Below are 44,549 nucleotides of genomic sequence, written 5' to 3'. Positions count from 1 at the left end.
CCGCCGTTGCCACCGCCGCCGTTGCCACCGCCGCCGTTGCCACCGCCGCCGTTGCCGCCACCGCCGTGTCCGCCGCCGCCATTGCCGCCGCCGTGACCGCCGCTGCTGCCGCCATGACCGCCAGTCGAACCGTTTCCGTGGCCGCCGTCGCCGTGGCCTACGCCATGACCGTCGCCATGACCGTCACCATGACCGTCGCCATGCCCATCACCGTGACCGTCGCCATGCCCATCGCCGTGACCGTCGCCATGGCCTACGCCATGGCCATCACCGTGGCCATCGCCGTGACCGTCACCATGGCCATCGCCGTGGCCATCACCGTGACCGTCACCATGGCCATCACCGTGGCCGTCGCCATGGCCATCACCGTGACCGTCGCCATGGCCATCACCGTGGCCGTCGCCATGGCCATCACCGTGACCGTCACCATGGCCATCACCGTGGCCGTCGCCATGGCCATCGCCGTGGCCTACGCCGTGGCCGTCGCCATGGCCATCACCGTGGCCGTCGCCATGGCCTACACCATGACCGTCACCATGACCATCACCATGCCCGTCGCCGTGTCCATGTCCGTCGCCGTCACCATGCCCGTGGCCATGTCCATGACCGTGGCCTCCCGAATCGCCGCCCGAGTCTCCACCGGAATCGCCGCCGTCACCGGGACCCGAACTGCCGTTTCCGCCGCCCGTCGATCCCGATCCCGTGCCTCCGCCGCCCGTACCGCCACTCGCACCGCCGCTCGTCCCGCCACCCGCGCCTGCGGTGGAGCCAGGTCCACTGCTCGCCGAGCCCTGACCCGAGCCCGTGCCGGTTCCGGACCCCGACCCGCTCGACGTACTGCCGCCCGAACGCGCGCCTGCCGACCCATCGCTGCCGCGCCCGCCGTCGAGCAAAGGCACGACCGCCGACACGGTATCGACCGTCGGCTCAGTCGTCGGCGACACGCGCGTCTCCGAGTCATTCGCCGCAACCGTCAACGCAACGCTCGAGCTGAGCGGCACGCAGCCCTCGGACGACTGGTTCGCGCAAGGAATCCCCGTCGTTTGCGCGCTTGCGAAATTCGATATGGCCGCCGCGATTACGATCACGCTCAGCTTGATCGCGGTATTCAATTTGAATTTTTTAGGATTACTCATTTGTGCCCCTTGTAGTGTTTCTTCACCACGCGTCACCTGGAGAGAGAAACGCGATGTGGGGCAAGAATGACAGGCTGTACGCCGCGTTCTGTGCGCTACTTAACCGGACGCGAGGCCAGTGCCGTGACAGGCCGTGCGCGAACGCGCAGAGAACGTTTGCGAGTGATCGGAAACGCTCACAACGTGAAGAGCCGTTGCGGTCTCGCTGGCCCTGTCGCAAGCGGGAATCGCGGGCGGTGACGACCGCGCGTATCGAACGTCGATGAAGCGGCGCGATCCAAAATCTCGCGCGCATTTTTGAAACATCGAAAGCTAAATGTAGGCTATCTGTATGGAAGGTGCGGCGTCAAGCGCGCTTGGTGCCGTGGACCACAAACCGTCTTACGCAGGCTCTTTCCGCTGATCCAAACACTCTGCATCGAGATTGGCGAAAATTTGAACTAGAGTTAGTCATTGTTCGCTTTCCTGATCTATTGCATGAACGCGCGCGATTCGTCGAAGTTAAGCGCGCGCTGTGGCATCGCCATGCATCCGATGAATCAGACCACGAACGCATCCATGTTCATAAGAATTAGGATTGCCAAACAACGGAAGATCGATGTTCATCTGACACATCGTATCTATCAACCGGAGGGTGTCATGAAAAGATCGAAACGAGTGGCCTGCGTGGAGGCGACGGCGGTGGTCGCATTGTCGATGACGAGCGCAGGCATCGCGCATGCGGACGATGAACTCGTCGTGAATACGAATCCCGCCGCGTCGCGAGAAGCGCCGGCGGATCTGTCGAGTCTGAAGCCGGTCGTCAATGTGCTCGCTGCGCCGGACACATCGTCGATCGTGCCCGACACCGGTCCCAGCCCCTACGTGCCCGGCGTGAACACGCAGAGCGGCATCGTGACCGACGCACAGACGCGCGCCTACGGCTCCTTCGCCATTCCTTATACGACGGGCCGCGTGCAGGACGGCAATCAGAGCGCGCTCGGCACCACGAGTGCGAACTTTCTCAGCACGACCTATCCGTATCGCGCGATCGGCAAGCTCACTTTCTCGGCCGGATACTGCACCGCGAGCCTGATCCGCCGGAGCGTGATCGTCACGGCGGCGCACTGCATCCAGAGCTTCGGCAGCGGCAGCGCGATCTATTCGGGCTGGCAGTTCCGACCCGGTCATTACGGCGCATCGGGCGCCACTTCCGCGCAGATCGCGCCTTATGGAACATGGACATGGGCGGCGCTCGTGCGGCCATCGACGTGGGCGAACGGCACCGATACCGGATCGGGCGCGGCGCGCAACAACGACATCGCCGTCATCGCGATCGCGAAGAACGCATCGAATCAGTTCATCGGCGACCTCACCGGCTATCTGAATTACGGCTGGAACAACTATTCGTTCGTGTCGTCGTCGAAGACCGGCAATCTTCAGACGGCGTCGGTCACGACCTTCGGCTATCCCGCGCTGCTCGACGGCGGCGCGATCATGCAGCGCACCGATGGCCCGACGTACACGACGACCGTCAGCGGCGCATCGCAACTCTGGCAGGGCAGCAATCTCACCGGCGGCGCGAGCGGCGGTCCGTGGATCGTCAACTTCAGGGCGCGCGATGCCGTGCTGTCCGGCGGCGCGGCTGTAGGCAGTTCGCCGAATCTCGCGATCGTCGGCGTGACGTCTTGGGGATCGGCCGATCCGAACGCGTCCAAGGACAACTACGCGTCGCAGTTTCGCCAGAACACGCAGTATCCGAACGCGACGTATGGAAACTACGGCTCGGGCAACATCGCGTCGCTGCTGAATACGCTGTGCACGACCGCGGCGCCGGGCGGCGGCACGTTCGCTTCGCAGGGATATTGCAACTAGCATCGACGATGACGGCGGCCGCATCGCTCGACCGGCCGCCGTCACGAATTCCTCCGAGCGCAGGCGCAACGCCCTTCGACTGCGAAGTGACCCGGTTCTCGGTTCATCGGCAGCATCGCTCACGCATGAAGGGCGCATCGAGCAAGCGCAAACGCCTCGGCCGCCCGACGGGCAACATCGATCAACGCGAAAGCATTCTCGACGCAGCCGGGGTCGACTTGTCTCAGCGCGGCCATGCGGGCACGTCGCTGAAGGAAGTGGCTGTGTCGTGCGGTGTTACTCAGGCGCTCATCACGTATCACTTCGGAACGAAGCAGCAGCTCTTCGAACAGGTATTCCTGCGCCGCGCGATGCTCATCTCCGAGGAGCGCGTGCCGGCCATGCACCTTACCGGTCGAGTTCCTGACTCATCTTTGCTTCCTGTCGATGCGGTGAATTGAAGCGCGCCGCGCGATAGGAACACGGCGCGCGGAAAATCGGACGCGCTCCGTTTCACCAGGCATCAGCGTGCCGACACACCGCGAGAAAGAATAGTTCGCCACGCACGGTGCAGAGCGATCCGGAAGCATCCGAACGCCCGTTCCGGAAAACCGCTACGCTGCTACGCTGCGCGGGCGCGTCCGGGCTTGCCGCAGTGCGGAGTCGAACCGGGTATGATGCGCACCGGCTGAAACAGGAATTAAAACTTTCGGGATTGTCGGCGTCATGTGGGCTGCTGCGAGACATCGGCCCAGCGCGACTTCACGCTATATCGGAGCTGTCTATGCCTTTGCGGACCGGTGTCGACGAGGCGAGCTTTCGTCGCATTCTTTTTCGCAACATCGCGCTGCCGCTCGGGACGGGCGTCGTCACGGCGGTCGCGTTTGTCGCGCTCGTGCTGTATCTGCTGTCGGGCATCAACTGGGTCGAGCATTCGGAGCGCGTGATCGGCAACGCGCAGGAACTCGGCCGGCTCGTCAGCGAAAAGGAAAGCGCGATTCGCGGTTACCTGATTACCGGCGACGAAAATTTTCTCGCGCCCTACGAAACCGCAAAACCGAAACTCGGCGCCGATATCGATACGCTCGCCGATTCCGTTTCCGATAACGCGCCGCAGGTCGATCGTCTGATCCGCATTCGCGCGTTGCAGGCGCAATGGGACAAGGTCGCCGACAGCCTGATCGACGCTCGCCGCCACGCCCAGGATTCCGCCGCGCTCGTGCGCATCGGGCGCGGCTCGGCCGAACGCGCGGAGACCGAGCGCGAACTCGCCGCGTTTCTCAACATCGAGCAGACCTTGCGTTTGCAGCGCGTGGAATCGGCAAAACAACTGACGACCATCACCGTGGTCGTTTTTCTGATTCTGAGTCTTGCTCTGTCCGTGAGCCTCGCGATCTTCGGCCGGCGCGAGCTGATGCAGCTTTCGAACGCGTTCGGCGCGGCGATCGCCGAGCAGGAACGGCAGACGCGCGCGCTCCAGGAGCAGGCGTGGCTGCGCGACGGCCAGACTCAACTCGCGCAACGGGTGATCGGCCAGCAGTCGCTGGAACAGCTTTGCCAGACGATCCTCGATTTCCTCGCGGACTATCTGAAGGTATCGATGGCCGCGTTCTATGTGCGTGAAGGTGACGGCGCGTTGAAGCGCACCGCGAGCTTTGGCTTCGATCCCGACGGCGCGCCCGTGCCCGATGCGCTCGCGGGCGTGAAAAGCCTCGTCGGACAGGCGGTGCGCGCGCGCAAGCTCACGACGATGAACGACGTGCCCGCCGGTTACTGGAAGGTGACGTCGGCGCTCGGCGCGAGCGCGCCGGCGAGCCTCGCGATCCTGCCGATCGAAAACGAAGGCCAGGCCAACGGCGCGATCGAACTTGGCGCGATGCACGCGCTGACCGATCGCGACCAGCAGTTCCTGAAGACGATTGCAGGGAATATCGGCGATTTCGTCGAGGCGGCGCAGTATCGCGAGCGGCTGCAGCGCGTGCTCGACGAGACGCAGCAGTTGAACGAAGAGTTGCAGATGCAGCAGGAAGAACTGCGCACGACCAACGAGGAACTCGAACAACAGACGACGGCGCTATCGCAGGCGCAGGTTTATCTCGCGAATCAGAAGTCGGAGCTCGAGCAGACCAACGATCAGCTCGCGGAACAGGCGCGCGTGCTCGACGAACGCAACGTCGCGCTCAACGCCGCGCAAGGCGAACTCGAAGCGCGCGCGGAAGCGCTGCAGCGCGCGAGCCGCTACAAGTCCGAGTTCCTTGCGAACATGTCGCACGAATTGCGCACGCCGCTCAACAGTTCGCTGATCCTCGCTAAGCTGTTGTCCGAGAACAAGACCGGCAATCTCACCGCGGATCAGATCAAGTACGCGCAGACCATCTACTCGGCGGGTAACGATCTGCTCAACCTCATCAACGATATTCTCGATCTCTCGAAGGTCGAGGCGGGCAAGCTCGATCTGCATATCGAGGACGTGCCGTTGCAACGCATCATGGATTCGCTCGCGCGCACGTTCGATCCGCTCGCGCGCCAGAAGAAGCTCAGGCTCGAACTGCGCAACGATATCGACGGCTATCCGACGCTCACGACCGATTTCCGCCGTCTCGAACAGGTCCTGAAGAACCTGCTGTCGAACGCGGTGAAGTTCACGGATTCGGGCGCGGTCTCGCTCACGCTGAAGCGCGCGGACAAAGGGACGGACATGAGCGCGGTGCAGTTCGTCGTGACGGACACGGGCATCGGCATCGCGCCGGATCAGCTCGACGCGATCTTCGAAGCGTTCCAGCAAGCCGACGGCACCACGAGCCGCCATTACGGCGGCACGGGCCTCGGTCTCTCGATTTCGCGCAGTCTCGCGCATCTGCTCGGCGGCGAGATTTCGGTGCGCAGCACGCAAGGCGCGGGCAGCACCTTCACGCTGACGATGCCGCTCGTCTACGGCAAAGCCGCCGCGTTGCCGAGCGCCGTCGTGCAGGAGCCGCCGCCGCCTGTGGCCGTCGAGGAACCGGAAGAGCCGATCGAATCGATTCCCGTCATCGACGACGATCGCGCCGATCTCACGCCCGGCCGGCGTCTTGTGCTCGTCATCGAAGACGAGCGGAACTTCGCGCAAGTGCTGCTCGATCTGGCGCACGAACTGGGTTATCGCTGTGTCGTGACGGGCACGGCGCGCGAGGCGCTCAAGCTCGCGCAGGACAGCGCGCCGAACGCGATCCTGCTCGACATCGGCTTGCCGGACCGCTCGGGACTCGTGCTGTTGCAGGAGTTGAAGGCGAACCCGAAGACGCGGCACATTCCGGTGCATGTCGTGTCGGCGTCGGACAAAAGCGAGGCCGCGCTGCATCTCGGCGCGATTGGCTACGCGGTAAAGCCGACGACGCGCGAGCAACTCACGGCGATCTTCCAGCGGCTCGAAGAGAAGGGCAGCCAGAAGATCAAGCGCGTGCTGCTCGTCGAGGACGATGCGCGTCAGCGTCAGAGCATCGTCGAACTCATCAGCGATACCGACGTGGAAATCACGCCGGTCGAATTTGGCCGCGACGCGCTCGAACTGCTGAAGACGACGATCTTCGATTGCATGATCATCGATCTGAAGCTGCCCGACATGCAGGGCGGCGACCTGTTGCGCCAGATGGCCGCGATCGACGCGTATTCGTTCCCGCCGGTGATCGTCTACACGGGCCGCAATCTCACGCACGACGAGGAAGCGGAGTTGATGCGCTATTCGCAGTCGATCATCATCAAGGGCGCGCGCTCGCCGGAGCGTCTGCTCGATGAAGTCACGCTGTTCCTGCACAAGGTCGAGACCGATCTTTCCGCCGACCGTCAGGCGATGCTGCACGTCTCGCGCTCGCGCGACCGCGTGCTGGACGGCCGCCGCGTGCTGCTCGTCGACGACGATATCCGCAACATCTTCTCGCTGTCGAGCGCGCTCGAGCATCAGGGTTTGAAGGTGAATATCGGCCGCAACGGTTTCGAGGCGATCGAGTCGCTCGACAAGAATCCGGACATTGACATCGTTCTGATGGATGTGATGATGCCCGGCATGGACGGACTCGAAGCGACGCGGCGCCTGCGCGAGGATGCGCGTTTCAGGAAGCTGCCGATCATCGCGATCACGGCGAAGGCGATGAAGGACGATCAGGAGCAATGTCTCGCGGCGGGCGCGAGCGACTATCTGGCAAAGCCGATCGATATCGACCGGCTCTACTCGCTGCTGCGCGTGTGGATGCCGCGGCGCGTTTAGATATTCAGCGCGCGCTTGTCCACCGCGAGCGCCGCTTCGCGCATCACTTCTGAAAGCGACGGATGCGGATGGCAGATACGTCCGATATCCTCGCTCGCCGCCCTGAATTCCATGGCGACCACCGCTTCGGCGATCAGATCCGACGCGTTCGCCGAGATGATGTGCACGCCGAGAATCTCGTCCGTTTTCGCATCGGCGATGATCTTGATGAAGCCGTCCGTCTCGCCGATGCCCATCGCGCGGCCGTTGGCGAGCATCGGAAACTGGCCCGCCTTGAACGCGCGGCCTTCGGCCTTCAGCGCCTGCTCCGTCTGCCCGACCCACGCGATCTCCGGATGCGTGTAGATCACCCACGGAATACAGTTGTAGTCGATATGCGGCTTTTGCCCATCGATGATTTCGGCGACCAGGACGCCTTCGTCCTCGGCCTTGTGCGCGAGCATCGGGCCGCGGACGACATCGCCGATCGCGTACACGTTCGGGACTTTCGTCGCGCAATGACCGTCGACGGGAATGAAGCCGCGTTCATCGACCGACAAACCGATCGAATCGAGCCCGAGATCGTCCGTGTTCGGCACGCGGCCGATCGACACGATCAGGCGGTCCGCATCCAGCGTCTGCGCGTTGCCGTCCTTGTCCTTGTATGAGATCGAGACGCTCGAATCGGTCGTCTTCACGCCGTCGATTTTCACGCCGAGATGGATCGTCAAACCTTGCTTCTTGAAGAGCTTGGCGGCTTCCTTTTGCAGCGCGGTATCGGTCGTGCCGAGGAATTCGGGCAGCGCTTCGAGGATCGTCACATCCGCGCCGAGCCTGCGCCACACGGAGCCGAGCTCCAGGCCGATCACGCCCGCGCCGATCACGGCCAGTTTCTTCGGCACGGACGTGAAGGCGAGCGCGCCTTCGTTGTCGGAGACGATCTTGTTGTCCACCGGCACGTTCGGCAGATGACGCGCTTTCGATCCCGTCGCGATGATGACGTGCTGCGCGGTGTGCGTTTGCCCGCCTACGTCAATCTTGAGGTTCGCGCCGTCCTTGCCCGCGAGCTTGCCGTGACCCTTGAGCCAGGTGATCTTGTTTTTGCGGAACAGGAATTCGACGCCGCCCGTGATCTTCTCGACGATCGCTTCCTTGCGGCCGACCATCTTGCCGACATCGACGGACAGGTTGTCCATGTTGATGCCGAGTTCGTCGAAATGGAGTTGCGCCTTTTCGAATTGCTCGGATGACGCGAGCAGCGCCTTCGACGGAATGCAGCCGACGTTCAGGCACGTGCCGCCGAGCTTCGGCTTGCCGGCCGGATTGATCCATTCCTCGACGCACGCGACCTTGCGCCCGAGTTGCGCGGCGCGAATCGCGGCGATATAGCCGCCGGGACCGGAACCGACGACGATGACATCGAAGTCGGCTTTCTGGCCCGAGGTCTGAGGCGCGGGCGTAGGCGTCGAAGCCGGCTTCTCAGGCGCGGGCGCAGGGGCAGGGGCAGGGGCAGGGGCAGGGGCGGACGCAGGCGCGGCGGCGGACGCCTTGGCGTCCGTATCGACGATCGCGAGCACGTCGCCCGCATGCACGATATCGCCCGCGTTCTTCACCACTTCGACGAGCGCGCCGGCGGACGGCGCGGGCACTTCGAGCACGACCTTGTCCGTTTCCAGTTCGACGAGGATTTCGTCTTGCGTCACAGCGTCGCCCGCTTGTCTCTTCCACGGCAACATCGTCGCTTCGGTGACGGATTCGGAAAGCTGCGGAACCTTGACTTCAACCCTGGCCATTCAGATTCTCCTGTTGAGCGATTTTTCGCGATTGGAAACGTCCGGCGCGACGAAGGACACAGGATACGCCGTGTAAGAAGTGCGCGTGCTTTTTGCAGTCGCTATATTCGGTGGTATATTGCGAAACACGAAAGCACGAGGGCCTTCATGCAGACTCCTCCTTTTCAACGCGCCCGCGCGAGCGTGCTCGGCGCGCGCGATGCCTGCTGGCAGCCGACCGAGTCCGATTTGCGCGCGTCGCGGCGCCGCGCGCGTCTGTCCGAACTGGACGCGCATCTGCATTGCTCGGTGATCGGCACGTGTCTTTCGACGGGCGAGCTTCGCAGGCTCGTGCCGAAGTTCACCGATCTGGACCGCTATCACGCGAGCGATCTCGAGATTCATCACGCGGCCGTCGAGCTTGCGATCGCGGGCGGCGCGGGCGCGAAGGCGCTGAACAAGGCGCTCGACGAGCGGTACGCGGGCGCGATTCGCCGCTTCGACGCCGCGCGGGATCCGCGTGCGCTCCTCGATCTTTGGAACGATGCGCTCAAGTCGGGCGATATTCCGCCTGCGTACTGGGCGTTGATGTCGCATCCGCACGCGAGCATCGAAATGCGCCAGTCGGCGTTCGGAGAGCTGCATATGCTGTCGCATCTGGTCGGCGCGGCGAATCGCGCGGACATCCGGCGGCTCGTCGCGCTCGAAGCGGAAAACGAGGCGCTCAAGGAGAAGATCGAGCGTCAGCAGGCGCGTCTTGTCGAAGTGAGCGCGGAGCGCGACGCGGCGGTCAGGCAATCGAACGAACACGCGCTGCAGCTCGCTGCGCGCGTGGAGCGCAAAGCGGATCTGTCGACGGCGCAGCCCGAAGCCGAAATCGAGCGATTACGCGATAAGGTCGAGGACGGCGAGCGCCGGCTTGCGCTGCACACGAGCCGTCGCGAGGCCGCCGAGCAGCGCGCGCAGCGGGGCGACGACGAAACGCGCGTATTGCGCAACAAGCTCGGCGAAGCGCAGGCGCTTCTGAAGGTCGTGCAGGCCGAATGCGCGGCGCTGGAACGCGCGACGCTCGATGCAGGCGCGCAGCCTGACGCACGCCGCCGCGCGGTCGAATGGGTGAGCGGCAAGCGTGTCGTTTATGTCGGCGGAAGGCCGAACTCGAATGCGGCGCTGAAGGCGCTCGTGGAAGGCGCGGGCGGCGAGATGATCGTTCACGATGGCGGCATCGAGGATCGCAAGGGGCTGCTCGCGGCTGCGCTGCCGAATGCGGATGTCGTGCTGTTCCCCGTCGATTGCATCGATCATGATTCGATGAGCATGCTCAAACGCGTGTGCGAGCGGCATGGCGTCGATTATTCGCCGCTGCGCACGGCGAGCATCGCGAGTTTCGTGGAGTTCGTCGCGCGGCTCGGGGCGAGCGGGCAGAACGTGCAGGACGCAAGGAAGGCGCAGACGAGCGCGCCGCCGCCGTCGGCATTCTGTTTGCGGCACGGCTAGGGTTTGAGCAGTTGCGTGAGCGCTTCGATCTGTTCGGCGCATGCCGCTTGCGCCTGCGATTCGACATCGCGATAAAGCCGCACGATGCTTTCGCCGACGGGCGTCAGCACGCAGCCGCCGCCGCTTTGGCCGCCTTGCTCGGAAATCGTCGCGGGCGACTTGAGCGAGCGATTGAGTTCGTCGATGAGCAGCCACGCGCGCCGGTACGACATGTCGAGACTGCGCGCCGCCGCCGATATCGAACCGTGCTTGCGCACCGCTTCGAGCAGCGAAATCTTGCCCGGTCCGATCGCGATGATGTCGCCTTTCGTCACGCGCATGCGAAAGCGCACTTCGGCGGGTTGATCGGCCGGGGTGGCTTCGCTTGCAGGTTCGGGGGTGTGTGGGGTCGTCGCCATGGTGGGGAGGATACACGAAGGCTATGAGGTCGTTGGTTTGGCGGGGGCTAGCGCTCAACCTCAATAACAAACCCCAAAATCCTCACACCCCGGACAACCCGGCGCAGGCATCGGCGGGACGCCTCTCGCACGCGCCACTTCCATCGCGAGAAACTTTTTCCACCGCATGTTCGTGACGTTGCGCGCGACGAGTTGGGGGTAATGACGTACGAGCATGTCGGTGACGTCGTCGCGACTGCTCAGGCCGAGATCGCGCCACAGATGATCGGGACGCAGCGACGCGGCGCAGATGATCGTTGCGAGACAAAGCGCGTCTTGCCGATGACGCGTCGCCGCGCGGTCGTGCCACATCAGCAGGCCGCGCAGATCGCGCACGAATGGCGTGTGCGCCGGCCAAAGCATCGTCACCGATGGACGACCGACCTGCGCGCCGGGAAAATGCCGCGCTTCCAGCGCCGACAACGCGTCGGCGTTGAGCCCGAGCAGCGGCAGATCACGCGATTCGACGCGCGCGCCGATCAGCCTCGCGAACAGCACGGTATCGGACGCGTCGGGATCGACGGCGTGCGCGAGCAATGCACGCGCAGCAGCATTCATCGATGCGGCGCGCCCAGCACGTGCGCATCGACGCGCACGAGGCGTTTCATGTGGCGCGGCGCGCGCACCGTATCCGCGCCGGACACGAGCACCGGCAAGCCATCGTCAATGCCGAGCGCGCGATCCTCGCACTCATACGCGACGATCACCTGCGCGCCGACCGGCGTATTGAAAAGCTCGTGCCAGGAGAACGTCACCGCGTAGCCGTCGTGCGCGTGGGCGAGGAACACGGTGCGCTTGAAATCCGTGTTGTCCGGGCGGCGCACGCCCGCGGCATCCAGCAGCACGCGCAACTGCACGCCGCGATAGCGCCCCATCGGACGGATATAGCGGCCCGTCGAAAAACACACGAGATCGAACGGTTCGATGCTCGCGCGCTCGAACTCGCGCATCGCGGCGACATCGAGCGCAAGCGGTCTTTGCACCGCGCCGCCGATTTGCACGCTTGGGCTGCTCAAAACACTCTGCCTCAGTGACGTCATAAGTCCTCGACAAGGGTCGCGGATCGCCGCGCTATATCGCAGAATATATTACGTTGTCTCGCCTGTGACATTTCTGTCCGCGCATAATCGCCATGCCCGGTGCGCAATCCGGGCAACAAAGCCGGCAAACGTGTACTGTTCTATCCGCAAGAACGCCTCAGCCGCAATCGGGCCGGGCAATCCGCCCGGTTCAGCAACCCGCTCCATCACCTTCAACGAGAGGATTGTCATGCCGTTCGTCACGACCAAAGATAACGTCGAGATTTTCTACAAGGATTGGGGCCCGAAGGACGCACAACCCATCGTCTTTCATCATGGCTGGCCGCTTTCCTCCGACGATTGGGACGCGCAGTTGCTGTTTTTCGTGCAGAAGGGCTTTCGCGTCGTTGCGCATGACCGGCGCGGGCACGGCCGCTCGTCGCAGGTGTCCGATGGTCACGACATGGACCACTACGCCGCCGACGCCTTCGCGGTCGTCGAAGCGCTCGATCTCAAGAACGCGGTCCATATCGGCCACTCGACGGGCGGCGGCGAAGTCGCCCGCTATGTCGCGAAGCACGGCGAACCTTCGGGACGCGTCGCGAAAGCAGTGCTCGTGAGCGCGGTGCCGCCGCTCATGCTCAAGACCGAAGCGAATCCGGAAGGTCTGCCCATCGACGTGTTCGACGGTTTCCGCAAGGCGCTCGCCGATAACCGCGCGCAATTCTTCGTCGATGTTCCCGCCGGTCCGTTCTACGGCTTCAACCGGTCGGGCGCGACGGTTCATCAGGGCGTCATCCAGAACTGGTGGCGTCAGGGCATGATGGGCAGCGCGAAGGCGCACTACGAAGGCATCAAGGCGTTCTCCGAAACGGATCAGACGGAAGACCTGAAGTCGATTTCCGTGCCGATGCTCGTGCTGCACGGCGAAGACGACCAGATCGTGCCGATCGCCGATGCCGCGCTCAAGTCCATCAAGCTGCTGAAGAACGGCACGCTTAAAACCTATCCGGGCTACTCGCACGGCATGCTGACTGTGAACGCGGACGTCCTCAACGCAGACCTGCTCGCTTTCATTCAGGGCTGATTCCCGATACGGCGCCGACGGGCCGGCAACGCGCCGGTTCGTCGCGACGACGCTTCTTAAGCGCAGATTGTTCGGCGATGCCGGCAACTCTGTTCAAGGCTCGATGCTTTTTCCGGAGCGAAGCCCGACATACAGTGTCCGACTTCAATCCTGCATCCTTGCCATCATGCAAATCGATACACCCACACTCGCGGCATCAACGGACGGAAGTTCGACATCGATGCGCCAATGGCTCGCCGTCATCGCCGTCGCCATGAGCGCGTTCGCGTTCGTGACGGCGGAATTCCTGCCCGTCGGCCTGCTGCCGCAGATCGCGCACGATCTCGGCGTATCGACCGGCGTCGCGGGTCTCATGGTGACGACGCCCGGCGTCATGGCCGCGATCTTCGCGCCAACGCTCATCGTCAGCGCGGGCCGCATGGACCGCCGGTACGTCTTCCTGCTGCTCACCGCAGTGCTCCTGATCGCGAATCTCGTGAGCGCGGTCGCGCAGAACCTGCCCGTCATGCTCATTGGACGCGCGCTGCTCGGCGCCGCGCTGGGCGGCTTCTGGACGCTCGCGACCGCCGCGGCGCCGCGGCTCGTGCAGGCGAAGGATGCCGCGAAGGCAACCGCGACGATCCTGACCGGCGTGACGTTCGCGACCGTCATCGGCGTGCCGCTCGGCACCTTCATCGCGTCGTTCGCGTCGTGGCGTCTGTCGTTCGCGGCAACGGCGGGGCTCGTCGCGGTCGCGCTCATCGCGCAGGCGCTGCTCGTGCCGTCGTTGCCGTCGGCATCGGCGTTGCGCATCGCCGATTTCAAGAAGCTGCTCGCGCGGCCTCATGCGCGTCTCAGCATGTTGATGGTCGCGCTCGTGTTCGGCGCGCATTTCTCGACGTACACGTACATCGCGCCGCTGCTCGAACAGGATTTCTCGCTGAGCACGATTACGCTGCTGCTGTTCGGCTTCGGGCTGATCGGCTTCTTCTCGAACGCGCTGATGTCGATGGTCGTCTCCGGCCATCTCAAGAAATCCGTCGCGGCGATGGTGTTGCTGCTGCTCGGCGCGATGTCGTCGATGTTGCTGCTCGAGCATTCGCCCATCGGCGAGACGACGGGCATGCTGCTCTGGGGCATCGCGTTCGGCGCGTTGCCGCTGTGCTTCAGCGTCTGGATTCAGCGCGGCACCGCTGATCTGCCCGAAGCGGGTTCGGCGATGTTCGTCAGCGTGATTCAGGTCGCCATCGCGGCGGGCTCGGCGGTAGGCGGCACGATCGTCGACCGCGCGGGCGTGCACGCGGACTTTACGCTCGGCCTCGGTCTCGCGCTTCTCGGCCTCGTCGTGCTGCAACGGCTCGCGGCATCGGAAAAGGCGCCCGCGCCGTCGTCGTTCGAGCGTGCGTGCGATGCGCCGTCCGACTGACATTTCGCTTTGAGCGGCGCCATGTCGGCGGCTATATTACGACGTCCGGCGCTGGCGTCGTTCAAGGCGCATCGGCGGTAAATCGACGTAATCGACGGGAGCAGCGCATGAAGCGTCGGCTGATGGCGGCGATCGCAATGACGGCTTTCGTCGCGGCGTGCGGCTCGGTCGCGCCGGGAACGAGCGTGCAGACGGTGCCGCTTGCAGGCACGCCGAACGGCGTTGCGGTGCGCGATGCCGACGGCGCCGTCTTCGTCACCGACGACAGAACCAACGGCATCGTGATGACGACGCATATCGGCGATGAAGACGCGCCCGCGTTCTCGCTCTACGCGCGCATTCCGGCGGCCACGGGCGAACGCACCGGCCTGAGCCAGATCGCGTTCGCGCCGAACGGTCATCTGCTCGTCGAGCAATTCGGTTTCGGTATGTCGAGCGCGATCTACGATATCGCGCCGAGCGGTCAGGTCGCGCTCGCCTCGGACACGAATTCGGCGCGTCGTCGTCTAGGATTGCTCGTGCTCGACGGCGGCACGTTTCTCTCGAGCTGGTTCACGAAGGAAGGCAGCGCGCCCGCCGTCGGCGGCGTGAGCGTGATTACGCGCGGCACGGCGCCGCGTCAGGTGATCGAGCGCGACATCGTCACCGGGCTCGCGAAGCCCGTCGGACTCGCGGCGGCGGGCGACACGCTCTACATCGGCGATCAGACCGCGAACCGCATCTACAAAGTGGATTTGCAGGCAGCGCGCGCGGCGAGCGCGCCCGTGGCCGCAAGCGATGTCTTCGCGGCCGTCGACGCGCCCGATCTGCTGGCAGCGGCCCCGGACGGCACGCTTTACACGAAATGCGGCGCGCACGCGGTATGCAGCGTCTCGAAGCGCGGCCGCGCGACGGTCATCGCCGACGGTTTCGAGTCGCCGCGCGGCGTCGCGGTGGACGTCGCGCGCAGGCGGCTCATCGCCGTGGATCGCTCGGGCGCGCCGAACAAGCCGAGCGCGCTGCGCGTCGTCCCGATCAAATGACGATGCCGCTCAACGCGGCGACGACCAGCCCTTGTAGCTGCCGACGTTCTCGCGCGTAACGAGCGTCGACGGCAACAGAATGGTCGCGTTCGCGGGCTTCTTCCCGTTCATCAGGTCGTAACCGACGCTCACCGCCTGCTGCGCCATCGCCCACGGATCCTGGCTCGCCGACGCCTGGATCATCGTGTCGGACTTGAGCGCGGTTTCGATATCCGGCGCGCCGTCCACCGACGTAATCACGATGTTGTTCCGATGCAGTTGCTTCGCCGCGAGGTCCGTGCCGATCGCTTGCGGATCGTTGATCGCGAACACGCCGTCGAGCTTCGGGAAACGCGTGAGATAACCCTGCATCGCATTCATGCCGCCTTCGCGCGAGCCTTTCGCGTCCTGATCGTCGGACAGAATCTTGATGCCCGGATTCTTCGCGAGCACGGTCTTGCAGCCGTTCACGCGATCGATCACCGCCGACACTTGCGGTCCGTTCTCGATCACCACGTTGCCCTTGCCGTTGAGCTTCTTCGCCAGAAAGTCGCAGGAAATTTCGCCGGCCTGCACGTTGTTCGTCTGCACGGTCGCGTCCGCGCCCGCCGCCGCGACATCGACCGCGACCACGACGATGCCCGCCTTCTGCGCCTTCTTCACCGCCGGCTCGATCGCCTTCGGATCGACGGCGTTGAGCAGGATCATGTCGACGTGCGCCGAGATGAAGTTGTCGATCTGCGTGAACTGCTTGTTCATGTCGTAATCGGACGAAACCGCCGTCACTTTCGCGTTCGGATTGAGCGTTTTGGCTTTGGCTTCCGCGCCTTTCGAAATCGTGACGAAGTACGGATTGCCGAGCGAGCCGACCGTGATGCCGATGGACTTCAACTGCTTGTCGGCGGCGTGCGCGGATAGCGACATCGAGAAACCGAGAGCGAGTGCGACGCTCGCGAAAAGCTTATTGTGTTTGCGCATGTTGTTGTCTCCGGGGTGGTCCATTTTTTCGAGGGCGGGCGCAAGCGGACCCGAATGCGCCCGGTTTAGACAGGTCAGGTGCGAGCCGAGCCGCGCTGGCGGTAACGATCGAGCGCCACCGCGCCGATGATGACGAGGCCCTTGATGATGTACTGCCAGATATCGGACACGCCGAGCAGCACGAGACCATTGCTCAAGACTGCGATGATGAGCGCGCCGACCAGCGTGCCGACGATCGATCCCACGCCGCCGACGAAGCTCGTGCCGCCGAGAATCACGGCCGCGATGGCATCGAGTTCATATGACTGGCCGAGCTGCAAACCGTTCGCGGCATAGAGGCGCGCGGCGGACATCACCGCGCCGAGACCGGCGAGCAGGCCCGAAATCGCGTAGACGAAAAGCTCGATGCCCCACACCTTGATGCCCGACAGACGCGCCGCTTCCGGATTGCCGCCGACCGAATAGATGCGCAGGCCGAGCACCGTGCGTCGCAGGATGAACCACGACACGATCACCACGAGCAGCGCGATGATGACGAGCCAGGGCACGCCGAAGAGCGTGTCGTTGCCGATGAACGCGAACGACAGTTGCGGATTGAAGATCGTCGTATCGTGACCGATGAGCCGCGCAATGCCGCGCACCGCGGTCAACGAGCCGAGCGTCACGATGAAAGGCGGCAGCTTGAGCAGCGCGATCAGCAAGCCGTTGATGACGCCGAAGCCGAGGCCCACGGCGAGCGCGGCGGGAATGCCGAGCCATCCCCAGCCCGGAATGTTCGATGCGAGCAGCGCCGCGACCGCGCCCGCCGAAAGAATCGAGCCGACCGACAAGTCGATCCCGCCCGTCAGAATCACGAACGTCATGCCCGCCGCGAGCACGATGTTGATCGATGCCTGCTGCGTGACGATCGACAGATTCTGGAAGCTGAAGAAGCCGTCGGTCACGATGCCGAAGCCGATGCACAAAAGGATCAGCACCGGCAGCATGCCGGCGGTTCGCATCAGCACCTGCATGCGTTCGCGATGCTCGATGCGGTTCTGCCGCTGCGATACGCTCTCCGCCTTTGCGGCCGGCGCGCTGTCGTGGTGTTTCGTCGTGTTAGCCATGTCTCTCTCCAGATATCCTTTCGTCCGTCACGCCGCCTGATCGAGCGCGACCTTCGAGCCCGTCGCCAGTTCGATGATCCCTTCCTGTGAAATCGGCTTGCCGGAATGCCCGCCGAGTTCGCCCGCAATTTCCCCCTCACGCATCACGAGCACGCGATCCGCGACGCCGATCACTTCCGGCAGTTCGCTCGAAATCACGATGATCCCCACGCCCGAGCGCGCCAGATCGTTGATGATTCGATAGATCTCCGACTTCGCGCCGATATCGACGCCGCGTGTCGGTTCATCGAGGATCAACACTTCCGGTTTGGTTTCGAGCAGGCGCGAGAGCAGCACCTTCTGCTGATTGCCGCCCGAGAGCGCGCCCACGTTCACGCGCATGTTCGGCACGCGGATCGTCAAGGCGGCGATCGCGTCCTTCGCGCGCGAGTTGCCGCGCGGCAGGTCCATCACGCCCATCTTCGCGTCGCGTCCGGCAATCGTGATGTTGATGTTGTCGCGCACGCTCATGTCGAGGAACAGACCCTGATGCTTGCGGTCTTCGGTGAGATAGACGAGACCGGCGTCGATCGCATCGCGCGGCGTGCGCAGGCGCAAAGGCTTGCCGTGCATCGACACTTCGCCGCGCGTCGCCGGTTCCGCGCCGAAGATGAGGCGCGCGAACTCGGTGCGTCCCGCGCCGACGAGTCCCGCGATGCCGAGCACTTCGCCCTTGTGCAGATCGAGGCTGCATCCTTTGACGCGATTGCCGTCGGCCATGTCGCGCACGGAGAGCACGACGTTGCCCGGGTCGTAGGGCGCGTGCTGCTTCTTGTAGAAGCCGGAGATGTCGCGCCCGACCATCATCTTGACGAGGCTGTCGGCGGAGAGTTCGTCGCGCATCAGCGTGCCGACGTACGCGCCGTCGCGAAGCACGGACACGCGATCGCTCAGTTCGTAAATCTCGGCCATCCGATGACTGATGTAGATGATCGCGATGCCTTCCTCGCGCAGTTGCCGCACGAGTTCGAAGAGACGGTCGGTTTCGCGCGAAGAGAGCGGTGTGGTCGGCTCGTCCATCACGAGGATGCGCGCATGAGCATGCACGGCGCGCGCGATTTCGACGAGCTGCCGCTCCGCAATCGACAGATCGCCGACGAGCGTATGCGGCTTGAAGTTCGCGCCGAGACGCTTGAGCACGTCGACGCAACCGCGCTCCATGCCCGCGCGATCGACGAGCCTGCCGCGCCGCAGTTCGCGCCCCGCGTAAATGTTCTCCGCGACGGACAGATTCGGCGCGAGGCTAAGTTCCTGATAGATCACGGCGACGCCGAGCGAGCGCGCGGCGAGCGGACCGTCGATGGTAACGGCTCGACCGTCGATGAGAATTTCGCCGCCTGCATCGGCCTGATACGCGCCCGAGAGAATCTTCATCAGCGTGGATTTGCCCGCGCCGTTTTCGCCCATCAGCGAATGCACTTCGCCGGGAAAGACGGACAGGCGCACGTCGTTCAGCGCGCGCACGCCCGGAAAGGTCTTGCTGATGCCGCGCATCTGGAGAAGCGGCGGCCGGCTGGAAGCATCATGCGGCATGGTTCATCTCCTGCGGTTTGATGCCCGCGTGGCGGATCGCCGCGCGCGGTGAGAAGTTGAAGAACATCGGCAACGTGGCCGCGCCGATCGCGCCCGCATCCGGGCCGAAGGAGCCGCGCACGAGCGAAGGCGTCCCGCGCGCTTCGGGCGCGGTGGCGGCGAGCGTCGTCGAAAGGCGTTTGACGAGCTTGTCGAGCAGGCCGCCGTCGATGTCGGAATCGATGACGACCATCGGCACGTCGAGCACGCAAAGCGTCGCGCGCAAGGCAGGCGCAAGCGCCTCGATGCAGTCGTCGATCCATTCGTCGACGGCGGGCAGACTGCGCTCGATGCACGACTGCAGGTCGACGCGGTTGTCCGCCGACGCGCCGCAGTAGTTGAGATGCCGCACGAGCGCGTTCAGCGACGCGCGCGACAGCAGGATGTCCCACTGGCCGTTCGGCTGCGGCGCGGACGGCAGGCGGCTCGGCGGCACCGGAATCACGCCGATGTCGCCCGCGTTGCCCGACGCGCCACGCAGACAGTCGCCGTTGATCGCGATGCCGCCGCCGATTGCCGAGCCGAGAAAGAGATAGACGAAGTCGTCGCAACTGCGGCCGTGGCCGTAGAAGAGTTCCGCGGTCGCGGCGGCGTTGCCGTCGTTCTCGCTGAAAACGGGCAGCGACAGCGCGCGGCCGAGTTCGTCGGCGAAATCGGTTTCGTCCCACGCGCGAAAGCGTTCGGCGGGCAGGCCGAGCTCGCGCAGCCAGCTTCCGAGATTGAACGGCTGCGCGATGCCGACGCCGGTCAGGCGCTCGCGTTCCACGTCGGAAAGCAGACGAAGCATGCTTTTGACATCACGTTCCACGATTCTCAGTACGTCCGACGGATGAGGGAGCACGGCGTCGAGCGCGCTGCGGGCGAGCACGTCGCCGGCGAAATTGACGAGCACCGTCTCGATGCCCGTGCGATCGAGCCGCACGCCGATGCCGAACGCGCCGCGCGGATCGAGCCGGATCAGCGACGCGGGCTGGCCGCGCTGGCCTTCGAGGCGCCGTCCTGTGTATTCGATCAGCCCGGCATTTTCAAGCGATTCGACGATACTGCCGACCGCCGTGCTCGTCAGGTTCGCGTGCCGCGCGAGATCGGCCTTCGATGCAGGCTCTGCGCGCCGCAGCGCCTGCAACAGCAGACGCTCGTTGTACCGGCGCACGCTCGCGGAATTGCTGCCTCTACCGCTTGGGAGTTTCACGCGCTGTCTCCGAAATGACCGGCCATCGAATCGCGGCCATTAATTAAATCAAGTTGATTTATTTAAGAACGACGGCGCGACGAAGTAAAGCAGGGAAATCCCGAAGCGGCGGTTAAACGCTTCCAGAAGAAACGACGTGCCCGCTCGTTGCAAATCGCGGACCCGATGCGCTTTCACACTAGGCGATGCAATCCGGAGTGCCAAGCCGCGCGCCGCTCGTTTGCGCCGCGCTTACGAACGCCGGTCGATCGCCTTTCGACGCTCGCTGCGAAAGCGCGCCCAAAGCACGTCCGGCCGCCGGATGCGTGCGCTTACAATGAGACCTTTCCGATCCGTCCTAAAACGCCATGCCGAGCCTTGTCCGCCGACGCCTGCTTGCCGCGTGCGCACTCAGCGCGTGCGGGCTCGCGCACGTGCGCCATGCGCACGCCGCATCGGATAAAGCGACTGTCGCGCTCGTGATGAAATCGCTCGGTGATCCGTTCGTCGCGTCGATGATCGACGGCGCGCGCAACTACCAGCGCCACTACGCGTCGCAACTCGATCTCACGACGAACGGCACGCTCACCGACAACGACGTGGCCGGGCAGATTCATATCGTCGAAACCTTCATCGATGCGAAGGTCAACGCGATCGTCATCGCGCCCGCCGACTCGAAGGCGCTGTTGCCGGTGACGGCGAAGGCGATCGCGGCGGGCATCATCGTGATCGCCATCGACAATTCGTTCGACGAAGCCGCGCAGGACGCGGCGCGCATCACGATTCCGTTCGTCGGGCCGGACAGCCGGCGCGGCGCGAAGCTCGCGGGCGCGTACCTCGCGTCGAAGCTGAAGGCGGGCGATGAAGTCGGCATCATCGAAGGGCCGCCGAACGATCGCAACGCGCAGCAGCGCACGCTCGGCTTCAGGGAGGCGATGAACGCGGCGGACATGCGTATTGCCGACACGGACAGCGGCGACTGGACCGCCGCGAGCGGCAAGGCGAGCGCGCTGCAGATGCTCTACGCGCATCCGGACTTGCGCGGCCTGCTCTGCGCGAACGACAACATCGCGATGGGCGCGATCGAGGCGATCCGCATCGCGGGGAAGAAAGGGCGCGTGCTGGTGACGGGCTACAACAACATCGACGCCGTGCAGCCGATGCTCGACGACGGCCGCCTGCTCGCGACGGTCGAGCAGTTCGGCGCGCGGCAGGCGGTGTTCGGTGTGGATGTCGCGGTGAAGGCGCTCGTCGAGAAGCGGCGGCAAAGGGATTTGTCGCCGTACATGGAGACGCCTGTTCAGCTCGTGACGAAGGGCGCGGCGAAGGGCTTTCGGCTCGGGGCCTCGTGAATCCGGTCAGACGAGCCCGCGCGCCGCGAGACTCCGATACAGCGCCCGCACGCCGAACGTCCACGGCTCGATTTCCGTCGACAGCCGCACCGTATTGACGAGCGCGCCGAGATTCGGCGTCGAAATCGTCACGACATCGCCGAGATGATGCGTGAAGCCGCCGCCTTCGGTATCGCGATCCTTGATCGGCGAGAACATCGTGCCGAGGAACAGCATGAAGCCGTCGGGATACTGATGATGCGCGCCGTGCGTCTGCGTGACGAGATCGGCGGGATCGCGGCTGATCTCGCTCATGTGACTCACGCCTTCGAGCACGAAGCCATCGTCCGCGCCTTCGATGCGCAGCGACACGCTCGTCGCGCGCACCGAATCCAGGGTGAAGCGCTCATCGAAGAGACGCACGAACGGGCCGATCGCGCACGACGCATTGTTGTCCTTTGCCTTGCCGAGCAACAGCGCGCTGCGGCCTTCGATATCGCGCAGATTCACGTCGTTGCCGAGCGTCGCGCCGACGATCTCGCCGCGCGCATTCACCGCCAGCACGATCTCCGGCTCCGGGTTGTTCCACTTCGATGTCGGATACAAACCGACATCCGCGCCGAACCCCACCGACGACATCGGCTGCGATTTGGAAAACACTTCCGCGTCCGGCCCGATGCCGACTTCCATGTATTGCGACCACGCGCCGCGCCGCTCGAGTTCGGCCTTCAGTTTCATCGCCGCGTCCGAACCCGGCTCGATCTTCGACAAATCCGCGCCAATCAGCTTGTTGATCGTGTCGCGCACTTCCTGCGCGCGGGTCGCGTCGCCGCCCGCCTGCTCTTCGATCACGCGCTCCAGCAAGCTCACCGCGAACGTCACGCCGCACGCCTTCACGGCCTGCACGTCGCAGGGCGCGAGCAGGCGCGGGGCATCGGTGGAAGCGTCGAGCGTCGCTTGCAGCAGGTCCTGAACGTTGCCGAGATGCTCGCCTTGCGCATTGCGGGCGATGTCGAGCGCGTCGGCGTTATCGAAGAGATCGGCGGTGGTGGGCGCGGCGCGCGTGATGTCGAACACTTCGCCACGGCGCACCGCGACGACGGCGGGACCGTTCACCGGCGCGGGGCGCCACACGCGGCCGATCAGCACGGCATCGGCGAAATCTTCGGGCAGGCAGGAGGAAACGTTGACGTTTTGCATGAAGGCGGATGACAGGCGGAAAAAGGAAAGCCGATCGTAGCCCGCGCGTCCGGACGTGTCCATTGGGTTGATTGATTATCCAACCTGTTGGAATAATATGCGGATGGAAAAAACCTACGACGTGCCCGCGCTGCGCCGCGCGAGCGACATACTCGACGTTCTCGCGGCCGCCGCCAAACCGGTGCGCGCCGCGGCGCTCGCGGAACGAACCGGTCTATCGCGCAGCACGCTTTATCTGATGCTGGAAACGCTCGCGCGCATGCAGTGGATCGAAAAGCGCGACGACGGCTACATGATCGGCGTCGGCCTCTTCGAACTCGGCAATGCCTACGTGCGCCACGACAAGCTGCAGGCCGCGTTTCGCGAAGGCGCGGGCGCGTTCATCAACAAGCACAACGAGGTCGTGCAACTGGCGGTGCTCGACGGCGTGCAGGTCGTGTATATCGCGCGCGAGGACGCGCATCGTCCGGTGCGGCTCGTGTCGGACCTCGGCTCACGGCTTCCCGCGCATTGCTGCGCGCTCGGCAAGGCGCTGCTCTCCGGCATGACCGACGAAGCCGTGATCGAGCGACTGCCCGAGCGTCTCGAAGCGGTGACGCCGCGCACCATCACGCGACGCGCGGCGCTGTTGCGCGAGCTGGCCGCGATACGCGCGAGCGGGCTTGCCGTCGAGCGCGAAGAAGTCGCCGAAGGTCTCGCGTGCTTCGCGGCATATGTCGGGATGACGCCGGCGGGCAAGCGTGTCGCGGTATCGACGAGCGTGCCGGTCGGCCGGCTCGATCCGAAGCGCGAGAAGCAGATATCGATCGGCATCGTGCAGCTTGCGGCTCACTTGCGCGGCGCGCTGTGACGATGTGATGCGCGCGCGCCCGTGCAGGCCGAAGCGACGCGCGCTGCTTGCGTATCCGTCGCGGGCGCTGCGCTCGTATGCGCCGCGATCAGCACGTCGCAGCGCGCGTGTGAACAGACCACATCGCGCAGGCGCGCCTCGCCGTGCAGCCAGCCGGTATCGGCTTCGCCGCCGAGCACGATGAGATCCGCGCCCACCGCATTCGCCTCGCGCGCGATCAGCTCGCCGACGCTCGTGCCGTCGAGCGGCTGCGTGACGCTGCGCGCAATGCCGTCGATACCGGCACTGTCGATCAGCCGCGCCGCATAGCGCGTGACGGCGCGCGCGTGGTCGTCGATGACATCGAGCGTTTCGCCCGGATTGCTGTCGGCGGTGACGATGGCCCACCACGGCGTCTGATCGACGATATGCAGCGCCGTCAGCCGCGCGTTGCAGTCGCGTGCGCGCGTGATGGCGGTGGTCAGTGCGTTTTCGCTGAGGCTCGTGCCAACCGCGACGAGAATGTGCTTGTACATGATGAGTCTCCATTCCGGTTCGTTCAGACGCGATGATCGGCGTGCAGAGTTAGCGGCGAATGAGCACGCGGCTACTGTTTTTACAAAGGGGACCCAGAATCGCGACTGAGGTGACGCTGGCGTTTTCATGCCAGCCCGCACACACGTTCGGTTTCAGGCAAATCGGGCAGCGCGGGGAACACGGCTTGCTTGCCGGCTGCGAATTGGGCCTTGCACTTCCCACCTGAATCCACCCGAAAGCCACCCGAAAGCGAGCGGTGATGTCAGACCGAGACGACTCAGATACTCAAGACGAAGCGCGCGATCGCGAAAGCGACGATGCGAACGGCAAAGACAAGCAAGACGAAAGCGGCAAAGAGAAAGACAAAGACAAAGACAAAGACAACGACAAACCGCGCAAGAAGCCCGGCAAGAAGCCGCTGATCATTCTGGGCATCGTCGTCGTGGTGCTTGCCATCGGCGCGTTCATCTGGTGGTTCATGACGCGCAACCAGGTCAGCACCGACGACGCCTACACCGACGGCGACGCCGTCACCATCGCGCCGAAGGTATCGGGCTATGTCGTGACGATGAACCTCGACGACAACCGCTTCGTGCACAAGGGCGATCTGCTCATCAGGATCGATCCGCGCGACTATCAGGCGCAACTCGATCAGGCGAACGCGCAGCTCGGGCTCGCGCAGGCGCAACTGCACGCGGCGCAGACGCAGCTCGAAGTCGCGCGCGTGCAGTATCCCGCGCAGCTCGCGCAAGCTCAGGCGCAGGAGCAGACCGCGCGCGCGAATCTCGCCCAGGCGAGCGCGGCGTACGAGCGCCAGCATTCCGTCGATATCCGCGCGACGTCGCAGCAGAACATCGACACCGCGAACGCGCAGCAAAAGAGCGCGCAGGCGAACGTCGCGCAGGCGCGCGCGCAGGTGCGTACCGCGAGCCTCGTGCCGCAACAGATCGCGCAGGTGGTCGCGACCGTCGACGAGCGGCGTCAGCAAGTGCGTCAGGCAGAGGCGCAGGTCGAATCCGCGCAACTTAATCTCTCGTACACGGAACTGCGCGCGCCCGCCGACGGCTGGATCACGAAGCGCAACGTGCAATACGGAACCTTCCTGCAGGCGGGCACGTCGATTCTCACGCTCGTCACGACGCGCGTCTGGGTCACCGCGAATTTCAAGGAGTCGCAACTGGATCGGATGCAGCCGGGCGACAAGGTCGATCTCGACGTCGATGCGTATCCGGACATGAAGCTGCACGGCCATGTCGACAGCGTGCAGCTCGGCAGCGGCTCGCGCTTCTCGGCGTTCCCCGCCGAAAATGCGACCGGCAACTTCGTGAAGATCGTGCAGCGCGTGCCGGTGAAGATCGTCATCGACGATGGACTGAAGCCGGGCACGTCGCTGCCGCTCGGACTCTCGGTCGTGCCGACCGTCATGCTGCGGCACTGACATCATGAGCGACAGCACCGCCGAACACGATCACAGTAACTGGAAGCCGCGCTCGAACCCGTGGCTGATCGCCGTGGTCGTGACGCTCGCCGCGTTCATGGAAGTGCTCGATACGACCATCGTGAACGTGGCGCTGCCGCACATCTCCGGCACCATGTCCGCGAGCTATGACGAAGCGACGTGGACGCTCACGTCGTATCTCGTCGCGAACGGCATCGTGTTGCCGCTGTCCGCTTACTTCTCGAAGATACTCGGCCGCAAGCGCTACTTTCTCATCTGCATCGGGGCGTTCACGGTCTGCTCGTTCATGTGCGGCATCGCGTCGAATCTCGGCGAGCTCATCATCTTCCGGATCCTGCAAGGCTTCTTCGGCGGCGGTCTGCAACCGAGCCAGCAATCGATCATCCTCGATACCTTTCCGCCCGAGCAGCGCGGCCGCGCGTTCTCGATCTCGGCCGTCGCGATCGTCGTCGCGCCGGTGCTCGGCCCGACGCTCGGCGGCTGGATCACCGATAACTTCACCTGGCGCTGGGTCTTTCTGATCAATGTGCCGGTGGGCGTGCTGACGACCATCGCGGTGATGCAGTTCGTCGAAGATCCGCCGTGGGAAAAGAAGCAGGACGCGAAGAAAGTGGGCATCGATGTGGTCGGCATCGGTCTCATCGCGCTCGGGCTCGGCTGCCTGCAAGTGTTCCTCGACCGCGGCGAGGACGACGACTGGTTCTCGTCGAGCTTCATCGTGACGTTCGCGGTGCTCGCGGCGGTCGGTATCGTCGGCGCGACGTTCTGGCTGTTGTACGCAAAGAAGCCCGTCGTCGATCTGCGCGTGATGAAGGACCGCAACTTCGCGCTCGGCTCCGCTGCGATCTTCGGCTTCGCGTCGGTGCTGTACGGCAGCGCGGTGCTGATACCGCAACTGGCGCAGCAGCAGCTCGGCTATACCGCGACGCTCGCGGGGCTCGTGCTGTCGCCGGGCGCGATCTGCATCGTGTTCCTGATTCCCATCGTCAGCAAGTTGATGAACGTGATCCAGACGCGCTTTCTCGTCGCCTTCGGCTTCTTTCTGATGGGCTGCGCGCTCCTGTATTCGCATCATCTCGTGCCGAACATCGACTACGTGACGCTCACGAAGATGCGCAGCGCGCAATCCATCGGCATCGGCTTTCTGTTTGTGCCGGTGACGACGCTCGCGTATCTGTCGCTGCCGAAGTCGCTCAACAACGACGCTTCCGCGCTCTTCACGATGTTTCGCAACGTCGCGGGATCGATCGGCATATCGCTCGCCACCGCGATGATCCGCGAGCGCACGCAGGCGAACATGGCGCATATGGTCGAACATCTGACGCCGCTCAATCAGCCGTATAACGAGTCCGTGCAACGCATCGCGCGCACGTTGATGGACACGGGGCAAACCATGTCGCAGGCGATGTCCGCGGCGACCGGCCAGATGTACAAGACGCTCGTCTCGCAGGCGACGATCCTCGCCTATCTCGACGTATTCGCCGCATGCGCGATCTTCGCGTTCATGTTCATACCGCTGTCCTTGTTCTTTTCGCCCGTGAAGGCATCGGGCAAGGCGGGAGGGCATTGAGATGAAACTCCGTCCTTTGATTCCGATGCTCGCGCTGGCTTTGAGCGCATGCGCGGTCGGTCCGGACTTCACGCCGCCGAAAGCCGACGTACCGGACAACTGGAGCGACACACGGCGCGCGCAGAACGCGCCGGACGATCCGCGCGTGCCGCACGCGGATTCGCCATCGACGGCGCAGACCTCGGCCGATCCCGATCCGCGCTGGTGGAAGCAGTTCGGCGATGCGACGCTCGACTCGCTGATCGATCGCGCGATCGCGGGCAACCTCGATTTGCAGAGCGCCGTGCTGCGGATCGCGGCGGCGCGTGAAGAGAGTGTGTCGGCGGCGGCGCAGGGCTTGCCGCAACTGAGCGCGAATGCGAGCGTGCAGCGTCAGCAACTCGGCCTGAAAGGTCTGCTCGAATCGCAAGGCGTATACGACCGGCTGAACGGTCTCGGCGCGAACGGTGCGCAGATTCGTCAGGGGCTCGATTCCGCGACCGGGCCGGTCACGCTGTATCAGGACGGCTTCGACGCATCGTGGGAACTCGACCTGTTCGGACGCGTGCGGCGTTCGGTGGAATCGGCGAATGCGCAGACGCAGGCCGAGATCGAAAGCCGCAACGATGCGCTCGTGTCGCTCGAATCCGAAGTCGCACGCACGTACGCACAGTTGCGCGGCGCGCAGGCGATCAAGCAGATCACGCTCGCCGAGATCGACGCCGAGGAGCAGATTCTCGACCTCACGCGCGAACAGGCGCGCGTCGGCCTCACGAGCCAGCAGGACGTGCAGAGCGCGAGCGCGCAAGTCGGGGCGTTGCAGGCGCAATTGCCGACGCTCGATGCGCAGATCGCGCAAGCGCTGAACGGTCTCGCCGTGCTCACGGGCAGCGCGCCGGGCACGCTCGACGCGGAACTGTCCGATGCGCGCGCGGTGCCGCCCGTGCCGCCTATCGTGCCGGTCGGCTTGCCATCGACGCTCGCGCGCCGCCGTCCCGATATCCGCCGCGCCGAAGCGCAACTGCATGCGGCTACGGCGGAAGTCGGGGTCGCGGTCGCGCAGATGTATCCGGATATCTCGCTAACCGGACAAGTCGGCACGCGCGCGACGAAGGCGCGCTATCTCGCGCACTGGTCGAGTCTTTTCTGGTCGGTGGGGCCGAGCATTTCGCTGCCGATCTTCGAAGGTGGCGCTTTGCGCGCGAACGTTCGCGTGGCCAAGGCGCAGGCGGGGCAGGCGGCGTTGCAGTATCGGCAGACAGTGCTGAATGCGTTGCAGGAAGTCGATAACGCGCTCGTTTCGTACCGCACCGAGCAGGACCGGCGCGCGGCGCTCATGCGCACCGTGGAGGCGAACCGCGTCAGCCTGCAACTCGCGACGGACAGCTATCGCAAGGGGCTCACGCCTTTCGTGACCGTGCTCGACGCCGAACGCCAACTCGCGCAGACGCGCGAGCAGCTTGCGCAATCGACGGTCAACGTGACGACCGATCTCATCGCCGTCTACAAGTCGCTCGGCGGCGGATGGCAGGACGAGGCAGCCGCCACCGCCGCCACCGCCGCGACCGCGCAGGACAACTAGCGCCGGCGCTTCTTCCAGTCATAGCCGGCGGGCGGATCGGCGGCGCCGGGCTTGCCGACCGAGTGCGGGTTTTCACTGCATAGCGTGATGAAGCCGATGTCCTCGCCATCGGCCTGGCGGCGGCGCAGGTCTTCGGTGAAGCGCAGCGCGTCGGCGAGCGCGTTTGCATCGAACAATCGGAAGCGTGCCGTCCCGTCGATATCAGGGTTGCCGCCGAGCCAATACACGACGAACATCGTTTAGCCTCTCGTTTTGGGGATGTGTGCACCATCGTCGACGCTCATGCGACGCCGATGCAAATCCTGCACGGCGCTCGTGCATCGGCGCGCCGCGACAGCCACCGGGTATTCCCGAAGTGTAACGTCGGCGGGCCGCGTGCCGCCTGGCGATAGGCTTCGGGGCATCCGCAAGGGAATGATCGTTGCTCTTATCTCCTTCCATTCCGAGGCTATAACGATGCAACGACACGACCGTGTTCCTTCGCAGGCGCTGTGGCAGATTCCGTCGCGCGCGATGTGCCATGACGAGCCGCGCGTGCTCATCGCCGATGACGATCTGGATGCCACGCGCGCAATCTGTCTCGCGCTGGAAGACGCCGAGTTCAGCGTGCGCGCCGTGCATACCGGGCTCGACGCGGTGTCGCTCGCGCGCAAATGGCGGCCCGGCGTGGTCCTGCTCGATCTGATGATGCCGCTCGGCGATGGCTGGGAAGCCGCCGAAGCGATCCGCGCCATCGATTTATCGATGTTGCTGCTCGCGCATACGAGCCGCACGGACCCGGACGACCTGACGCGCGCGCAGCGCACCGGCTTCAACGGCTATTTCACGAAACCGACGGAACTCGACGGCATGATCGCGTTGCTGCGCGATTATTTTTCGGTGCCGGAAAGCGCGCGCGATCACGCATCGGTGCGCGTGCGCTGAACGTGGCCGGGTGCGGGCGCGAGCGGCTCCGCATCGCGTTGAACGTGCTCTTTCAGCATGTCTTCCCAGTATTGACAATAGCCGGCCCAGAACGGTATTTGCGTGTGCGCGGACGCGGCCGTCGGCAGCGGATCGGGCAGCATTCTGGACAAACGCCGGATTTCCTTATGCTTCCATTGCAGCAACGTGCGCCGATGTCCGCGCCGCGGCGGACACATTTCGTTCATCCGCGCGACCGCGATCGAATAGCCTTCAGCGGGCCGCGACGCCATCTTCGTCAGCACCGCGGTCTGCGGGCGCGGCCCGTTCTCATGACAGATGATCGCGCCTATTTGCCCGAGGATGTACATCGCTTTGGCCATCGGCGGCTCGGAAGGAAGTTGCATGTCGCCTCTCTCTTTATCGTTATGCGTTTTCGTGCGCGGGCGCTGAAATCGTCCCGGCCTTGGTATCGATACGTTGCGTGTCTTATTAATAAGATACCGTATCGAAAATAAGCCGAACTCCATATCGACAAAAAGATACAGTTGCGCGATGCCTTCAACGCCCGGACAGCACGTGCCGCGAGAACAGGTCGCGCACGCCTTTGGGCGACGAGTCGTTGTCGCAGGTTGCGGCCGCGACGATTCCCTCGCGCGGCGCGACGAAGATGAACTGCTCGCCGTGCCCGGCCGCGAAGACATAATGCGGATCGATCCAGCAGAGATAGCCGTAGCGCGCGCCGTCCATCGGCGGGCCGCCGTCGCTTTGCACGGACATGGCTTCGTCGATGAACGTTTCGTCGATGATCCGCGCGCCCTGCCACGCGCCGCGCTCCATCATCAAAAAGCCGAGCTTGATCATGTCGCGCGTGCGCAGCATGAGTCCGCGGCCGCCGAACGTGTGGCCGTCCTCGTCGCCGATCCATTCGCTCACCGCGATGCCGAGCGGCGCGAACAGCGTATCGCGCGCGTAGCGTTCGAGCGTGCGGCCCGTCACGGTTTCGATGACCAGCGACAGCAGTTGAACCGCATGCGAGTCGTATTGGAAACGCGTGCCCGGCTGCGCGAGCGGACGTGACAGAATGAAATGCAGACGGCTTTCCTCGCGGAACCGGTCGCAAGGACCGAGCACGCATTCGTCGATGATGCCTTGATCCCATTCGAATCCCGATGTCATCGTGAGCAGATGACGCAGCGTGATGTCCCGCGCGCGCGGGTCGAAGCCGGACGCGCGCATGATCGGCAAAATCTGGCAGACGGGCGTGTCGAGCGAAGGCAGCAAGCCTTGCTGCCGCGCCGCGCCGACTGCCAGCCCGACGACCGTCTTCGTGACCGAATTGATGTCCTGCAAGCTGTCCGGCGCAATGTCGTGCCGATAATGCTCGAACACGATGCGCTCGCCGTGCGCGACGACGAAGCTCCGCACGCCGCACTGCTCGTCCAGTACCTGCTTCAATTTTTTTCTCGATGTCATAAGGATGTCGAAACAAGTGTCGAGGAACGTGCTGCGTGCAAGTCTAGCCGAATCGTGTTAAACAATGAGCAATCCGGATACCACGATCGACGGCATTTCGGTCTTCCAGCGGTTTCACTTTACTTTCAGCGAGCCTGAATTTGTTCGTCCGACGACTCGCGACGCTCTGGCGTCTCGGCCGCGCATTCGTGCACGAGAGCCATCAGACGCATCTCGCCGATGACGGCACGGCGATGACGCGCGTCGCGCGCTTTTTCGCATCGCATGGCGCGCGCGCCGCGCCGCTCGGTGCGGGCGTGCCGGCGCCGGCGCTGTCGCAGTTGTCGCGCGTGCTGGAGAACGCATCGGGCGCGCTCGCGCGTCATCCCGCGCTCGCGGAAACGGCCGTGCGCGTCGCGCTCGCCGAACTCGACGGACTCTTCACGCCTTACGATGCCGCGCGTTTTCGCGCCGCATGCGCTGCGGCGTTTCCGGCCACGCTGGCGTTCGAACTCACGGCGTTGAGCGACGTGCCGTTGCGCTCGGGCGTCGCGGAGCAGACGCACGTCGCGCGGATCGGCAAAGTGCCTGTGCGTGTCACGCTGCTGCGCGCGGATGCACATGCCGAACTCGAAGACGATCTCGATCTCGCGCTTGCGGCGGCGCGTTTCGCGGAGCGGCGCTCGTCGAAGGCGCGCGAGATGCATCCGGTGGAATGGGTGCGGCGCGCGCGGGAGAGCGTCGACGCGATGATCGATCTGCGCCAGCGCGCCGCCGATCAAAGCTATCTGCGCTTTCGTCTGCGCGAGGACAATCGGCTCGCCGTGCCCGAAGTGCTCTGGGATTATTGCAACGACGCCGTGCTGACTACGCGCGCGATCGATACCGTCGCGTTGTCGGATGCGGCCGCGCTCGCATCGTGCGGACTCGATCAGGCGAACGTCCTCGCGACGCTCATCGAAGCGTTCTTCGAAATGGCGCTTGGTATCGGCCTGTATCACGCGGGTCTCGACGCGGCGGGCGCGCGCGTGAGCATCGAGCCGGACACGCGCGGCCAGATCGTCCTCGAAGCCGATAACCCGATGATGATCTTCGCGGCGCACGAGCGCGACTTCATCGTCGGTGTGTCGCATGCGCTCATGGAAGGCGATCACAAGGCGGCGGCGCGCGCGCATCTCGAGCACGGCCGTCCGCAAGCCAACGTGACGCATCACGAGGTGCGCGTCGAGGCAACCTACCGGCGCGAGGCCGAGCGTTTCGCGTCGCCGCAATCGAGATGCGGCGCGGGCGTCGCGCATCTGTTCGCGGCCATCGGCAAGGCGCCCGCCGAGCACATGTTCAGCGCGTCGCACGGGCGGATCGCATCGCGCGCGGTGTTGCTGGCCAGAGCGGCCGAAAGGATCGAGCGTGTCGCGCAGGACATTGCGCCGAATGTCGACGTATGGAAGATCGCGCGCAAGGTCATCGTGCGGCTCGTCGCGGATCAGTTCAGCATGCGAGGCATGGCCGCCCGTTTCGCACACGAAGCGACGCATTGGGCGCATACGTTGCCGCGCTTGCCGTCGCTCATGGCGAGACGCGCGGCGGCTTCGCAACGAACGGGCGGCACGAGCCGCTAGCGCGTGCCGGGGCTCATGCGCTCCGCGATCGCACGGCATGCTTCCCTGAGCGGCGCGATGTAGGTATCGAGCGGCGTCGCGCTCTTGCGGAACAGCGGAATGCTGATGCTCACGCAGCCGAGCGTCGCGCCGTTCGCGCCGACGATCGCGCTGCCGTAGCAGAAGATCTGCGCCTCGTTTTCCTCGCGGTCTTCGGCGTAGCCGCGCGCGCGTGTCGCGTCCAGTTCGGCGTCGAGCGCGGCGCGGTCGATGATCGTATTCGGCGTGAAGCGCTCGAACGCGATGCCTTGCAGGAGCGCATTGCGTTCGGCGGGCGATTGCATCGACAGATACGCCTTGCCGACGGAACTCGAGTACAGCGTCACGCGCGTACCGATGCGCGAGGCCATGCGCACCGCATGCGGGCTTTCGAGCTTCTCGACATAGACCATCTCCGAGCCGCTGCGCACGGCCAGATGCACCGTTTCCTGCGTCGCGTCGCGCAGCGCCTGCAATGCATCGGCGGCGGCGATGCGCAAGTCGGAGCGCTCCCAGCTGCGGCTCGCGAGCGTCATCAGCCGCGGACCGAGCGCATAACACGCGCCGCGCGCGCCTTCGACGACGAGCCCTTCCGCGATCAGCGCGCCGACGATGCGATACACGGTCGGACGCGGATAACCGCTCGCCGCCGTGAGGCGCGCGATGGTCGGCGGTTCGTCGGCATCGGCAATGAGTTGCAGCACCGCCATGAACTTGGAGAACGCGGCGGTGCCGGTGGTCCTGGCGGCGTCGAGGGCAGTCGTGTCTGAAGGCATGATGCGCGAATCATGCCACGAGATAGCCGCCATCGACGGGAACGATCGCGCCCGTCATGAACGACGCCGCCGGCGACGCGAGAAACGCCGTCACCCGCGCGACGTCTTCCGGCAGGCCCCAGCGCTTCATCGGCGTGCGCTCGAGGATCGCTTGCGAGCGGCCGTCGTCGTCCTGCAGCGCCTGCGTGAGCGGCGTCGCGATCCAGCCGGGCGCGATCGCGTTCACGCGGATGCCGTCGGCGGCGTAGGCGATCGCGAGCGACTTCGTCAGTTGCGCGACGCCGCCCTTGCTCGCGCTGTATGCGGGCACGAGGCCGCCGCCGAAGAACGTCAGCATCGACGCCGTGTTGACGATCGAGCCACGGCTTTCTGCGAGCAGCGCGCGCGCGGCCGCGCACATGCGCATCGTGCCGTTGAGATTCACGGCGATCACGCGCTCGAACGTGTCGATGTCGTGCTCGTCGCCGCGACGGATCATTCCCGCGCAGTTGACGAGCACGTCGAGCGCATCGACACGTTCGTACAGCGCGGCGACGCTCGCGCCATCGGCGACATCGAGTTCGACGACCTCGATGCCGGGCATGTCGATGCGCGCGAGTCCCGCCGCTATCACGCGCGCGCCGAGCGCCGCGAACTGCTGCGCGATGCCCGCGCCGATGCCCTGCGTGCCGCCGGTCACGACGACGGTCTTGTCCTTGAAGAGATCAGCTTGAAAAGTCATAACGTTGTGATTTATACGGCGGGGACGGGCTCGGCCTTCTGACCGGCGTCTTCGATCGGCGCGCGCACGACGAACATGTACACGAGCGCGGCGGCGAACGCGACGCCCGCGCTGATGAGGAACGCGTTCACGAACGAGTGCGTCTTGTCGACGACAAGACCGGTGATGAACGGCGCGAACGAGCCGCCGAAATAGCCGCCGAAATTCTGGATGCTGCCGAGCGACGCGACCATGTGGCGCGGCGCGGCGACCGAGACGAGCGCCCATGCCGCGCCGCTCGCCATGTTGACGAAGAACATCGCGGCCGAGAGATAGACGATCGCGAGCGTGAGATTCGGTGTGAACGCGGCCGGCACGGTGAAGAGCGCGCCGCCGATGAGACCCGAGCAGATCGGCCACTTGCGGCTCCTGATAGGCGCGACGCCGCGCGCCATCAGACCATCGGCGATGAAGCCCGACGACAGCATGCCGAGCGTGCCGGCGAGATACGGGATCGTCACGACCCAGCCGGTCTTCGCGATGGTCAAATGACGCTCGTGTTCGAGATACGCGGGCAGCCACGTGAGATACAGCCACACCATGTAGATCACGCCCATGAAGCCGAAGATCATGCCCCACGTGGTCGCACGGCCGAACAGGCCGCGCCATTCCGCGAAGGTCATGTTGCGTTCCGCGCGCTGCGCCGGCTCGCCTTCGGTCAGATGCGCGAGTTCGTGCGATTCGAGCTTCACGTCGCGCCGATTCCGATACACGATGTACCAGCCGATCGATACCGCGATGCCGAGCGCGCCCATGATGATGAACATGTTGCGCCAGCCGAACGACAGCAGCAGCACGGTGAGGATGGGCGGCGCGAGCGCGGGGCCGATCGTCGACGACGTGACGAAAATGCCCGTCGGCTTGCCGCGTTCGCGCTGCGCGAACCATTCGGACACGACCTTCGCGCCTGCCGGAAACTGCGGCGCCTCGCCGATGCCGAGCGCGATGCGCGCCGCGAGAAACTGATGCAGGGTGGTGACGAGGCCGCCGAACAACTGCGCGACCGACCACACGAACATGCCGAGGCCGAGCATGACGCGCGCGCCGAAGCGATCGAGCATCGCGCCGATCGGCAACTGCGAGAACGCATACGCGAACGAGAACGCGGAAAGCAGCAGGCCCATCTGCGAAGCGGACAGGCCGAGTTCCTGCGTGACGGAGTGATTCGCGATCGACAGCGTGCTGCGATCGAGATAGTTCACGATGCCCGCGAGCATCAGAAAAGTGATCGCGATGACCTGAATGCGCTTCAGGCGCGGTGATTTTTCCAGCATGTTGTCTCCTCCGGATGCTCTTTTGAGTCTGTCGAGGGTTGAAGTTGAAGCTAGCGAATGAACTGATCGACGAAAGCGGCGCCGAGACCGACCGATTCGTAATGCTTGCGGCACATGTCCACCTTGGTGAACACGTCTTCGTAACCGGTGTAGTTGCCGTATGGATCGCAATAGAACATCACGCCGTTGACCTGGAAGTAGGTGATCATCTCTTCGACGTCTTCCGGCACGTAGAGCGTGTGCGTCTCGCCGGGCGGCTCGAAGACGTAACTGCCTTCGGTCGCTTCCCAGTCATGTTCGAGATAGCGCCAGCGGCCTTTGAGCACCATGCCGTGCACCGCTTGCGGATGACGATGCCGCGACAGCACGCCCGACTTGCGCACGCGCAGCAGGTTCATCCAGTAACCGGTCGATACGTTCAGGCACAGCGGGCGAAACCACACGTTTTCGGCTTGCGGAACCCACTCGCGTTCGTCGGCGGGAATCGCGGAAGGAACGACGATTTCCTTTTGCGCTTCCTTGGGAAAGGGAAGTTGATACGGCGTCATGGCGTCTGCCGAGGGCTTTGGCGCGCTCATCGTGTCTCCTTGTCCATAATGTGGATGTTGAAATCAAATTATGGACAGATATTCTTCCTCACTCTGCTAATTGTCAAGATTCTTCATCGGATGCCGAATTCGTGCAGGACCGGCGATTTGGGCGCGCGAAAAAAAAGGCGGATCCGAAGATCCGCCTTGCCGGTCGATGTAGCCGCGTCGATTATCGCGCCATCATCAACGTGTGCACGTTATGCATCACCCACACCGTGCCGACGATCAGAATCAGCGACATGAGAATGGTGTAAGCGAAGGACATCGCGTGCCAGCGCTGTCCCTTCGATGCGTTCACGTGCAGGAAGAAGATTACATGCACGATCACCTGCACGGCGGCCAGCACCGCGAGCGCGGCAATCGTGCCTTCGCCCCTGAACGCGCCCGAAGTCGCGACCCAGAACGACGCTACGGTCAGCACCACAGCCAGCACGAAGCCGACGAGATAGCCGCCCACGGTCACATGCGGAAAATCGCTCGAATTGCTATGCGAATGTGCCATCACACCATGCTCCCGAGATAGACGAAGGAAAACACGCAAATCCAGACGATGTCGAGGAAGTGCCAGAAAAGGCTCAGGCAGGCGAGGCGGCGCAGTTCGCGCTCGTTCATCTGCGGATTGCGCGCAATCTGCACCGCGAGCACGACGAGCCAGATCATGCCGATGGACACGTGCAAACCGTGCGTGCCGACCAGCGTGAAGAACGCCGACCAGAACGCGCTGCGCTGCGGACCCGCGCCTTCCGCGATCAGATGCGAGAACTCGCGCATTTCCAGGCACAGGAAGCCTGCGCCGAGCAGGAACGTGACGAAGAGCCACGCGAGCACCGCGCCCGTCTTGCGGCGCGTCGCAGAGATCATCGCGAGGCCGAAGGTCAGGCTGCTCGTGAGGAGCAGGCCGGTTTCATACGCGACGTCCGTCAGCTTGAACAGATCCTTCGGCGTCGGGCCGCCCGCGGTTTGCATCGCGAACATCGCGAAGGTCGCGAAGAGCGACGCGAACAGCACGCAATCGGTCATCAGGTAGGCCCAGAAGCCGAACACCGAATGCGACTGGTGCTCGTGCTCATGGCCGTGCGCGTGTTGCGCGGAGAGTGTCGATTGCGACATTACATTGCCTCCAGTTCGAGTTCGCGCGCCGCGCCGGATTTCGCGGGCGTCTTCGGCGGACGATTGCGCTCTTCGGTCGCCTTCACGGTCGCGGCCGGGATGATGAAGCCAGCGTTCTCGCGGAAGCTGTAGCCGATCGCCGTCGCGAAGATGCCGACGAGACCGGCGACTGCCAGCCACCAGATGTGCCAGATGGCGGCGAAACCGAAGGCGAGGGCGAACACGCCGATCGCGAGTCCTGCGCTCGTATTCGACGGCATGTGGATGTCGCGATACTCACGCGTGTCGACGCGGCCATGCTCCTTCGCATCGGCGAAATCGTCGAGTGCGCGCACGGCCGGGATGTGCGCGAAGTTGTAGACGGGCGGCGGCGAGCTCATCGTCCATTCGAGCGTGCGCGCGTTCCACGGATCGCCCGTGAGGTCGCGGTAGGCAGGCTGATTGCGGCGGATGATGCTCACCACGATCTGCGCGACCTGGAACACGACGCCCAGCGCGATGATTCCCACGCCGACAGCGGCCACGATGAAGAACGGCTGCCACGCGGGGTTGTCGTAGTGATTCAGGCGGCGCGTCGCACCCATGAAGCCGAGGATGTAGATCGGCACGAAGGCGACGAAGAAGCCCACGAACCAGCACCAGAACGCGTTCTTGCCGAGCTTTTCGTCGAGCTTGAAGCCGAACACCTTCGGCCACCAGTAAGACACGCCCGCGAAGTAACCGAACACCACGCCGCCGATGATCGCGTTATGGAAGTGGGCGATCAGAAAGAGACTGTTGTGCAGCACGAAGTCCGCGCCGGGGATGGCGAGCATCACGCCCGTCATGCCGCCGAGCGTGAACGTTATGACGAAGCCGATGGTCCAGAGGATCTGCGACGTCATCTGCACGCGGCCGCGGTACATCGTGAAGAGCCAGTTGAAGATCTTCACGCCGGTCGGGATGGAAATGACCATCGTCATAATGCCAAAGAAGGCATTGACGTTCGCGCCCGAGCCCATCGTGAAGAAGTGGTGCAACCACACGAGGAACGAGAGAACCATGATGCAGCAGGTCGCCCAGACCATCGTCTTGTAGCCGAACAGCGGCTTTTTCGAGAACGTCGCGACCACTTCGGAGTAGATGCCGAACGCGGGCAGAACCAGGATGTAGACCTCGGGGTGACCCCAGGCCCAGATCAGGTTCAGATAGACCATCGGGTTGCCGCCGCCGTCGTTCGTGAAGAAGTGCATGCCGAGATAGCGGTCGGCAGCGAGCAGCGCGAGCGCGACGGTCAGGATCGGGAACGTCGCCATGATGAGCACGTTCGAGCAGAAAGCGGTCCACGTGAACACCGGCATCTTCATCCACGTCATGCCGGGCGCGCGCATCTTCACGATGGTCACGAAGAAGTTCACCGCCGTCAGCAGCGTGCCGACACCGGACAACTGCAGCGCCCAGATGTAGTAGTCGACGCCGACGCCCGGACTGAACTGCGTCTCGGAAAGCGGCGGATACGCGAGCCAGCCCGTCGCCGAAAACTCGCCGATGAAAAGCGACAAGTTGATCAGGATCGCGGCGACCGCCGTCATCCAGAACGACAGCGAGTTGATGAACGGGAACGCCACGTCGCGCGCGCCGATCTGCAGAGGCACGACGAGGTTGAAGAACGCGACCAGCAGCGCCATGGCCATGAAGAAGATCATGATGGTGCCGTGCGCCGAAAAGACCTGGTCGAAGTGATGCGGCGGCAGATAGCCGGGCGAATCGAGCGCGATCGCCTGTTGCGCGCGCATCATGACGGCGTCGGCGAAACCGCGCACGAGCATGAGACCGGCGACGACCAGATACATGACGCCGATGCGCTTGTGATCGACCGAAGTCAGATACTCGCGCCAGAGCCAGCCCCATTCGCCGAGTTTGGTGATGAGGCCGACCGTACCGAGCGCGAGGATCGCCATGAAGACAGTCGCCCCCATGATGATTGGCTCGTGATACGGGATTGCCTCAAGCGTTAGTTTGCCGAACATGGCTTACCCCTTGGTTACACAATTTGCGCCTACGACCGAGTTGCCGTAGTTGTACTTCGCGACGATGTTGTTGAAGAGCTTCGGATCGACGTTCGAGAAGTAGCGCACCGCGACCTTCTCGCTCGGGCGCGCGACGCCCGCATAGACGTCCATGCTCAGGTTCTCGGGCGCGTTCCTGACCTTCTTCACCCATGCGTCGAAGTCGGCGCCGGACATGGCCAGCGCGCGGAACTTCATGTCGGAGAAGCCCTGGCCGCTGTAGTTCGCCGAGATGCCGGCGTAGTCGCCCGCGTGATCGGTGAGCAGATGCAGCTTCGTCTGCATGCCCGCCATCGCGTAGATCTGGCTGCCGAGCTGCGGGATGAAGAACGAGTTCATCACCGAATCCGACGTGATGCGGAAGTTCACCGGCGTGCCGACCGGGAACGCGAGCTGGTTCACCGACGCGACGCCCAGGTCCGGATAGATGAACAGCCATTTCCAGTCGAGCGCGACGACTTCGACGTTGATCGGCTTGACGTTCTCGACCTTGATCTCCTTGTACGGATCGAGCTCGTGCGTGGTTTTCCACGTCAGGACGCCGAGGAACAGGATGATGGCCGCGGGAATCGCCCAGACGACGATTTCGAGCGCCGTGGAATGCGTCCACTTCGGCGCATACGTGGCCTTCGTGTTGGACGCGCGATAGCGCCATGCGATGAACAGGGTGAGCAGGATCACCGGGATCACGACCAGAAGCATGGCGTAAGTCGCGGTGGCGATCAGCGAGGATTCCGCTGCGCCAATCACGCCTTTCGAGTCCAACACCTCCAGCTTGCATCCCGAAAGACAGAGACTGGCTATCGACCCCGATAACAATGGCACTGCTAAACGTTGGCTATTTTCATTCATTGCATTCGCTGGTTTCTATGATCGAAGCGTCCCGGGAGAACGCCAGTGCACGGCTTTGCGCCGCGTCGAGATCATGCCACGCGCGATTTTTCGCGATGGCGCGAATGGTTGAAATTTTGTTTCAGATCAAGCTGATGCGACAGGGTGTCGCGCGGAATCGGGCGCTTGCGGGCCGTGGCGCAGGGAGCAGGAGTCTACAACGAAGTAATGCGATCGCGGATGTAATAAAGCATCGTCAAAGCGCGCGTTCCAGGCGCGCGGCGACCTGTTGCAGCACCGGCAGAAAGTAGAGCGTCATCGCCTCGACGCTCACACGCGCCGATGACACGCTCACGCTCACCGCGGCCTCGATGCCGCCCATGCGGTTCTTCACCGGCACGGCCATCGCGCGCATGCCGAGTTCCAGCTCTTCGTCGCTGATCGCGTAGCCGTCGGTCTGCACGCGATGGATCGCCGCGATCACGTCGTCAGGCTCGCTGATCGTGCGCGGCGTGAGCTTCTTCAGCGGCAGCGCGGCAATGTGCCGCGCGATTTCGCCTTCCGATTTCTGCGACAGCAACACGCGGCCCGTCGCCGAGCAATACGCCGGCAGGCGTCCGCCGAGCTTCGCGCCCGTCGACACGATGCGGATCGCTTCCGCGCGCCCGACGAACACCGAATGACCTTCGTCGAGCACGGCGAGCGACACCGATTCCTGCAACTCGTCGCGCGCGGCGGCGAGCAGCGGCTGCGCGATCTGCGCGAGCGACGACGTGCTCAGGTACGCGCCGCCCAGTCGCAGCATGCGCGGCAGCGGTGTGAAGAACTTGCCGTCGTGCAGCAGATAGCCGAGATCGACGAGCGTGAGCAGACAGCGGCGCGCGGCGGGGCGCGAGACGTCGGCGAGGCGCGCGGCTTCCGCGACGGTCATCCGCACGGTCGTCGTGCTGAACGCCTCGATGATCGCGAGGCCCTTCGCGAGCCCGCCCATTCCTTCGCGCGCACGCGGTTCCGACGCTTCTTCGCCGGCGAATTCGGACTCGGCGACGGACGCGCGCGCGCCGTCGTCGCCGTTGACAGGCAATTTGACGGATGTCATGATGGTTCTATATTCGAACAATGTACGGTATTCGAACACGGCGGCAACGCTGTGTCAAGCGCCGGAAAGATGAGACATCCAAGGAGAACGACTTGAACTACATCCCCATCAAACCGGCGCCGCGCGCCGAGGTGCGCTGGCCCGAGGAAGGGTTGACGCGCGTGCCGTACAGCGTGTTTCAAAGCGAGGATGTCTACGCCGACGAGCAGGACAAGGTCTTTCGCGGCGCGAACTGGAACTTCCTGTGCCTCGAAGTCGAGCTGGCGAATCCGGGCGATTTCCGCGCGACGTTCGTCGGCGACACGCCCGTCGTCGTCACGCGCGACGAAGACGGCGAGCTGTATGCATTCGAAAATCGCTGCGCGCATCGCGGCGCGCTCGTGTGTCTCGAAGATCAGGGCAATGCGAAGGATTTCAGTTGCGTCTATCACGCGTGGACGTACAACCTGCAAGGCGACTTGCAGGGCGTCGCGTTCAAGGACGGGATCAACGGCAAGGGCGGCATGAAGCCGGACTTCTGCATGGAAGACCACGGCCTGCGAAAGCTGCGCGTCGAGACGCTGCATGGCCTCGTCTTCGGCAGCTATTCGGACGACGTCGCGCCGCTCGACGAATATCTCGGCGACGAAATCGTCTCGCGCATCGCGCGCGTGTTCGAAGGCCGCAAGCCGGTCGTGCTCGGCCGCTTCACGCAGATGCTGCCGAACAACTGGAAGCTCTATGTCGAGAACGTGAAGGATTCGTATCACGCGAGCATCCTGCATCTGTTCTTCACGACGTTCCAGTTGAACCGGCTGTCGCAGCGCGGCGGGATCATCGTCGATCCGAGCGGCGCGCATCACGTCAGCTATTCGGCGGTCGATCATGCGAAGGAAACCGCGAGCACCGATTACGCGCAGCAGAACATTCGCTCCGAAAGCGGTCATCGTCTGGAAGACAGGTCCGTGCTCAAAGGCACCGATGAATTCGGCGACGGCATCACGCTGCAAATCCTTTCCGTGTTTCCCGGCTTCGTGCTTCAGCAGATCCAGAACGCAATCGCCGTGCGCCAGATCCTGCCGCGCGGCGTCGCGGAAACCGAACTCAACTGGATCTATCTCGGCTTCGACGACGACACGCCCGAACTGCGCGAAATGCGTCTGCGTCAAGCGAATCTCGTCGGCCCGGCGGGTTATGTGTCGATGGAAGATGGCTGCGTCGGCGGCTTCGTGCAGCGTGGCATCGAAGGGGCGGAGCATGCGTGCTCGGTGATCGAAATGGGCGGCGACACCGCCGAAAGCAGCGAGAGCCGCGTGACGGAAGCCTCGATTCGCGGCTTCTGGAAAGCGTATCGCCACGCAATGAGCTATTGAGCACGACGGGGACGAGCACCATGCAAGACACTTTCCAGACGATCGCGCGCGCGCAGGCGGAATACGCGCGCTGTATCGACGACGGCGATCTCGCGCAATGGCCCGACTTTTTCGTCGGCGAATGCGTGTACAAGGTGACGACCGCCGAGAATCACAAGCGCGGTCTCGCAGCGGGACTGATCTACGCGGCATCGCGCGGCATGCTGGTCGACCGCATCGCTTCGTTGCGCGATGCGAACATCTACGAACGCCATGCGTATCGGCATGTGCTGGGCCAGCCGTACATCGTATCCGACGATGGCGGCGAAGTGCGCAGCGAAACGTCGTTCATGGTCGCGCGCATCATGCGCGACGGCACGACGAGCCTCTTTGTCACCGGCCGTTATCTCGATGTCTACGTGCGGCACGGCAACAGCGTGAAGCTGCGCGAACGTATCGCGGTGTGCGACAGCTCGCGCATCGATACGCTGCTCGCGTTGCCGCTATGACGCGCGCTTCTTCCGTCATCGCGCTTTCCATCGGCGATCCGAACGGCATCGGGCCGGAGATCGCCGTGAAAGCGGCGGCGCGCCTTGCGATCGATGATGGCCCGCGCGCCGTGCTCGTCGGCGATGCACACGTGATCCGCTGGTATGCGCAGCGTTGCGCGATTCCGTTCGATACGCTCGATGTCCTGAACGTCGATGCGCTTCCCGTCGCTTCGTTCAAACCCGGCGAAGTGAGCGCGGCGGCGGGTGCGGCGACGCTTGCCTACGTGCGCGCGGCGCTCGATCTCGCACGCGCCGGACACGCCGATGCCGTGATCGCTTGCCCGCATTCGGAAACGGCGATCAACGCGTCGGGCACAGCGTTCGCGGGCTATCCCGGCTACGTGGCGAAGCATCTCGGCCTCGCATCGGACGATGTCTATCTGATGCTCGTCGGCGGCGGCTTGCGCATCGTGCACGCGACGCTGCACGAAGGACTCGCGGGCGCGCTCGCGCGTCTCACGTCGAAACAGGTCGAAGGCGCGGCGCGCGCGGCGGTGCGCGCGATGCACGCGATGGGTGTCGGGCGTCCGCGCATCGGCGTGATGGGCATCAATCCTCATGCGGGCGAAGGCGGCCTGTTCGGCCGCGAGGATATCGACGTGACCGAGCCCGCCGTCGCGAGATTGCGCGATGAAGGCATCGACGTGATCGGCCCGCTTGGCGCGGACTTGCTGCTCACACGCGAGGACATCGACGTGTTCGTCGCGATGTATCACGACCAGGGCCACATTCCGGTGAAGCTGCGCGCGGGGCGCAATTCGGCGGCGATGTCGATTGGCGGCGATGTCGTGTTTTCGAGTGTCGGACACGGCAGCGGCTTCGATATCGCGGGACAGCTCCTGGCCGATCCCGCGCCCTTGCTCGGCGCAATCGGACTCGTGACGCGCGGTGTATCGCCCGCTTGAAAGGAGCTTGAGTGTCTTATCAGATCAGCGTCGCTTCGAGCGACATCCGTTTCGATTGCAACGATGGCGAGAGCGTGCTCGATGCCGCCGAACGCGCGGGTTTCGCGCTGCCGTATTCGTGCCGCAAGGGCGTGTGCTCGGAGTGTCAGGGCGGCGTGGTGAATGCGCGGGGCGAGACGGAAAAGGCGCTGCTGTGCTGCGTGCGTCCCGCGTCCGATATGACGATCGTGCCGCGCAAGATCGAGAAGCGCGAGCGCATCGTGCGCAAGAAGCTCGATGCGTCCGTGTTCCGCATCGCGCAGGCCGCGCCCGATGTCACGCTGCTGCAACTGCGCTTGCCTATCGGCGTGCGCACGAAGTTTCGCGCGGGCCAGTATCTGCGGATTCATCTCGACGATGACACCGTGCGCAATTATTCGATGGCCAACGCGCCGCATCAAAGCGACAGCGTGCATCTGCATGTGCGCCACGTGCCTGGCGGCCGCTTCTCCGATGGGGTGTTGAAAGAACTCGCAAC

The 44,549-nt window shown here is 64.2% G+C and carries 43 protein-coding genes and 1 pseudogene (1 of these 44 running past the window's edge); 19 read left to right on the top strand and 25 right to left on the bottom strand.

The window, feature by feature from the left end; translation table 11 throughout:
- Nucleotides 1-253: 253 nt before the first annotated feature.
- Both AWB77_RS36590 and AWB77_RS37160 read right to left on the bottom strand, forming a co-directional pair.
- Nucleotides 254-454 carry a hypothetical protein gene (locus AWB77_RS36590; protein ID WP_157694760.1) on the bottom strand — a complete coding sequence of 67 codons (201 nt, stop codon included), beginning with the start codon at nucleotides 452-454 and terminating at the stop codon, nucleotides 254-256.
- A 63-nt stretch (nucleotides 455-517) separates the two neighbouring features.
- Entirely contained in the window at nucleotides 518-640 is a 123-nt protein-coding gene (locus AWB77_RS37160) for a hypothetical protein (RefSeq protein WP_279616170.1), read from the bottom strand.
- Nucleotides 641-804: 164 nt separating this feature from the next.
- Here AWB77_RS37160 and AWB77_RS35615 point away from each other — a divergent pair, with 164 nt between their 5' ends.
- The 4 genes from AWB77_RS35615 to AWB77_RS07050 all read left to right on the top strand — a co-directional run bounded on the left by AWB77_RS35615 (nucleotide 805) and on the right by AWB77_RS07050 (nucleotide 7,212).
- Complete coding sequence (locus AWB77_RS35615) at nucleotides 805-1,206, top strand: hypothetical protein (RefSeq protein ID WP_157694759.1); 402 nt, start codon at nucleotides 805-807, stop codon at nucleotides 1,204-1,206.
- 569 nt (nucleotides 1,207-1,775) lie between these two features.
- Nucleotides 1,776-2,990 carry a trypsin-like serine peptidase gene (locus AWB77_RS07060; RefSeq protein WP_244158465.1) on the top strand — a complete coding sequence of 405 codons (1,215 nt, stop codon included), beginning with the start codon at nucleotides 1,776-1,778 and terminating at the stop codon, nucleotides 2,988-2,990.
- A gap of 125 nt (nucleotides 2,991-3,115) precedes the next feature.
- On the top strand, nucleotides 3,116-3,430 hold the full coding sequence (locus tag AWB77_RS34245) for a helix-turn-helix domain-containing protein (RefSeq protein WP_244158464.1): 315 nt from the start codon (nucleotides 3,116-3,118) through the stop codon (nucleotides 3,428-3,430).
- 323 nt (nucleotides 3,431-3,753) lie between these two features.
- Nucleotides 3,754-7,212, top strand: a complete 3,459-nt coding sequence (locus AWB77_RS07050; RefSeq protein ID WP_061133648.1) for a response regulator — start codon at nucleotides 3,754-3,756, stop codon at nucleotides 7,210-7,212.
- Here the strand turns inward: AWB77_RS07050 and lpdA are convergent.
- On the bottom strand, nucleotides 7,209-8,606 hold the full coding sequence (lpdA, locus tag AWB77_RS07045; RefSeq protein ID WP_061133719.1) for a dihydrolipoyl dehydrogenase: 1,398 nt from the start codon (nucleotides 8,604-8,606) through the stop codon (nucleotides 7,209-7,211). The two genes, AWB77_RS07050 and lpdA, sit on opposite strands and share 4 nt — an antisense overlap.
- A gap of 162 nt (nucleotides 8,607-8,768) precedes the next feature.
- Nucleotides 8,769-8,984, bottom strand: a pseudogene (locus tag AWB77_RS37155) (biotin/lipoyl-containing protein); the annotation flags it as partial.
- A 147-nt stretch (nucleotides 8,985-9,131) separates the two neighbouring features.
- On the opposite strand from AWB77_RS37155, the gene AWB77_RS07040 reads away from it, so the two are divergent.
- Entirely contained in the window at nucleotides 9,132-10,460 is a 1,329-nt protein-coding gene (locus AWB77_RS07040) for a DUF2325 domain-containing protein (RefSeq protein ID WP_061133647.1), read from the top strand.
- Here the strand turns inward: AWB77_RS07040 and AWB77_RS07035 are convergent.
- The 3 genes from AWB77_RS07035 to AWB77_RS07025 are packed head-to-tail and all read right to left on the bottom strand — an operon-like array spanning nucleotide 10,457 to nucleotide 11,937.
- A complete protein-coding gene (locus tag AWB77_RS07035; protein ID WP_074168855.1) occupies nucleotides 10,457-10,858 on the bottom strand; it encodes a winged helix-turn-helix domain-containing protein in 402 nt (133 codons plus the stop codon). The two genes, AWB77_RS07040 and AWB77_RS07035, sit on opposite strands and share 4 nt — an antisense overlap.
- 60 nt (nucleotides 10,859-10,918) lie before the next feature.
- Entirely contained in the window at nucleotides 10,919-11,455 is a 537-nt protein-coding gene (locus AWB77_RS07030; RefSeq protein ID WP_061133645.1) for a nitrogen fixation protein NifQ, read from the bottom strand.
- A complete protein-coding gene (locus AWB77_RS07025) occupies nucleotides 11,452-11,937 on the bottom strand; it encodes a molybdopterin-dependent oxidoreductase (protein ID WP_061133644.1) in 486 nt (161 codons plus the stop codon). The genes AWB77_RS07030 and AWB77_RS07025 overlap by 4 nt, the downstream gene beginning before the upstream one ends.
- Before the next feature lie 229 nt (nucleotides 11,938-12,166).
- On the opposite strand from AWB77_RS07025, the gene AWB77_RS07015 reads away from it, so the two are divergent.
- The 3 genes from AWB77_RS07015 (at nucleotide 12,167) to AWB77_RS07005 (ending at nucleotide 15,430) form a co-directional block, all read left to right on the top strand.
- Nucleotides 12,167-13,003 carry an alpha/beta fold hydrolase gene (locus AWB77_RS07015; RefSeq protein ID WP_061133642.1) on the top strand — a complete coding sequence of 279 codons (837 nt, stop codon included), beginning with the start codon at nucleotides 12,167-12,169 and terminating at the stop codon, nucleotides 13,001-13,003.
- Between the two features lie 166 nt (nucleotides 13,004-13,169).
- Entirely contained in the window at nucleotides 13,170-14,408 is a 1,239-nt protein-coding gene (locus tag AWB77_RS07010) for an MFS transporter (RefSeq protein WP_061133641.1), read from the top strand.
- Nucleotides 14,409-14,515: 107 nt separating this feature from the next.
- The gene (locus tag AWB77_RS07005; RefSeq protein WP_061133640.1) at nucleotides 14,516-15,430 is read left to right on the top strand and encodes an SMP-30/gluconolactonase/LRE family protein; all 915 of its coding nucleotides are present in this window, start codon (nucleotides 14,516-14,518) and stop codon (nucleotides 15,428-15,430) included.
- 9 nt (nucleotides 15,431-15,439) lie between these two features.
- Here the strand turns inward: AWB77_RS07005 and AWB77_RS07000 are convergent, their stop codons facing one another.
- The 4 genes from AWB77_RS07000 to AWB77_RS06985 form a co-directional block, all read right to left on the bottom strand.
- Entirely contained in the window at nucleotides 15,440-16,333 is an 894-nt protein-coding gene (locus tag AWB77_RS07000; protein WP_374728678.1) for an ABC transporter substrate-binding protein, read from the bottom strand.
- Nucleotides 16,334-16,461: 128 nt separating this feature from the next.
- Nucleotides 16,462-17,493: an ABC transporter permease subunit gene (locus tag AWB77_RS06995; RefSeq protein ID WP_061133639.1), complete on the bottom strand. Its 1,032-nt coding sequence runs from the start codon at nucleotides 17,491-17,493 to the stop codon at nucleotides 16,462-16,464.
- A 27-nt stretch (nucleotides 17,494-17,520) separates the two neighbouring features.
- Nucleotides 17,521-19,065: a sugar ABC transporter ATP-binding protein gene (locus AWB77_RS06990; RefSeq protein ID WP_061133638.1), complete on the bottom strand. Its 1,545-nt coding sequence runs from the start codon at nucleotides 19,063-19,065 to the stop codon at nucleotides 17,521-17,523.
- Complete coding sequence (locus tag AWB77_RS06985) at nucleotides 19,055-20,296, bottom strand: ROK family transcriptional regulator (RefSeq protein WP_061133637.1); 1,242 nt, start codon at nucleotides 20,294-20,296, stop codon at nucleotides 19,055-19,057. The genes AWB77_RS06990 and AWB77_RS06985 overlap by 11 nt, the downstream gene beginning before the upstream one ends.
- Nucleotides 20,297-20,643: 347 nt before the next feature.
- On the opposite strand from AWB77_RS06985, the gene AWB77_RS06980 reads away from it, so the two are divergent.
- Nucleotides 20,644-21,627 (top strand): substrate-binding domain-containing protein, encoded by a 984-nt coding sequence (locus tag AWB77_RS06980; RefSeq protein ID WP_061133636.1) that lies wholly within the window; start codon nucleotides 20,644-20,646, stop codon nucleotides 21,625-21,627.
- 6 nt (nucleotides 21,628-21,633) lie between these two features.
- Here the strand turns inward: AWB77_RS06980 and AWB77_RS06975 are convergent, their stop codons facing one another.
- On the bottom strand, nucleotides 21,634-22,806 hold the full coding sequence (locus tag AWB77_RS06975; protein ID WP_061133717.1) for a fumarylacetoacetate hydrolase family protein: 1,173 nt from the start codon (nucleotides 22,804-22,806) through the stop codon (nucleotides 21,634-21,636).
- A 103-nt stretch (nucleotides 22,807-22,909) separates the two neighbouring features.
- On the opposite strand from AWB77_RS06975, the gene AWB77_RS06970 reads away from it, so the two are divergent.
- On the top strand, nucleotides 22,910-23,656 hold the full coding sequence (locus tag AWB77_RS06970; RefSeq protein ID WP_061133635.1) for an IclR family transcriptional regulator: 747 nt from the start codon (nucleotides 22,910-22,912) through the stop codon (nucleotides 23,654-23,656).
- Here the strand turns inward: AWB77_RS06970 and AWB77_RS06965 are convergent.
- Complete coding sequence (locus AWB77_RS06965) at nucleotides 23,635-24,171, bottom strand: universal stress protein (protein ID WP_061133634.1); 537 nt, start codon at nucleotides 24,169-24,171, stop codon at nucleotides 23,635-23,637. The genes AWB77_RS06970 and AWB77_RS06965 overlap by 22 nt on opposite strands.
- A gap of 260 nt (nucleotides 24,172-24,431) precedes the next feature.
- On the opposite strand from AWB77_RS06965, the gene AWB77_RS06960 reads away from it, so the two are divergent.
- The 3 genes from AWB77_RS06960 to AWB77_RS06950 are packed head-to-tail and all read left to right on the top strand — an operon-like array spanning nucleotide 24,432 to nucleotide 28,762.
- Nucleotides 24,432-25,610 carry an HlyD family secretion protein gene (locus tag AWB77_RS06960; protein WP_061133633.1) on the top strand — a complete coding sequence of 393 codons (1,179 nt, stop codon included), beginning with the start codon at nucleotides 24,432-24,434 and terminating at the stop codon, nucleotides 25,608-25,610.
- A gap of 4 nt (nucleotides 25,611-25,614) precedes the next feature.
- On the top strand, nucleotides 25,615-27,201 hold the full coding sequence (locus AWB77_RS06955) for a DHA2 family efflux MFS transporter permease subunit (RefSeq protein ID WP_061133632.1): 1,587 nt from the start codon (nucleotides 25,615-25,617) through the stop codon (nucleotides 27,199-27,201).
- 1 nt (nucleotide 27,202) lies between these two features.
- A complete protein-coding gene (locus AWB77_RS06950) occupies nucleotides 27,203-28,762 on the top strand; it encodes an efflux transporter outer membrane subunit (protein WP_061133631.1) in 1,560 nt (519 codons plus the stop codon).
- On the opposite strand, the gene AWB77_RS06945 is transcribed toward AWB77_RS06950, so the two are convergent.
- On the bottom strand, nucleotides 28,759-28,998 hold the full coding sequence (locus AWB77_RS06945; RefSeq protein ID WP_061133630.1) for a hypothetical protein: 240 nt from the start codon (nucleotides 28,996-28,998) through the stop codon (nucleotides 28,759-28,761). The genes AWB77_RS06950 and AWB77_RS06945 overlap by 4 nt on opposite strands.
- A gap of 220 nt (nucleotides 28,999-29,218) precedes the next feature.
- Between AWB77_RS06945 and AWB77_RS06940 the strand changes: the two genes are divergently transcribed.
- Nucleotides 29,219-29,686 carry a response regulator gene (locus tag AWB77_RS06940; RefSeq protein ID WP_061133629.1) on the top strand — a complete coding sequence of 156 codons (468 nt, stop codon included), beginning with the start codon at nucleotides 29,219-29,221 and terminating at the stop codon, nucleotides 29,684-29,686.
- Here AWB77_RS06940 and AWB77_RS06935 read toward each other — a convergent pair.
- Together AWB77_RS06935 and AWB77_RS06930 are read right to left on the bottom strand one after the other, a co-directional pair.
- Entirely contained in the window at nucleotides 29,662-30,072 is a 411-nt protein-coding gene (locus AWB77_RS06935; RefSeq protein ID WP_061133628.1) for a hypothetical protein, read from the bottom strand. The genes AWB77_RS06940 and AWB77_RS06935 overlap by 25 nt on opposite strands.
- A gap of 154 nt (nucleotides 30,073-30,226) precedes the next feature.
- A complete protein-coding gene (locus tag AWB77_RS06930; RefSeq protein WP_157694758.1) occupies nucleotides 30,227-31,123 on the bottom strand; it encodes a serine hydrolase domain-containing protein in 897 nt (298 codons plus the stop codon).
- A 158-nt stretch (nucleotides 31,124-31,281) separates the two neighbouring features.
- Between AWB77_RS06930 and AWB77_RS06925 the strand changes: the two genes are divergently transcribed.
- A complete protein-coding gene (locus tag AWB77_RS06925) occupies nucleotides 31,282-32,739 on the top strand; it encodes an AarF/UbiB family protein (protein WP_061133626.1) in 1,458 nt (485 codons plus the stop codon).
- Here AWB77_RS06925 and AWB77_RS06920 read toward each other — a convergent pair.
- The 9 genes from AWB77_RS06920 to AWB77_RS06880 all read right to left on the bottom strand — a co-directional run bounded on the left by AWB77_RS06920 (nucleotide 32,736) and on the right by AWB77_RS06880 (nucleotide 41,245).
- Nucleotides 32,736-33,533 (bottom strand): IclR family transcriptional regulator, encoded by a 798-nt coding sequence (locus tag AWB77_RS06920; protein WP_061133716.1) that lies wholly within the window; start codon nucleotides 33,531-33,533, stop codon nucleotides 32,736-32,738. The genes AWB77_RS06925 and AWB77_RS06920 overlap by 4 nt on opposite strands.
- 10 nt (nucleotides 33,534-33,543) lie before the next feature.
- On the bottom strand, nucleotides 33,544-34,254 hold the full coding sequence (locus AWB77_RS06915) for an SDR family NAD(P)-dependent oxidoreductase (protein ID WP_061133625.1): 711 nt from the start codon (nucleotides 34,252-34,254) through the stop codon (nucleotides 33,544-33,546).
- A gap of 11 nt (nucleotides 34,255-34,265) precedes the next feature.
- The gene (locus tag AWB77_RS06910) at nucleotides 34,266-35,567 is read right to left on the bottom strand and encodes an MFS transporter (protein ID WP_061133624.1); all 1,302 of its coding nucleotides are present in this window, start codon (nucleotides 35,565-35,567) and stop codon (nucleotides 34,266-34,268) included.
- A 50-nt stretch (nucleotides 35,568-35,617) separates the two neighbouring features.
- Nucleotides 35,618-36,145 (bottom strand): 2,4'-dihydroxyacetophenone dioxygenase family protein, encoded by a 528-nt coding sequence (locus AWB77_RS06905; RefSeq protein WP_061133623.1) that lies wholly within the window; start codon nucleotides 36,143-36,145, stop codon nucleotides 35,618-35,620.
- A 181-nt stretch (nucleotides 36,146-36,326) separates the two neighbouring features.
- Nucleotides 36,327-36,659, bottom strand: coding sequence for a cytochrome o ubiquinol oxidase subunit IV (gene cyoD, locus AWB77_RS06900; protein WP_061133622.1), 333 nt, complete (start codon nucleotides 36,657-36,659; stop codon nucleotides 36,327-36,329).
- Nucleotides 36,659-37,267 (bottom strand): cytochrome o ubiquinol oxidase subunit III, encoded by a 609-nt coding sequence (gene cyoC / locus AWB77_RS06895; protein ID WP_061133621.1) that lies wholly within the window; start codon nucleotides 37,265-37,267, stop codon nucleotides 36,659-36,661. Before cyoC ends, cyoD begins: the two co-directional genes overlap by 1 nt.
- Complete coding sequence (cyoB, locus tag AWB77_RS06890; RefSeq protein ID WP_061133620.1) at nucleotides 37,267-39,276, bottom strand: cytochrome o ubiquinol oxidase subunit I; 2,010 nt, start codon at nucleotides 39,274-39,276, stop codon at nucleotides 37,267-37,269. The genes cyoC and cyoB overlap by 1 nt, the downstream gene beginning before the upstream one ends.
- A 3-nt stretch (nucleotides 39,277-39,279) precedes the next feature.
- Nucleotides 39,280-40,167, bottom strand: coding sequence for a ubiquinol oxidase subunit II (cyoA, locus tag AWB77_RS06885; RefSeq protein ID WP_061133619.1), 888 nt, complete (start codon nucleotides 40,165-40,167; stop codon nucleotides 39,280-39,282).
- Between the two features lie 235 nt (nucleotides 40,168-40,402).
- Nucleotides 40,403-41,245 carry an IclR family transcriptional regulator domain-containing protein gene (locus tag AWB77_RS06880; RefSeq protein WP_061133618.1) on the bottom strand — a complete coding sequence of 281 codons (843 nt, stop codon included), beginning with the start codon at nucleotides 41,243-41,245 and terminating at the stop codon, nucleotides 40,403-40,405.
- 92 nt (nucleotides 41,246-41,337) lie between these two features.
- Here AWB77_RS06880 and AWB77_RS06875 point away from each other — a divergent pair, with 92 nt between their 5' ends.
- The 4 genes in view from AWB77_RS06875 to AWB77_RS06860 are tightly spaced (at most 20 nt apart) and all read left to right on the top strand, a layout consistent with a single transcriptional unit that may run on beyond the window.
- Nucleotides 41,338-42,597, top strand: coding sequence for an aromatic ring-hydroxylating dioxygenase subunit alpha (locus AWB77_RS06875; protein ID WP_061133617.1), 1,260 nt, complete (start codon nucleotides 41,338-41,340; stop codon nucleotides 42,595-42,597).
- Between the two features lie 20 nt (nucleotides 42,598-42,617).
- The gene (locus AWB77_RS06870; RefSeq protein WP_061133616.1) at nucleotides 42,618-43,085 is read left to right on the top strand and encodes an aromatic-ring-hydroxylating dioxygenase subunit beta; all 468 of its coding nucleotides are present in this window, start codon (nucleotides 42,618-42,620) and stop codon (nucleotides 43,083-43,085) included.
- Nucleotides 43,082-44,032, top strand: coding sequence for a PdxA family dehydrogenase (locus tag AWB77_RS06865; protein WP_061133615.1), 951 nt, complete (start codon nucleotides 43,082-43,084; stop codon nucleotides 44,030-44,032). The genes AWB77_RS06870 and AWB77_RS06865 overlap by 4 nt, the downstream gene beginning before the upstream one ends.
- Before the next feature lie 11 nt (nucleotides 44,033-44,043).
- Nucleotides 44,044-44,549, top strand: the 5' portion of a protein-coding gene (locus AWB77_RS06860; protein WP_061133614.1) for an FAD-binding oxidoreductase. It continues 469 nt past the right edge of the window; only the first 506 of its 975 coding nucleotides appear in the window; it begins with the start codon at nucleotides 44,044-44,046; its stop codon lies off the right edge, out of view.

The sequence above is a fragment of the Caballeronia fortuita genome (assembly GCF_001544835.2).
GTDB classification, from domain to species: Bacteria; Pseudomonadota; Gammaproteobacteria; order Burkholderiales; family Burkholderiaceae; genus Caballeronia; species Caballeronia fortuita.
The sequence above is the reverse complement of the archived record's forward strand: the minus strand, read 5'-3'. Positions and strand labels throughout refer to the sequence as shown.

Bases quoted from the DNA above. Each gene is read 5' to 3' on its own strand.
- AWB77_RS06960 (WP_061133633.1), top strand. From the start codon at position 24,432: ATGTCAGACCGAGACGACTCAGATACTCAAGACGAAGCGCGCGATCGC.
- AWB77_RS06910 (WP_061133624.1), bottom strand. From the start codon at position 35,567: ATGCTGGAAAAATCACCGCGCCTGAAGCGCATTCAGGTCATCGCGATC.
- AWB77_RS06920 (WP_061133716.1), bottom strand. From the start codon at position 33,533: ATGCCTTCAGACACGACTGCCCTCGACGCCGCCAGGACCACCGGCACC.
- AWB77_RS34245 (WP_244158464.1), top strand. From the start codon at position 3,116: ATGAAGGGCGCATCGAGCAAGCGCAAACGCCTCGGCCGCCCGACGGGC.
- AWB77_RS07035 (WP_074168855.1), bottom strand. From the start codon at position 10,858: ATGGCGACGACCCCACACACCCCCGAACCTGCAAGCGAAGCCACCCCG.
- cyoD (WP_061133622.1), bottom strand. From the start codon at position 36,659: ATGGCACATTCGCATAGCAATTCGAGCGATTTTCCGCATGTGACCGTG.
- AWB77_RS07050 (WP_061133648.1), top strand. From the start codon at position 3,754: ATGCCTTTGCGGACCGGTGTCGACGAGGCGAGCTTTCGTCGCATTCTT.
- AWB77_RS06905 (WP_061133623.1), bottom strand. From the start codon at position 36,145: ATGAGCGCGCCAAAGCCCTCGGCAGACGCCATGACGCCGTATCAACTT.
- AWB77_RS06955 (WP_061133632.1), top strand. From the start codon at position 25,615: ATGAGCGACAGCACCGCCGAACACGATCACAGTAACTGGAAGCCGCGC.
- cyoB (WP_061133620.1), bottom strand. From the start codon at position 39,276: ATGTTCGGCAAACTAACGCTTGAGGCAATCCCGTATCACGAGCCAATC.
- AWB77_RS06965 (WP_061133634.1), bottom strand. From the start codon at position 24,171: ATGTACAAGCACATTCTCGTCGCGGTTGGCACGAGCCTCAGCGAAAAC.
- AWB77_RS06865 (WP_061133615.1), top strand. From the start codon at position 43,082: ATGACGCGCGCTTCTTCCGTCATCGCGCTTTCCATCGGCGATCCGAAC.
- AWB77_RS07015 (WP_061133642.1), top strand. From the start codon at position 12,167: ATGCCGTTCGTCACGACCAAAGATAACGTCGAGATTTTCTACAAGGAT.
- AWB77_RS06870 (WP_061133616.1), top strand. From the start codon at position 42,618: ATGCAAGACACTTTCCAGACGATCGCGCGCGCGCAGGCGGAATACGCG.
- AWB77_RS06945 (WP_061133630.1), bottom strand. From the start codon at position 28,998: ATGTTCGTCGTGTATTGGCTCGGCGGCAACCCTGATATCGACGGGACG.
- AWB77_RS06975 (WP_061133717.1), bottom strand. From the start codon at position 22,806: ATGCAAAACGTCAACGTTTCCTCCTGCCTGCCCGAAGATTTCGCCGAT.
- AWB77_RS07025 (WP_061133644.1), bottom strand. From the start codon at position 11,937: ATGACGTCACTGAGGCAGAGTGTTTTGAGCAGCCCAAGCGTGCAAATC.
- AWB77_RS06995 (WP_061133639.1), bottom strand. From the start codon at position 17,493: ATGGCTAACACGACGAAACACCACGACAGCGCGCCGGCCGCAAAGGCG.
- AWB77_RS06940 (WP_061133629.1), top strand. From the start codon at position 29,219: ATGCAACGACACGACCGTGTTCCTTCGCAGGCGCTGTGGCAGATTCCG.
- AWB77_RS07060 (WP_244158465.1), top strand. From the start codon at position 1,776: ATGAAAAGATCGAAACGAGTGGCCTGCGTGGAGGCGACGGCGGTGGTC.
- AWB77_RS06980 (WP_061133636.1), top strand. From the start codon at position 20,644: ATGCCGAGCCTTGTCCGCCGACGCCTGCTTGCCGCGTGCGCACTCAGC.
- AWB77_RS06880 (WP_061133618.1), bottom strand. From the start codon at position 41,245: ATGACATCCGTCAAATTGCCTGTCAACGGCGACGACGGCGCGCGCGCG.
- AWB77_RS06990 (WP_061133638.1), bottom strand. From the start codon at position 19,065: ATGCCGCATGATGCTTCCAGCCGGCCGCCGCTTCTCCAGATGCGCGGC.
- cyoA (WP_061133619.1), bottom strand. From the start codon at position 40,167: ATGAATGAAAATAGCCAACGTTTAGCAGTGCCATTGTTATCGGGGTCG.
- AWB77_RS07005 (WP_061133640.1), top strand. From the start codon at position 14,516: ATGAAGCGTCGGCTGATGGCGGCGATCGCAATGACGGCTTTCGTCGCG.
- AWB77_RS06950 (WP_061133631.1), top strand. From the start codon at position 27,203: ATGAAACTCCGTCCTTTGATTCCGATGCTCGCGCTGGCTTTGAGCGCA.
- cyoC (WP_061133621.1), bottom strand. From the start codon at position 37,267: ATGTCGCAATCGACACTCTCCGCGCAACACGCGCACGGCCATGAGCAC.
- AWB77_RS07040 (WP_061133647.1), top strand. From the start codon at position 9,132: ATGCAGACTCCTCCTTTTCAACGCGCCCGCGCGAGCGTGCTCGGCGCG.
- AWB77_RS36590 (WP_157694760.1), bottom strand. From the start codon at position 454: ATGGCGACGGCCACGGTGATGGCCATGGTGACGGTCACGGTGATGGCC.
- AWB77_RS06915 (WP_061133625.1), bottom strand. From the start codon at position 34,254: ATGACTTTTCAAGCTGATCTCTTCAAGGACAAGACCGTCGTCGTGACC.
- AWB77_RS07030 (WP_061133645.1), bottom strand. From the start codon at position 11,455: ATGAATGCTGCTGCGCGTGCATTGCTCGCGCACGCCGTCGATCCCGAC.
- AWB77_RS06970 (WP_061133635.1), top strand. From the start codon at position 22,910: ATGGAAAAAACCTACGACGTGCCCGCGCTGCGCCGCGCGAGCGACATA.
- AWB77_RS07010 (WP_061133641.1), top strand. From the start codon at position 13,170: ATGCAAATCGATACACCCACACTCGCGGCATCAACGGACGGAAGTTCG.
- AWB77_RS07000 (WP_374728678.1), bottom strand. From the start codon at position 16,333: ATGTCGCTATCCGCGCACGCCGCCGACAAGCAGTTGAAGTCCATCGGC.
- AWB77_RS06935 (WP_061133628.1), bottom strand. From the start codon at position 30,072: ATGCAACTTCCTTCCGAGCCGCCGATGGCCAAAGCGATGTACATCCTC.